Here is a 57671-nt window from a genome sequence, read left to right as displayed (position 1 = left end):
ACCAGGTATGTAATCGAAGCAACTCATGAGGACAAAGTACCAGGAAGTTATAATGGTTTGAAATATCAATTTACATGGCATTGTGCAGTCTTAACTGTCAATGAATCTTTTTAAAATTACCTAATATATTGTGAAAAACACGTTTAAAAAAACGATTCGATTTATCCATTTATGGCTAGGCCTTACTACAGGCCTAGTCGTATTTATTGTTTGTCTTACCGGATCTATTTATGCATTTCAAAAAGAAATTAAATTATTGGTATACCCATACTATCAAGTTGAGGAAAGTGCAAAAAGTAGATTAGCATTATCTGATCTTGTACATGCTTATGAAGAACAATCCGAGCATCAGGTATTGCGAATTTATGATTTTAAGGAACCATCTCGATCAACAATGCTGCTCACTATAGAGAATAAAGCATATTATTATTCTTTCATTAATCCATATACCGGAGAAATATTAAATGAAGTATTTCTGGCAAGAGACTTCTTTACCATTATTCTTTATATTCATATGAATTTGTTGTTAGGAGAGATTGGCACTCAAATCATAGGTTGGTCTGTTATCGTGTTTATTATATCGCTAATTAGTGGTTTGATTCTTTGGTTTCCTAAGAATAACAGAGTTTTTAAAAATAAGAAAGGGAGAAAATCACAATTCGGGATAAAAATTAATGCTCCAAAAAAGAAACTTACTTATGATCTACATAAGGTTTTGGGGTTTTATGCTGCTTCCATTTTAATAGTACTTGCAATAACAGGTATTGCATGGACATTTACTTGGGTTGATAATGCTTTGTATACAGCAGTTACTTTTGAGAAGAAAAAAGAAGAAAAACCTATTGCAATCGATAGCACTAATTTTAGAACAACATCGCTAGATGCATTAAAAGAGTATGTTCTACCGCAGAGAGAAGATAAAGATCTCTTTATTTATTTTTTACCTAATACAAACACCGAACCTGTACGTGTGATGAGCTCTCCCGGAGATGATCGTTTTGGGAATAGCGATAATTATTATGCAGATCCCAGTTCTGGATCGATTATTTCTACCAAGTTCGATGAAGAAAAAAATGCAGGCCAGAAATTGAACAGTTTATATTATGATATACACACAGGAAGTTTATTAGGATTAGGGGGCAAAATATTAGTATTTCTGGCTGGACTTATAGGAGCATCATTACCTGTGACTGGAGTTATGCTTTATATGAATCGAAGAAAAAAAAGAAAAAAGAAAAAAAGAATTGTAACCGAAACAATTCAAAATGAAGAGATAATAGAACAAAAACATGAAGAAATGAAGAATAAAATAGCACTATTATGGTTATTTCTTGCAGTAGGTTTCATACTGCATCATATTTATGGATTAGCAGGTATTTATTTTGGTAAAGAACTAGCTATAGAAGGGACTAATGGAGAAACCCCGGGATGGGCACACTATTATAGAATATTATTTGAAATTATTATTTTGATATTATCACTCGCCAGTCTTGAACTCACTAAAAAATGGTTTAAAATAACTTCTTTTGTATGGGCAATACTGCTTGGGTTATTTAATACGTATCACGTTGTTGAAGCGATTTTATATGAAGCGTCAAATACGTCAGAGATTATTCTTTTAGGATGGATGGTTGCGGTTAGTATACTGTTGATTTTGTCCCTTAACAAATGGAAAAAGATTAAAAATTAATGCATCGATAATATCAAGATAATAGTTCTGAGCCTATCGTTCGCGTAACCAATAGTGACAATTTTGATAGAAATGATTATCTTTTTGGGATGAAAACCAGAACAGGATATTCAGGAAAACCGTTATACCAAAAATTAGGAATCAAAGAAGATTATAAAGTTCTTTTTTATAATGAACCAGAAGCGTATTATCAATGGCTCGAAATACCATTTCAACCAACAAAAGTATCAGGAGAAGATTTGGCAGATATGATGCACATTTTTGCTAAGGATAAAGAAAAACTTAGAGAGTACCTTATAAATGGTATTTCGCAAATACAACAAAATGGAATGATTTGGGTATCCTGGCCTAAAAAAACTTCAAAAGTAGAGACAAATATTACAGAAGACATCATTAGAGAAATAGCATTCCCTTTGGGACTTGTCGATATAAAGGTATGTAGTGTAAGTGCTGTTTGGTCAGGTCTGAAAATCGTTATCAGAAAAGAAAATAGAAGGATAGTTTAACTCGTTTGAGAATGATATCCTGAATCGTTTTCACAATATTAATATTGAGATAAGAGTTTATCTTTAGATAAAATAGAATGCTTTGTTTTTTAACAAAAAACAAATCTGTGATTTGATACGGCTTGTAACGGTTCATATTGAAAACCATCCCAAAGCAATATTATAAACTATATAATACAAAATAATATTAATCCTTATGGTTAATATTATTGTTAATGAAGTTTTTATATAGCATAGATTTTCAGGTAATTGTATTGAAAAATCAAAATAATTTTAAGGTATTTTCCTTAAGCTTTAGGGTGTTTTACCCTTGTCTTTCAGTTATTTAATTTTGTATATTTAGATAAGCTTAATGAAAGCAATTTCTATACTGTTTTCATCTAAAAATTGAATTGAATAATAAAACTTACCCCAATTAGACTGTTTCTTTTTGAAGCTTAGGAATTATATGATATATCAGGCTATTTAGGATATAAATGTAATTTTTTAGCAAGGAAAATAATTTTGATAATATCGGTTATTAGTAAAAGAAGGTTCTGATACAATTCATAGTTTAATAAACAGAGACTATTACTTCAGAATATTTATCATAAATGAGAGAACATAATTTAACTAAAAATTATGGCAACAAAATACATTTATAAAGATGAGATGAGTAGAATTTCTACTCCTGTATCAGATATGGAAACAATGATTCCTCCTTTAACTGGTTATAATGAAAAGGCTTGGGATAAAAAACATATTCACTATAAAGATTCACAGAAAATCACCTCTCTCCTCATTGATTCCGATATAAATGCATGTAATATCCTAGAGAACATGCTCAACTATCACTGTCCATATGTTACTATAACGGGAAAACTCAATAGTGTAGACCAAGCAAAGACATGGATTGATACGAAATCTTTGGATTTGGTATTTTTTGGTATAGGCACCGAACAGAAAAACGAATTTAGTGCATTGAAAAAAACAGGTAATACAAATTTTGAAGTCATTTATATTACCGAAAAAGAATATTTAAATGTAGCAACTTTACAACAAAATGTTTTTGGTTATTTACGTAAACCCATTCAAGAAATTCAATTATTGAATGTTGTAAAGGATGTACAACAAAAGATCATACAGCAAAAGGATAGGATAAAAAAAAGCAAAGAGTTATTAGAGAATACTTTTAGAATAGGATCTCAAAAAGATATCATTGGGATTCCAACATTAGAAGGTTATGAATTTTTGCCTATTGAGAATATTATTTGTTGTCAAGGTATGCAGAAGTGCACCAAACTTATTACAAATAACGAATCGAATTTGATTAGTTCTTATAATATTGGAGAGTTTGTAAAATTACTTCACCCTTTTGGTTTTTTCTCTACACATAAATCTTTTCTCATCAATCTATCAAAAATTAGAAAATACTATAAAGAAGGTTCTATTATTATGAATAGTGGGCATCATATACCTCTTGCTCGAAGAAGAAAAGAATTGTTTTTACAGAGTATTAAAAGAGATTTGAAGTTTCCTATTATTCCTCGGTAGTAAACGTTGCTTCCTAATTCTAAACCGATAGTCAGATCAGTGTTGTAAAACTGATAGAAATCATTCAATTTAGAGGTAGAATTATTTTAACCAACGTATTACATATGCTATAAATGCATTTCATAGAATAGAAAATAGATGTTATTCTATTGATAATTACTATGTAAAGTAAAGTGTGAAATAATTCTATACCCACCCCAGAAAGAGTTTTACAATAATACATGCAGTTCATATCTATATTATGATTCGAACAATTTTACAATTACTAGTTAATCAATTAACCTCCTATATACTTCAAGTAAATGAAGATATAGAAGAACCTCCTGTAGTACTCGGAAATATAGGACTGTCTAATGCTTTAGGAGGAAGTGAATCCTATATGCAGGATAAAATTGTTTTGAGTTTGGTAAATCTTATAGAAGAGACTACCATGAAAAACTCATCTCCATATCGTAGCGCATCTTTTCAGCCAGAAGTAGAAAACCCTCCTATTTTTGTTAATCTTTTTTTATTGTTTACATCGAATTTTACTAGTCCACAAGGAGCAGGAAGCAGTAGTCAAATTCCATATAATAATGGGATTACTTTATTGTCTACGGTAATTGAATTTTTTCAAAGTCAAAATATTTTTACAGCACAAAATTCTCCTGCTATGGATATTATTCAGAACCCATCGCTTCAGGATATACGAATTGCTGTTGACCTCTATCCTCTAACTTTTGAGCAAGTAAATCACTTATGGGGATCACTTGGTGGAAAACAAATGCCTTTTGTAATGTACAAAGCTCGTGTATTACCACTCAAAAGAGAAAAGATTACTGCACGAGGAGGCCTAATTCAAGATGTTCAAACTAAAATAAACCATATCCATGAGTAGCCTCTTTCAATATCGTCCTCTTTTTTCAGTTCAACTGCTTATAGATTATTATTTGACAGAAGAAGCTGGATTATATCAAAATACACCAGAGAATCTAATGGAAGATGTACTCGAAAATCAGGTGAATGCATATAATATTGAGCGTGACCTCTATATAGAACCCATCGATACGACTAAAAAACTATTAAAGGATAACCGTTTAATTTTTAAAAGAAATAGTCGAGGTTTTTTTGTTTCAGGTCAAGTCAGTCCATTAGGAAGTGATTTGTTTACTCCCTTTATTCCATTGGATGAACCGTTTAGTTTACAGTTTGCTGTTTATATACAAAACCCTTATTTCTATAACTTTACAAATGTTCGGCTAGAAGATAATCTGGAAAACAAAGATCAATTCATATATTATTTTTCAAATAGAGTAAATAATGTAGTGAATAATGAAACTCTATATCTAAGCAGCCCCGTTTCAGATTTTAATGATTCCTACGCTTATGAAGCCAGTGAGATATTTATTGATGCTGATGCTCTTCCAAATCCGATTATGTTAGAAGCGATTGAGAATAATGGACCTGGGGCCTTCAATGCTGATAATTGGAGAGAAATATTTGAAGATGTAAATCCATTATTTCAATTTGTAACTAATACAGATAGAATAGTATCCAGGCCATCTATATTTAAAATTAATGTAGAAAATGTAGTAGAAGAGATACTAATCTTTTTTATAAACGATCACAATGGAAATTTAGCAAAGAGAATAAGGTATAATACACCTGATACAGGAACGCCATTGATAGAATGTGAGTTGAATTTGAGAATGTTGGATTCAGGATGTTACCATATTGAAGTACAAGACGCAATTGGAAACCCTTTGCCAGAGTTATCATTGACTTTTTTCATGGACGATAATATATATCAACAACGTCCTTTTGCAATTATAGAATGTTTTCATGAGCCAGATGGTAGTTTGGGAGAGTATAGATGGTTGGATCAGAATAATCAAAACCGTTTGCTTTCCCCTGAATATACTATTAGATGGAAAAACCGGGCTACCTGGTGGAGATACTACTACGAAACAGCTCCCGATCTAACATCAAGTGTACTTGAAAACCTAGACCCCAATGTAAATTCACCTAATAACAGAATTTTAATTTCTACGAGCCCATTAGCGTTAACCCAAATAGGACGAGAAATACCGGTCATTTTAGGCAATGGAGATTCGCAATTATTCCCTAACCCTGATATACAGATGATTTATCCTGAAAATGGAAGAATATATTCAGAACTCAATATGGGAGGTGGTTTAGGCCCTCCTGAATAGGAAACGAGCATGTTTAATTAAAAAAAAAGTATTATGCAATACAAAACACCAGGTGTATATGTTGAAGAAATTTCAAAATTTCCACCATCTGTTGCTGAGGTAGCAACTGCAATTCCGGCGTTTATTGGTTATACCCAAAAGGCGCAAAAATTAGTTCCAGGGGATCTTGATGGAGTTCCTACCAAGGTTCGTTCTTTACTCGAATACGAAGAATTTTTTGGATTTGGGCCTTCTATGCAAGTAACTGCGGTAAACATTGATGAAAATAATGTGTTAACTGGGAGTGATATGTCTAGAGCTAATTATTTATACGATAGTATACGTATGTTCTATGCCAATGGCGGAGGTAACTGTTATATCGTTTCCATAGGTTCATACGAAGATCCTAATGTACAGGGGGATTATACAGATGCGTTAACGACACTCGAAAAATATGATGAACCCACTTTAATTTTGTTTCCAGATGCGATAGGATTAGGAACTAATTTATATAATGTTCAAAGAGATGCAATAGCACATTGTGCTAAAATGCAAGATCGTTTTACGGTTCTTGATTTGATAGAAAACAGGGATGATGATATTGCTTTTGATTGGGAAACCGGCGTTCAGGAATTTAGAGACAATATCGGGATTAATGATCTTAAATATGCTGCCGCCTATACTCCCCATCTTATAAGCAACTTAGGGATCACCTTAAATTATAGAGATATTAGAGATCGTGTATTTCGTGGAGGTATACTTGTAGATTTGGCTACACTAACAGATAGTACAGATGCACAAACGATTTTAACGAATCTTAATAATGCCATCGATGATAATGATCGAATAACAGGCGAAGTATCCTCATTAGGAGCAAATGGAGTTAGAGAAGAATTTCTTTCACTGGTGGATACGTTTCGTAATACAAATAATGAAGGTACTGCCACTGCAAATTTTAGAGCAGTAATAGATTATATTTACAATATAATTGATATTATTGATAGTTGGGTTCCAGGGCCAGGTAATACACCAGTAGATAACTCAGATTTAGTAACAGATATTATAAACCTAATAACAGACAGTTTAGGGACTTCTGTTTCAAATTTAGTTGCTTTTGATAAAGGAGCAAATTCAGAACTTACAGCAGCATATAATCGTTTTGCCGATCCAATATTTACTTTTAATGCTACAGAATGGGGAGATACTTTTAATCCAGTGAATCCTCCAGGACCTGAACCTAATATAATTCCTTTTACAGGCGCTAATGATCCCGAAAGAAGGTTAAATTCATTATCTACATTACTTGATTTGTTTGAACAAATCTATACTGCTTTTGCTTCACTAACCGTTGCTTCAAGAAATTATGAAAGTGAAGGCGAAGAGGCTCTTTTTAATACACATGTCGTATATCGTTCTCTTATTACAGAACTTCGTAATTCTACCACAGTGTTACCTCCAAGTGGAGCTATGGTAGGAGTTTATGCAAAAACAGATAACGATCGTGGAGTTTTTAAAGCTCCGGCAAATGTAAGTGTTAACGGTGCTATTGGGCTTAGTTATGCGATCGACCAACCAGAACAAGATGAACTTAATGTCAATACTGTATCAGGAAAATCTATTAATGCAATTCGCACATTTACCGGAAAAGGAATTTTGGTATGGGGATCACGAACCCTGGCAGGTAATGATAACGAATGGAGATATGTACCAGTACGTAGGTTTTTCATTTTTGCTGAAGAATCCATCAAAAAAGCAACAGAACCTTTTGTTTTTGAGCCAAATGATGCAAATACATGGACCAAGATCAAGTCAATGATTTCGAACTTCTTAACGCTTCAATGGCGTGCGGGCGCATTGGCAGGAGCTAACCCTGATCAAGCCTTTTTTGTGAAAATCGGGTTGGGCGAAACCATGACAGCATTAGATATTCTCGAAGGCAGAATGATTATAGAAATAGGAATGGCAGTAGTACGTCCGGCAGAGTTTATCATCTTGAAATTCTCTCATAAAATGCAAGAGTCTTAATAAATACAAAATCAATTCTTTTTAAACTAAAAATAAATTAAAAATAAAACATCATGGGAGATTATCCAATACCAAAGTTTCACTTCCAAGTAGAATGGGGTGCGGCAGGAAATACAGACGAACCTGATTTAAGGTTTACAGAAGTTTCAGGACTAGATAAGGAAATAGAAATGATTGAGTATCGTGATGGCTATAATCCAGAGTATAGCAAAGTCAAGATGCCGGGAATGGTTAAATACAGTAATGTGACCTTGAAACGAGGAATGTTTATAGGTTTAGATAGTTTCGAAGCATGGTATAACACTATTGTGATGAATAAGGTGGATAGACGAACAGTTACTATTAAATTACTGAACGAAGAACATCAACCGGTGGTTACTTGGCAATTAAATAATGCATGGCCTGTTAAACTACAATCCACAGATCTTAAAGGAGACGGGAATGAAGTGGCCATTCAGACGCTTGAAATAGCGCATGAAGGATGCGTTATAGAATACTTGTAAGGAATGGATACTTTTTATCCACCAGTTGGATTTCATTTCAAAGTAGAATTCCAGGATCTGGATAAAGAAGATATTGATGTCAGATTTCAGGCAGTCAATGGCCTTACTGTAGATATGCAAACACAATCGGTAAAAGAAGGAGGAGAGCATCGTTTTGAGCATGTACTACCTATACGTACCAAATACACCAACCTTACTTTAAAAAGAGGATTGACTAAAAATTCTAAGTTGATAGAGTGGTGTACAGATACATTTCAGACACTGTTAATTTATCCAAAAGATGTGTTGGTATACTTGCTTAATGAAGAGCATGAACCTTTAATGACCTGGAACATTGTACAGGCATGGCCAAAAAAATGGTCGGTATCAGATTTTAATGCCGAAAAAGGAGGATTAGTCATCGAAACACTCGAATTAGAATATCAATATTTCACAATAGAACAGTAATGCCACTTCAGATAAAAGAATTATATGTAAAGGTAACTGTGAGTGCCGATGAAGAACAAGGTAGTTCTAAACAAGGTGCAAATACTGCTAGCGAAAGTAGCGGTGATTCAGTAATGAATAAAGATGAAATCATTGCAGAATGTGTTGAACAGGTAATTGAAATATTAAAAGAAAAAATGGAACCCTAATGGATGGAAATCTTCAGAAATTAAAGATTACAGCTTATAAAGAAGCAACATTTGAGGAATCTGAGAAAATCTCGGAAGGGGAATTCATGGTAAGGATAAACCCAGAAACGTATGCTCTCGACTATAAGATTAAATATAGTGATGATCAAGCATCGGGTACTAGTGGTGATTTACCAAAATTTGATAAAACCGAACCTCTAAGCCTTGGATTTAAATTCATTTTTGATAGTACAGGGGCTTTGCCAGGTACAACCGATGAAGAAAGAAAAAAAGGAATAGCCTCTCAAATTGCACAGTTTAAAAAAGTAGTGTTTGATTATGTAGGAGAGAAACATGCACCACCATTTCTAGAAATTATTTGGGGTGACTTGTTATCTAGGTGTGTTCTTACCGGGATGAAAATCAATTATAAATTATTTCGTCCAGATGGTAAACCGGTAAGAGCCGAAGTTGATGCTAAGTTTAAAGAGTTGGTAGAACCCAATGAACGAATAGCTCAAGAGAATGATCAATCTCCCGATCTTACCCATATTCGAAGTGTAAAAGAAGGAGACACACTCCCTCTGTTTTGTAAAGATATCTATGGAGATCCTAAGTACTACATTGAAGTTGCGAGAGTGAATAAACTCATCTCTTTTCGTAACCTTAAAGTAGGTCAAAAAATAATTTTTCCACCATTAGTAAAAATATAATTCATGAATAACGATCGTCTTATACCTGTTAACGGAACACCTAGTGTGGTTACTTCGATTATTCGAATAAATGGTAACGATATTCCGAGAACCTATCAGGTATTAACAGTGATGGTGGTCAAAGAAGTGAATCGTATATCGTTTGCTAAAATGGTGATAAAAGATGGAGATCCAGCTCAAGAAGACTTTCCAGGTAGTAATGATGAATTATTTATTCCAGGAAATGAAATTGAAGTATTAGTTGGGTATCAGGCTAACGAAGATGTAATTTTTAAAGGTGTTATTGTAAAACAAGGTATAAAAATCAGGCAAAATGGATCATCTACACTCAAGTTAGATTGTAGAGATATGGTGTTTAAAACGACACTGACTCCTCAAAATAGATATTTTAATGAGGTTAAAGATTCTGATGCTATAGAAGAAATTTTAGGAGAATATGATTTTAGTACCGATATCGCATCTTCAGAAGTTACACATCAAGAATTGGTACAGTATGAAATGACCGATTGGAAATTTATTTTGTCAAGATCAGAAATCAATGGATTGCTTTGCCTTGTTGATGATGGAACCTTATCAATCCAAAAACCAAACTTTGATCAGGATCCTGTATTAACAGCTACATATGGTGCTACAATACTCGAATTTGATGGCGAGATAGATGCACGTCAGCAGTTTGCAAAGGTGAAAGCCAGTAGTTGGGACCATACCAATCAGGAACTCCTTGAAGTCGATGCAGTAGAACCAGGAATTGAAGAGGGAGGTAACCTCACATCTACGGATTTGGCTTCTACAGGAGATGACCAGGAACTTGTATTGAGGCATAGTGGACATTTAGCTGAAGATGAATTACAAACATGGGCAGATGCTCAATTGTTAAACATTCGATTATCTAAAATAAAAGGACGTGTTAAGTTTCAGGGATCACCTAATGTAAAACCAAATACACTCATTACTCTAAAAGGATTAGGGGATCGGTTTAATGGTCCTGCGTTTGTATCGGGTATTCGTCATGAAATACAAGCAGGAACCTGGCATACTGATGTACAGTTTGGACTTCCCGAAAAATGGATACTTGGGAATATTGAAACACCGGCAGCATCAAATTATGACCTACATCAAAGCATTACAGGGTTACAAGTAGGCGTAGTAACACAACTACAAGATGATCCCGATGGAGAACATCGAATTTTAGTGAAACTACCGATTATAAGTAATGATGCAGAGGGTGTTTGGGCGAGAATAGCAACACTAGATGCAGGAGAAAATCGCGGTACATTTTTCTTACCCGAAATTGGAGATGAGGTAATCATTGGATTTCTAAATAATGATTCCCGTGACCCTATTGTTCTTGGGATGCTTCATAGCAGTACAAAAGCAGCTCCATTCGAAGCAGCAGATGATAATTTCGAAAAAGGATATGTTTCAAAAGAAGGTATCAAGCTTGTATTCGACGATGAGAAAAAGAGTGTGAGTATTGAGACCCCGGCAGGAAAAAAAATACTGCTCGATGAAGATGAAGGAGCTATAAAATTAGAAGATGAGAATAATAACAAATTTATTATGGATAGTGATGGAATCGTGATTGAAAGTGGTGGAAAACTAGAACTTAAATCTAGTCAGGACCTAAAGATAGAGGGAGGAATAAACTTGGAATTAAAAGCAGGCGCAAATTTTAAAGCCGAGGGAAGTGCCGGAGCAGAAGTAAGTACTAGTGCAGTAGCAGTGTTAAAGGGATCACTAGTACAAATAAATTAGCGATATGGGACAACCAGCTGCCAGAATCAATGATATGCATGTTTGTCCATTATCTAATGGACCAGTTCCTCATGTAGGCGGACCTATTTTACCAGCTGGAGAACCAACAGTTCTTATTGGAGGAATGCCGGCAGCAAGGGTAGGAGATATGGCAACATGTACTGGCCCACCTGATACGATTATTCTTGGCTCAAGCACGGTACTTATAGGTGGTATGCCTGCAGCAAGATTAGGAGATTCAACCGCACATGGTGGTAGTATTATTTTAGGAGAGTTTACTGTTTTAATAGGTTGATTATAAAAGATAGAATAGAATAAGATTTAAAAAATAAGTTATGCCCATTGTAGAAAGATCACAACTAAGAGGTTATTTTGGAGTTGGTGACAGACCGACTTCAGGACAGTTTAGAGACCTTATCGATTCCATGTTTAATTTGGCAGAAGATGAATTTCCTTCAATCCAAACACAAGGTTGGACAACCAATATTATTCTCGATGAAGATTTTGATATAGATGTAGATAGAGGTGTAATTGATGCGCTTGATGTTATTTTGATACCAGCAGGTTCAAATCAGTTGAATACAATTCGAACAGTTTTTGAAGTAAGTTCTGGACGAACAGGAGATGCTATTGTAACTTTTTTCATGATGTATGTATCTGATAATCTTAATGAAGATTATGAAGCATTTCCACTTTATGGGGAAACTTTGTTTAACCACATGGTACTTTCTGAAGAAACGATCACCATTCCTAATAGTTCTGAAACCACTATTGTAGATGAATATATAAGAGTTGACCTTCCTCTTGAGTATGAAAATATGAGAGTAGCTGCATTTGGTGTGCAAATGGAGAATGTAAATACGGATTTTTTAAGCACCATATTTGTCGGCTATGAATATAGCTGATTAACAATTCGTATTAAATGAAGAGATAATCCTTAATAGTTTTATTAGAAGATCATGAAAAAAATAGTTGAAATATCATCGGGCAATACTGCTCTAAAGTTAGTGCAAAAGGGCAATAAAAAAATAACTTTTATCAAAGTATATGATAGCAACCAAAAACTAATTCGTCAATCACATTCCTCAGTAAAAAAATATCAATTCTCTGCTTCGCCGGGAAAATATATTGTTGAAACTGATGGTGATCTGGAACTTATAGAGCAAACTCTTAAAGATGCACAACAAGAATCAAGAAGAGTTTATAGAAATGCAGATATTAATTTTCGTAATAATGTGCTTACTCTTAAAGAAATTCCTTTTAGACAAGTAGATGATTTGGTAGGTTTTATTGAAAATACTTTCGAAAACAAGAAGGAAATACTTCAATACCTGGAAAGATATTCTGAGAAACTATTCCTAAAAACAAGAAAAAAAATGTTTTCAGATTCTAAAACAATTCAAGCACTAACGGGAATGGCTACTCAAGCAGAAGAAGCACGAGTAAAAAAACAGCTAAAAGAATTTATAAAGAGTGAAGAAGAAGTAAGTAAGGGATTAAAAAAAGCGAAAAATACCAAGGAGATGTTAGCTATAGTTTCTCAATTCTCGGAATCAGATTTTAAAGAAGAAAAAAAGGTACAAGTTCGTAGACAGAAAACAACGAGAAGGAGAGCGGGTAACGATAAAAATTAAGGAGTATACATGGTAATAAGGGGCAAAAAAAGAAGTATGTCTTCTTCATTGTTCATAATAATAAGGTATATGGATCAAAATAATGAACAATCATATTTAGGAAAAGGATGGAGTTTTCCTCCTTCTTTCGATCAAAATAAGAAAGAAGTTGATATAGTACTGGGAGTAAAAGATATTGAACAAAGTTTGCAGATACTATTATCTACAAGACCAGGTGAACGTTTGTTACGGCCAAGTTTTGGGTGCAATTTGGATATTATGTTGTTTGAACCTGTTACCACAACTTTGATTACCCTGGTGAGAGATATGGTTAGAAAAGCAATTTTGTTTTACGAAGCAAGAATTGATGTAAACGAAATAGACATTAATACCGAAAATTTGAATGCAGGAATCATTTTGATAGATATAGATTATACTATTAGAAGTACAAATTCAAGATTCAATTTTGTCTATCCATTTTATCTAGAAGAAGCTATTGATATTTCAAGAATATGATTTGTAATAATAAATCCATACGAGACGGGACTAATCAATTAGAACGCCAATCCAGATTTTTGAAAGAAGGATATGTGTTGATTGATGAACGATCACAGTTAGATCTACTAGATTTTATGTATCGTTTTTCTATAGAGCTTACATATTATGATCTAAATAATCAAATTATAGGAGATTGGCAATCGATCTTAGAGGGAATCTCTGATATTAAAGATCTGACGACTCTAGAAAATCAAGATATACCTCCACATATTGGTTTGTTGATTGTGTTAACAGAGCTTTATACTTATGTTCAAAATGAAATCAATACAATTACTCAAAAACATTTAGACTACTACTATGAAGAAGTTCTAAAAATACAACCCAAAAAAGCCATTCCTGATCAAGTTCAATTGGTTTTAGATTTGGCAAAGAGTAACAGTTTTGATGAATTTTTGTTGAAAAAGAATACTACGTTTAATGCAGGGAAAGATATAGATGGAAACTCTTTGATATATGAGGCAGATAAAGAATCTGTGATTTCCAGAGCGCAAATTCAAAGTATTAAAACCATTTATTTAGATGAGGTAAAAAACAATACTGTTATACGAGTAGCGCCATTTGCAAATTCAAAAGATGGAATAGGAGAACCCTTAGACGAAAGCATTTCGTTCTGGCCATCATTTGGTGAATCTCAGAATAAGCTTGCTATTGAAAAGCGCACAATGACTGATGCGAGTATTGGATTTGCTATAAGCAGTTTTACCTTTCTATTAAAAGAAGGCGAGCGTGATATTACCTTGGATATTAATCTTTCGCCTGATTCGGATTTCTCAAATATTAATTCACTTAACAATAGTTTTACTATATACTACAGTGGTGAAAAAGGTTGGGAAGAACCAATATCATATGTTGCAGATATTTCCTTGTTAGAGAGGCGGTTAAAGTTGGAGATTAAAATAAATAATGATCAACCTGCTTTCACTTTTTACAATTCTGAAATACATGAAGAATCATATCCTACACAATCTCCATTGCTAAAGATATTTTTAAAGCCAGGTTCACCAGGGTACGATGCTTTAAAAGACCTGAAAGTAGATTCTGTTGACATTAATGTAGCTGTAAGCGGATTAAAAAACAATATACTCCAGAGTGATATTGGAGTTTTAAATCCGGAAAGTCCTTTTCTCCCCTTTGGTCCTCAACCTTTGGTGAATAGCAGTTTTTACATCGGAAATGCTGAAATTTTTAGGAAGAGACTTTCTTCATTAACCATAGAGTTATTATGGCACGATATACCAGATGCTCAATTTGTAAATCATTATTCACAATACGGTATTAGTGACGATTTTGGTAATAATAGTTTTATTTCAGATATATCTTTATTATTAAATAAGTCATGGGATAATTTGCTTAAGGTAAGAGAGCCTTTATTCAATTTGGATGATGCTAATCTTCCCAGAATTATTGAAGTAGAAGCAGCTCAATTTAATGTAAATATAGCTTATGAAGACGCTCCCTCTGTAGAAGATTTAGAACCCTATACTACTCAAGCAGAAAGAGGGTTTATAAAAATTGAGTTGTTAGATTTAAGGAATGTTGAACCATTTAAAGCTTTTGGACATAAGGAATTTCCACAATTATACACAGAACAGGCAATTGCTTTAGCAACATACGACCCTATAGAACCGGGTAATCCTCCCCAACCTGTTCTACCTAATCAACCCTATACACCAACAATAAAAGAACTTACTCTTGGTTACACTGCGAACAAGACTATTGTTACCAATGCTCAAAGCGAGTATGATAACCTATTTCAGATTGGACCATTTGGTTTTCGACAATTGGATGCTCAATTTCATAGAGAACTAGTACCAATATTTGAAGAAGAAGGAAGTTTAATTATAGGATTAGATAATTTTTCCCCTCCTCAAACACTTAATCTATTATTTGATATAGAAGAAGGAACAGCAAAACGATCTGTGATCCTTCCCCCAGAAAATATCTCCTGGAATTATCTTTCTCAAGAAACTTGGATTCCATTATCTCCACAAGAAATCTTGACTGACGGTACTTCTGGCTTTAAACAATCTGGAATTGTTTCTTTAGTTATTCCAAGAAATGCTACCAATACCGATAGTTTTCTATCAGGTAATTTATTCTGGATAAAAGCAACAATATCTGAAGCTGCCGAAGGAGCTAATAAACTTAAAAATATATATTCTAATGCAGTTAATGCTACATTGAAAATTGAAGATGAGAATTATGATGCTCATCTTAATGAACCTTTACCAGCAGAAAGTATTTCAAACTTATTAAACCGAGTAAAGGAAATAAAAAAAGTCGAACAACCTTTAAAATCTGTCGATGGTTTTCCTAATGAACCAACTCCTTCATATACAGCACGTGTAGCAGAAAGACTTAGGCATAAGAATAGATCTATTCAACTTTGGGATTATGAGCGTATGATTTTAGAAGCTTTCCCAAATATTTATAAAGTTAAATGTCTTGCTCATACCGATAGTAATTCGACTACCGAAGCAGGTTCTGTGACATTAATTGTAGTATCAAACCTTCGAAATAAAGACACTATCAACCCTTTTGAACCTAATACAAGTCAATTAACTTTAGATGAAATCAAAAGCTTTGTAGAACTCTATATTTCTCCTTTTGTAAAAGTTAATATAGAACTCCCTATATATGAAAGTATACTTGTAGATGCCAAAATAGGCTTTAATTCAGGTTTTGATCCAGGGTTTTATAGCAATCTGCTAAATGAAGAATTAAAGCAATTCTTATCGCCATGGGCATTTGTTGATGGAGTAGATATTGAAATTGGTGGGGCTATTTACAAATCTTCTATCCTTCAATTCATAGAGAGTAAAAATTACGTTGATTATGTGGTCGATTTCGAATTGTACCACAAACATTTAGGGGGATCAGAACCGGGATTGGGAGAATTAATTATTGAAGAAAATTTTGAGATATCGCCCGACATAATTTTAGGAATACAAGATATGACGATTAACTCCAATTTTATAATTGGCAGTGATGTGAATGTGGCTTGTGCAACAAGCCCACGTTCCATTTTAGTTTCGGCATTAGATCATCGAATACAACCATTAAGACCCGATGAGTATCAATGCTCAGGAGCTTCATCTTTAGGCATAGGATTTATGACCATAGATGTAGATTTTATTATCAATGATGAAAACAGTAGTAATTAATTAGTAAAGATCATGACACAGCGAAGTAGAACTTATCTTTTTGAAGGCCCTTTTTCTAATGGGGAACGGCCAGATCAAAATGCTTTTAATGATGTATGGGATTCGTTTATCAATTATGAAGATGATCCTATAAGTATTGAAGATAGTAATTATGTATTTGACAATGCGATACGAATAGGAAGTACAAATGATGATACCAACGGTACAATACGTTTTTTTGGAGGTGTTTTCGAATTTAGAGAAGGAAATAATTGGCGCCCGTTGGGAGATCCTGGTTCTGGAGGAGTATTTGCTCCGATTTCGAATGGCCCAAATGTGGCTTATAATGGCGGAAATGTTGGTATCGGAACAGGTGATGTTACACCTACAGATTATTTGTTTGAAGTGAGAATTGGTGTAAATAATGGCGTAACAAATCAAGTGAGGCTAGGAAGTGCAGTAATTCATGACAGATCAACTGGTACTTCGGCAGATCGTGCTCATTTTAGTCATTTTGAAAGAGCAAATGATACCGAATATGCGCTGCGACAGAGAGCCGATGGAGATGTAAATATTAATGCTCCTTTAACCGAAGTCATTCGGTTTACTCAAAATGGAAACCTGGTAAGAATGCAAATTGAAGACGACACAGGGAATGTTGTCATTGGAGGAACTGTGAGCAATACAAATCAGAATAATCATCCTAATGCCAACCTTTTTACGAATGGAGAAATAGTGATGGTAAATGGATCTGAAGTAATAAACATAAGAGAAGTATTAAATGAATTGGATTCCCGGGTAAGTGCGCTTGGGGGATAAAAATTACAAGATAACCTAATAAAGCAACCATGAATTCAGAAAACGCAATGAAATCGGTCGAACAAAAAAAAATTCACTTGTCCTTATCACTGGGATCAATTAATCAAATATTAGCAGCTTTAGGCTCTATGCCATATATACAGGTATATGAACTTATTCAAAATATAAAGGTTCAAACAGAATTAGCTCTCAATGATCATAAGGTACAGTCTGATAAAGAAATGAATGAATATGAACACAAAACAGCAAATTCTTAAATCTCCAATATTAAAAAAGGGAGAAGATTTTTCGTTTTTACGACAAGAGGGGATTCGACTTCTCCAGCAATATTCGGGAACCACCTGGACAGATCATAACATACATGATCCAGGGATCACCCTATTGGAAGCTTTTTGTTTTGCACTTACCGAACTTTCGCTAAAAGCTGACCTTGATATTAAAGATATTTTGGCTAGTAGCCAACAAAATTCTTCTAATGTACTATTTGGTGCTGAAGAAATTTTACCAGTTCATCCTACCACAATTAAAGATTATCGAAAAGTATTAATCGATACCGAAGGTGTTAGAAATGCTTGGTTTATTCCATTGTCTATTGGGGAGACTAATAATATTAATGGTTTGTATGATGTATTATTAGAATTGGATGAAGATGATACATTAGGTGATATTAATAGTAGTATCATCGAAAAAAATATTACTATCAATATCGGAAGTGGAGATCAAGATTTTACTATTGGTGTGTTTTTTCCTTTTTGGGACGAAGAAGGTGCAAATGCTTTTCAGGAAATATTTACTACTATAGATAATATTACCAGTCCGGGATCTGCCAGTATTATATTAACACCTCCTTCAGGAGAAGAAAATGATTACTCGGCAGAATTAGAAATAACCTATAATACTATTTCGACTACTTCATTTACTGTTATCATATCTGTAAACCCATCAATTGGTACAGATCCTATAGAAACTACTGCTGTCGAAAATGAAATTATTGCCCTTTTGTCTAATACCGGTAACGACTCCTTCATCGATTTATTTAACAGAAAAGTAGTAGCGGCCTCAACCATTGAAAATAGTATTTGGGAGAAATTGAGAGCTCATCGCAACTTAGGGGAAGATATACAAGATATAAAGGCCGTTAGAATTCAAGAGATTGGTATAGATGTTAGTATTGAAGTTTTGAAAACATTAAATCTCGAAAAATATCTGGCTTCGGTTTTATTTGAGCTTGAAAATTTCTTTAGACCTCCAATACTTTTTACATCTCTCAACGATTTAGAAACCAAAAAAATCTCTTACGAAAACATTTTTGAGGGGCCTTTATTAGCAAATGGTTTTCTGGACGATGCCGTACTCAATGACTTGTCGAGAGGAGTTGCTGATAGTCGAAATAGTACTGTATATATATCAGATTTAGTTAATCTTTTTATTAAAACTGCTCTAAAAAATTCTACAGCAATAACAAATATTATCGAAAATCAGGTGATTGCAATTTCTAATATTACTATTTCTAATTACCGAAACAACAAGATAGTAGAAGAAAAGGTTACTGATTGTTTGGTACTTGCAGAGTCAGAACTGGTTAAACCCAGATTCAGTTTTAATAAATCTAACATACAATTTTATAGTGGAAGAGTCGAATTAGACTACAATTACGATTTGGTGATTAGCTTATTAGATGAATTAAGAACAACGCTTCAAACTTCTAATACGATATCTAATCTTCCATCTATTCCGTCTGGTGAATCTTTAGCTACATTATCAGACTATTATTCTATTCAACATGAATTCCCTGCCGCCTTTGGTTTAGGAAAAAATGTATTATCTAATGCCTATTCAGAAGAACATAGAGCAAAAGTAGAACAGTTTAGGGCGTATCTAACGATAATCGATCAATTACTCGCGAGTTATTCAAATCAATTATATCATATTAATGATCTATTCTCCATAGATACCAATGTTACTAATACTTATTTTAAAAATCCACTATATGATATTCCTTACTATGAAAGATTACTCGTTGATTTTTTAAATAGCGGACAAAGTTGGGAAGATTTTAAAAATGACCTTTCAAATGATTATCAACAAGCTTTAGATGAGGTCTTCGAGTCTAATACTATTTTTCTAGATCGTAGAAACCGTTTCCTCGATCATTTAATGGCAAGATTTGGAGCTTCTTTAGAACATTATATTTCTTTCAGATATGAAGAAAACTCTTTGATGGTTGATAATTCATCACAACTTGATTTAAGACAACTTGAAATAGCTCATGACCTCATTTTAGATAAGATTAACTATTTGAGTGTATTCCCCGAGCAGAGTAAAAATCGGTTTATGGCTTTAAATTATAGTGAAGAGGCTTGGGATACAGGAAATACATCAGGATTATCTAAACGATTGCTTAGTGCGCTGGGTTTAAGAAACCTGAATAGAAGAACTTTACATAATGAAGTAGATAATTTCATACAGATTGTTCCTGACGGCCCTGATTTTATTTTTGAAATTATTGATAGTAATAGTGATGTGATATTACGGAGTGTGGGTAATTATCCCAATGCTTTAGATGCACAAAATGAAGCTAGAGAGACTATACGACAAGCTATTGATAGAGATCATTATTTTGTAGAACCCCAGGGTGTATCTCCTGTAACATATGTAATAGGATTTCAACCAGAATCCGGAAATTTACCGACCTATGTAGCGACTTCGTCTCTTCCTTCTACAAATGACGAATTTGCTGCAAGAACTAACATAAGACACATCATCAGAGAACTAAAAGAAATTGGAAGTGGAGTATATATTGTAGAACATATTCTTTTACGACCCAACGAGGGAGATACAATCGATTTAGAAATTCCGATAAATGAAACCAATAATGTTTCTAATCCATATTCTATGAGAATTAGTAGTATTCTTCCCTCTGGATTTGAAAGAGATTTTGCTGTAGAAATGGAACCAATACCTTCAATTCCTGCACAATTTCAAAATGAAAAATTTCGAAACCTTATCGTGAAACAGATTAATGAAGAAACTCCTGCTCATATACTGACAGGCATATACTGGCTAGATATCAATACCGGTGTTGAAAATGCAAATACACCTTCTCTAAACAATTTTACAGCTCGGTGGAGAGCATGGCTTGAAGCTAAAGAAGATGCGTCAACACCAATAAATGTCCTTAGCGATAGAAGGAGTGAATTAATTACAGTACTGAATGAAATTTATCAAATATCTGCATAAATGAAACCATACGATAACATAATAAGACAGTTGTTTTTTGATATTAATGTCAATGGGAATACTTCTTCCGTTTCATTAAGCGAAGATGTTACTCAATATTGCACAACAGAATTATGTAATGCTATCGAAAAAAAGATTCAGAAATATTACAGTGATGAATATGTATTCATTGATAGCTTAGAAATTGATTTAGGGAATATATCGTTTACAAACTGGGAAAACGTTTTGAAAGAAAGATTAGATTTTGCTTTACAGGAACAACTGAAAAAAAGCTTCTTATTACAAAAGGATTCCAAAACTATTTCTTCTTTTTCCACGAATACTTCACATAAACCTGAACATATTTTAGCAGATAAGATTAGTAGAATAGTAGGCACAAATAAGGTAGACAAACCTTCACAATTATCAAGAAAAAAAAATCATATAGATGTTCTTGAGAATGCTTTCATGTTCTATTTTGAAAAAGGATACTTTCCATGGTGGTTTGATTTGAATGTGTTACCACAAATTGGTAAGAAATATATACATCAATTAGATGTGAAAAAGACTAAAAAACTTGTCTCCATACTTCAAAAAACACCCAATACCCGCATACGGTTTCTAACTACTTTTCAGGATGAGGAAATAGCCTTTGTTTTAAGTACTATGGGAGTGTCAAAAGAGATACCTCTAGATCATTCACCACTATACAAAGTTTTTGAAAAAACTGTCTTTCAAAAGGATCAGGAAAAGGAATTTAGAATTGTATTTTGGGAGACTATTATTATACACCATGATCTCATTAATAAAACTGTAAAAAAACCTGAAATACAGTTTTTAAAATACTTATTTTCAAATACTTACTTTCAGAAAAAGAAATTTTTAAGAAGTTTCCGTTCAGATAAAATAGTCCACTTTTTCTTAAATGAAATACAAGGAATATGGCCTCAAGTTCCGATCTCAAAATTTAAAGAAGAAATAGCCTCAATTCTCTTAAAGGATAACGAAACTAAAAATGTGAAGATAGATTTGAGTTCAGCTCACTTTACCAATCCAAACACAAATAGAAATGTAAAAACTTCTGAACAGGAAAAAACTACTGATAATTTATATAGAGCTAACAGAGAAGAAGAATACTTAAGTGAAGAGAGAAAAGAGCAAAATAATATACCAGAATCAACTTTAAGAATAGAAGAGGAAGAAGGAGTATATGTACACTATGCCGGAATTACGCTTTTATATCCTTTTTTAGGATCTTTTTTTAAGAATCTGTCATTGTTAGAAAATAACAATTGGAAAACCGAGTCATCTGCCCAAAAGGCAATTCGACTTCTTGCATTTCTCAGTACAGGAAATATGGGGTACATAGAATATGAGTGTGTATTGTTCAAACATTTATGTGGTTTGCCATGGGATACGGTTATGGATCACAGAATAGAGCTCAACTCCTTTGAATTGAATGAGGCAAGAAGCTTACTAAAATCAGTTATTCAACATTGGGATGCACTTAAAAACACCTCTGTCGATGGTTTAAGAGAAGGATTTATCAATAGATCTGGCAAACTCCTAAAAACCGAAACAGGCTGGCAACTTTATGTGGAGCAAAAAGCTCAGGATATCTTGCTACAACATCTACCATGGGGAATTGGAATGGTAAAATTCCCTTGGATGAAAGAACTCTTACAAATCAACTGGATTTAAAATTTTACTCATAATTAAAACTTTATATATGAAACCGACACTAAAATTTATTAAAAATATTGTAATCATTCTTATCATGAGCTTTATGATGCCCTATCATTTTTTTGGGCAAGAAGACATTCCTTTTAGTCCGGGAACCGATGTTCTTGAAACAGCCAATACTTATGGTGTTGGTGATGCTGCATTTGATCTTACAATTACTCCTGGAGGGTTAGGTATAGGCAACATAGTAATTTGGACAAACGTAGATGCTACTACGCTCAATGGTAGCGGGCTCAAAATGGTAGTCGGAGGAGAGGATCCTTTTGTATCTCCGGATTTAGAAGTAACTGTAGATGGTACTGCAGAAATCCTTCATGTAGTTCCCGACCCAACAGTCACTCTAACTACAATTGTTGAAGATTCTTACACCATATTTTTGGAGTTTGAAAGCGGAGGCGACACTAGTGAAATTGAAGTGATTATACCCGTTCGTAAACCTGTTTCAGCAGCTTTTGTGTTAGATAGATCAGGGAGTATGGGGAATCCGCCACATGATGGAGTCGGAACTATCACAAGAATGGATATTCTTCAAACTGCAGCCAATTTATTTGTGAATAAATTAGATGCTTTTAAAGTTCCAGGGGATTCAGTTGCACTTACATATTTCGAAACCACAGTAGATACTCCTCCTCCTGGATTTGGAGCTTCTTTTACAGATATCGATGGAAATGCTTCTAATTTCACGAATGAAATCATAGCATTAACTCCAGGTGGGTGGACGGCAATGGGTGATGGTTTATTATCAGGAAAAAACAAACTTTCTACAACCGCAGCTCATAGTCGACAACTTATTTTTCTATTTACAGATGGAGAGCAGAACCGTGGAGATGAAGTTGTTGATGGTGGTCCAGATATAGGAGAAGAAACCGATAGCGGAGAATCTTTAAATAATAGTGATGATTCCATCCATATAATTACCATTGCTACTGGAGCAGCCGCAATGGGAGCTCCTGCAAGCCTTTTAGAGGAGATAGCCACAAAAAATACTCCTACGGGAGCTACCGCTCGTTTTTTCTTATTACAAGAAGAGGTTAATGCGGGAGGAGATGGAAGCGATTTTAATACTACAACAGGCATAGCAAATTTCTTTGACGCCGGATTCGAGAATATGCTAGAAGGGAATAGTCCTCAAACTGTCGGTGTTGAAAACGGTAGGGTTCCTAGAGTTATTGATTCTACTTCAGGTTCTTCAACTTCAGCACCTGTACATAATTTTGAAATTAATGACAATATCGATAAGATTCTTTTCGAACTCATCACGCCAGATCAGGAACCTTTTTTCACGGTAGAAAAAGATGGGGTATCGGTAACAGGTAGTTGTAATGATGAATCAGCAATTAAATACATCTTTGGTCCGAATAATGGGACTAATAGCCTTCTAGGTATTATTGACTTAAAAAAGTATGCTGGATGCGCTGCTTTGCCTCAAACATCTAAAGGAACTTGGACGGTAAGAGTACGATCAGGAACTGGAGGAGGAAAACCATATCAAATTAAAGCGCAGGTAGATGATCATCGTTTAGATTATGATTATAATATAGAAGCTGATGATTTCAAAGTAGGAGATCAATTGCGCATATTCACAGACCTCAGTTATAGAAAGAAACCTATTCAAGATGCCAATGTTTCAGTACTGGTTTTCAAACCTGGAGAAGATCTTGGCGATTTACTGGCTAGAGCTCAGGTAAAACTCGATGTTAATGATAGTGTAGATGTAGGATCTATAGGATATGAGAAATTATTAGCTCTTTTAGAACAAAATCCAGACTTGATAGATTCTTTAAACCTGGGAGAAAATGTAGTGAATCTCTCACATTCTGGGGATGGAAAATATGAAGGAACATTCTCAGATACCGATGTATCTGGAGTATATCAAACTATTGCTCAAATATCTGCATCTAATGACTCTATAGGAAAAATTAACCGTCTAACAAGACGTACTGTGTACTTAAGATTTGGAGATCCCGATCCTGATCCGAATGTATCTCCCCAGCAAGTCACTCAAATTGGAGATAATAAATTTCAATTACAATATACTCCAAAATATAAAGTGGGGAATAAGCAACGTTTTGTAGGACCAGGTTTTGCAAATGGAATTAGTATTAAAGGTAACGATGTCGCTAATGTGAATACAGTTGATAATGGAGATGGAAGTTATACTATAACTTTTGACGCAATTAATAGTAATAATGATCCAGATATATCTATAAGTGTCTCAGATGTAAAAGTTTATAAAGGGAGCGCTCTTGGTTTTGGGAAATCACAAGATTGTAATACCCTTTGCGAAGTTCAAAATTGGCTCGAGGATACATTTGGTATCCCTGGTTGGTTAGCATTTATTATAGCTTTGTTAATTCTGCTGATTCTCTGGATACTTAATAAAAAGTTCAAAAAACCTAAAAAATAAATTCAAATTTCAACTTAGTATTGAATAGATATGGCTATCACAAGTACATCACATGACTCTTCGACAACTTCTGCTGCTAATCAGCATCATAGAAGTGTAAAAGAGTCACGTGGTGTTGCTACTGTAGAAGCCGCAGATCATTCTAAATCTGAAAGCCAGACTAAGGCAGAGAGTACTACTTTTTTCCAACCAAAACTTCAGGTTAACAAAATCAATGATCCATTTGAAGTAGAAGCAGATCGTGTTGCTGATGAGGTAACACAATCTATTTATACTGGTGGAGAGGGATTTTCTCCTCCAGCGGCACCTCCTGCTTCTGGGGATGCGGGAACTAATATCCAGCGGTTAGCCTTTTTTCAGCGTAAACCAGCTTTTGAAAGTCCAACAGAATTGGATTTGAATACTGCTAGCAACCCAGAAGCAGAAGTACAACGATCAGCCACAGCAGAATCAATTACTACTACGCCTCCACCTCCAACTACTCATCATCAGGAAGAAGATATTGCAGAGACTGAAACTGGAGAGATTCAACGCAAAGTTAATCTGAGTGAAATGGCAGAAGGGCAGCATACAAATTCTGATTTTGAATCTAAATTACATGCCAGCAAAGGAGGAGGGACCTCAATGTCTCGAAAAACAAGAACACAAATGGAATCTGCCTTTGGAGCAGATTTTAGCAATGTGAGAATTCATACCGATTCTGATGCAGAAGGGATGAGTAATCAGGTGCAAGCACATGCATTTACTCATGGTCGCGATATTTATTTTAATAAAGGAACATATCAGCCAGAACAAAAAGAAGGTACAAGATTATTGGCTCATGAATTGACCCATGTAGTACAGCAGGGTGCAGCTACCAAAAATTCAGTACAACGAAGTGCCAACGTTCAGGTCAATCAAAGTGCCCCTGCTATGGTACAGAGAGGTGTGATCTCAAGAGCACGTAATTGGGCAGCAGACAAGGCAAATAATATTCCTGGATATTCAATGTTAACCGTTATTTTAGGATTTAACCCTATTAATGGACAAGATGTCCCTCGTAATGCTGCAAATATCTTTAGGGGCATCATGGGCTTTTTACCAGGAGGAAATATGATCTGGGAGGCACTTAACAACCATGGTATATTCGACAAAGTAGGAAATTGGATTGTACAACAACTGGATACTCTTGGAGATATTGGAGCTTCTATTGTAAGTGCTTTTAGAGAATTTGTTGGTTCTCTGGGGATAACAGATATAGCCAGATTGGGAAGTTTATGGCGTAGGGCGAAACGTATTTTTACATCGCCAATTACTATGCTAATTAACTTTGTTAAGGGATTAGTTTCAGATATTTTAGAATTCATCAAAGAAGCAATTCTTAGACCTTTAGCAAGTCTTGCAGAAGGGACAAATGGTTGGGATTTGCTTATTGCTGTTCTTGGTACAAATCCTATTACAGGAGATGCTGTTCCGCGAACGGCCGAGACTCTTATTGGTGGCTTTATGAAGTTAATCGGTCAGGAAGAAATTTGGGAAAATATCAAAAAAGGAAATGCTATTGCACGAGCCTGGGCATGGTTCCAGGGAGCTATGGGGCAATTAATTGCCTTGGTAACCAGTATTCCTACTCGATTTATAAACGCGTTAAAATCATTAACCATAGTAGACTTGGTAGTAGTACCCAGAGCCTTTGCCAAAATAGCATTAGTCTTCGCCACTTTTGTAGTAGATTTTGTTTCCTGGGCGGGAAATGCAATGTGGGAACTTTTGAAAATCATCTTTTCGGTGGTCGCCCCTGGAGCTATGCCATTCCTTGAACGAGCAGGAGGTGCTATTCAGTCTATTTTTGAGAACCCTATGGCCTTTTTAGGCAATTTGGTACAGGCCGGAAAAATGGGCTTTCAAATGTTTAAAGATAATATAGGTAGTATTTTAAGGGAGGTGCTAATCGATTGGTTGACGGGAACTTTGGCGGGTGCAGGTGTTTATATTCCGACAGGACTTGATTTTGTAGAGATTTTGAAGTTCGTATTATCCGTATTGGGTCTTACCTGGGAGAATATGAGGGCCAAATTAGTAGAGCATTTGGGTGAAGGGCCAGTTACGGTTCTTGAGGAAGGTTTTGAGCTGATCCAGTTATTGGTGACCGAAGGTCCTGCTGCAGCTTGGGAGAAAATTATGGAACATATTACGACACTCAAGGATACGGTGATTGGTGAAATCATCTCCTGGGTAACTCAGACAGTGGTCACAAAGGCGGTGGCAAAGTTGGTAAGTATGTTCATTCCTGGAGCCGGATTTATTCAAGCCATTCTGGCTATTTGGGGAGCTATTCAAGTATTTATTCAGCGTATTCAAAAAATTATTCAGGTAGGAGTCGCCTTTATGAACTCTATTGCCGATATCGTAGCAGGAAATCTGGTACCTGCAGCCACAAAGGTAGTCAACACCATGAAAGGAATCTTAGTGTTAGCAGTAAGCTTTTTGGCTGAGTTTGTAGGACTGGGTAAAATAGGAGAAGCTTTACAAAATATCCTTAAAAAGATTAGAGATCCTATCGATAAGGCACTTGATAAAATGATTTTATGGGTTAAAAATAAAGCGAAAAGTTTCTTAAAAGGTAAGGATGATGAGAAGCATGGTCAGATCATAACCAATGCTATAGCTAGTATGGAAGAGGGGGATGAGAAAAATTATGATGAAACTAGACAGCTTTTGGAAACAAAGGCTAGAGAGATAGAGCAAACATATCAAGGTGAACTTAAGGATAATATTAAGATAACTATTAGTTTTACAGAACCAGAAGCGGATAAGGAAGATAGTGATATTGATTTTACTGTAACAATAGCTCCTAATACAAGTAGAGGAAGAGGGTCAAAAGCGGCAAAAAATGATAAATTAATTAAAGATTATGAAAAAATCTTAACAGATCTTGGTTTGCCTCTTATCGAGGGGGTTACAAAACCTAAACCTTATAGAGAAGAGATGAGATCAGCAATTGCGAAGAAATATAAAGGAAATCTAGTAGGATTAAATAATGATGTTTTGAGATCTTCAGTAATCCCTAATAAATATAATAAGATAAGAGGGATGATTTTTGAGGTTTGGCTAATTGAAAATCAAGATGTATCAAGTCCGGGACCTATTTTTGTACATGAGGAATTAAAGAAAAGAAGAATGGCAGATGGTTTTAGGGGGAAGAGTCTTGTTGATGCAAAATCTAGATTTGAAGGAGTGAAGCCTAGTACAAGTGATAAGAAACAAATGGAAGATTATAATACTATTATTAATGAAAATATTGTTGCAATTGAAGGGTCAAATGCTGAAGAAAAAGGCCCTTTTGATGATGTAATATATATATTTAACAGTAAAGATTTAATCCCCTTATGGGATCCGGTTTTGGAACAAAAATTGTCTGGAAATTACAAAACAGAATAACATGAAATTACTTTTAAAAAGTCAAGGTATTAAGTATAACTCTATTGAGTCTCTTTGTCTAAATGATGAAGATTTTTTGAAAGTTATCATAAGTAAATTTGATAAAATCAATTTTGTCAAATCATTTAAATACTTTGGGGTCGATGGTGAAACTAAAAAGGAAATAAAAGATTTTAATTCGATTAAAAAACAGTTGAAAAAAATAAGTTCAAAAACATATGTAATTTCGGATGGAGCTAATGAGTCAATGCTCGATTTGGAGGTGTCTTTTGAAAAAAAGAGAATGTCTTTTTATCTTATAAAAACAGTTAAAGAAGAGTCATTTACAAAGTTTGTTGCGGGTTTTATAAAATTCTTCGAGATCTTCTATGAATTGTTTGATGATAAATTAGTATTCGATATTGTTTCTTCGATTAGTGTTTTAAGTATGGAATATGTTGAGCCAAGACCTCCTAGAGTTTGGAAAAAATTTAATCCAGCTGGGCTTATTGATATTATTGTTCTACCAAAAGAAAAGGACAATATGGCGAAAACCCAAAAAATTATACAGTCTCTATGTTTTGGAGAACTACCTCCTTTGGTGAAGCGACTAAAATGTAATGATAAAATGTTTTTGATTAACTGGTTAGGTGAAGTGAATAACACTTCTGAAATTTCAGAAATTATTTCGAATAGAATTATTTGGTATTACAAAAATTCTGATTTTTCAATAAAATCAAGTTATAATGAAATGGGGGATGAAATGGTTTCAATATTTAATTCATCTTCAACAGATTATCTAACTTTTTATAGTCAGTTTAATCAAAAAGGATATAAAGGAATGATAATTAATGAATTAGATGAGTATAATTTGAAAAAGATTCAAGAGCTTAATGAATGGATGAAGCAAGGTAAATGTCCAGATGGAAATCCATTATCCGAGATCAACATAATTGTACCTTCAAGAGAACAAGCGGTAAATTTTAACTTTTTATTACAAAAATTCAATATCAATTCAATATTGTATGCTTCAGATGATGGTAAATTATGGGACCCATTTCCTAAAGGTAACTGGTTAAATTAAAATAGAATAATATACTTTAAAAGAAGAGAAGCGACTTAGCTTTTATATCAGATATGATTTTTGAAATAAAAAATGAACAACACAAAACACTTTAATCATGAAAAAAATAAGACCAAGAAAACCAAACAAGAACAAAAAGGAGGAAAGCGATCCTTTTTTTTCGAATACAGAAAATAAAACGAAAGAAAGTTCTGGGAGTGATAGTTTTTTCCAGGCCAAATTAGAAGTAGGTGATCCTAGCAGTCCTTTTGAACAGGAAGCTGATGCTATGGCTGATCATGTACTACAACAAAATAATGAGAAAGCACCTGGTGATGCTTTTGGAAAACAATCGGTACAACGGCAAGCAGAAGAAGAGGAACCTGCAGCTAAACGTATTCAAAGACAAGCAGAAGAGGAGGAACCTGCAGCTAAACGTATCCAAAGACAAGCAGAAGAGGAGGAACCTGCAGCTAAACGTATCCAAAGACAAGCAGAGGAAGAGGAACCTGCTGCAAAACGTATTCAAAGACAAGCAGAGGAAGAAGAACCTGCTGCGAAACAAATTCAACTGCAGGCAGAAGAAGAGGAGCCTGCTGCAAAACGTATTCAACGACAAACAGAGGAAGAAGAACCTGCTACAAAACAAATTCAAAGGAAAATGGATGATGAGGCAACTCAAGCCAAAGGAGAATCTAAAGAAAAAAAAGGAAAGAAAACAGAGGCTAATGCTATGGAATCTGTAGAAGCTATGATTCAGGAAACCAAAGGACAAGGTATGCCGCTTCCTGAAGAGATAAAAGCAGAACTGGAGGCCGAAATGAAAGCAGATTTCACCAATGTTCGTATTCATACTGATGAAAAAGCTATCGAGCTCTCTGCGATGTTAAACGCACAAGCATTTACCCATGGATATGATATTTATTTTAATATGGGCAAATATGATCCTTATTCCAGAAGTGGGAAACATTTATTAGTACATGAATTAACACATGTTGTTCAGCAAAAAGGATAACCGTTTATGATCACTACAGAAATCAATACTTCTTTAGAATATGCCTTAACAGGTCTTAAGACGCTATTGCTAAGTAGTTTAAAGTCTTTTGAGACCAATGAGCGCTTAGAACTAGAATCTTGGGATATCACTTCATGGTCTGCTTCTCTATTACCACATTTACCTGTTAAAAAGATTAGCGATGAAGAATTGGTGATTATTACTTTGGCGTTGGCACCTCATATCCGACCTCATTATTTTGATCGACTTATTCAAAGTGTATATCCTAATGGTGGAGGATTTCCTCATTTAGGAGGGATTAGAGGAAAAGGACATCGAGGGTTTTTACCATCGGGAGAGACAGCACTCTTTCTTTTGGCGGGTGAAAACCTTGAATATCGATTTCGGATTCAGCAGCTTTTTTCTCCAGAGCACTGGTTTGCAAAAAAACAAGTGATTCGTTTGGCGGAGCCTGAAAGAAATGAACCGGCTATGAGCGGACAACTTATTTTGGATCAGGAATTTATTGACAAAATAACATTAGGTCGTATAACCAGTCCTAGTTTTAGCACAGAATTTCCTGCTGCCAAAATTACAACAGAACAGTATTGGAATGATTTAATTTTACCTAGTTCGACTTCACTTCAAATTCAGGATATTCTTATCTGGTTAAAATATAAACATGCCTTATTCGAAGGGTTAGAAATGCGTAAAAAACTAAAACCTGGATATAGAGCATTGTTTCATGGCCCACCAGGTACAGGAAAAACTTTAACCGCTAATTTATTAGGAAAACACACGAATAGAGATGTATACCGAGTGGACCTTTCTTCTGTGGTATCTAAATATATAGGTGAAACAGAAAAAAATCTTGCAAATCTTTTTAATAAAGCAGAAAATAAGGATTGGATTCTCTTTTTTGATGAAGCAGATGCGTTATTTGGAAGACGTACACAGGTACAAAACTCTCATGATAGATATGCCAATCAAGAAGTTGCATATTTACTTCAGCGAGTAGAAACATACAAGGGATTGATCATATTGGCTTCTAATTTTAGGAGTAACATAGATGAAGCTTTCGTTCGTCGTTTTCAATCGATTATTCATTTCCCGATGCCAAGAACGCAAGAGCGGTTAAGTTTATGGCAGAATGCTTTTCCCAATAAACTTATACTGGACAAGGATATAGACCTTAAACAACTTGCCCAAAAATTTGAATTGACTGGTGCAGATATTATGAATGTAGTGCAGTATGTTTGTCTTAATGTATTGGCCAAAGAAAGTCATGTAATCTCATATAAAGATATAACAGAAGGTATAAAAAGAGAGTTTGTTAAGTCTGGTAAATTCAGTTAATAATAAAAAAATAGATTCTATACAGTTAAAGAAGAAGTAACCGCTATAGAAGAGATGAATTGTGTTGTGAAACACAAAAGTTATTATTAGTTATACCCTAAAAATTACCTGTGAAGACGATCTAAGATTTCCATTACTTCGATTTTTTTGCGAACAGATACAGGTATATTCTCTCCATTTTTAAGCATAAGATATCCTCCGTCGGTTTTTATAAACGCACTAATGCATTGTAGGTTAACCAAGTGACTTTGGTGTACTCTCAAAAACTGATAACTCTTAAGCATGTCAGCAAAGTATTTTAATGTTTTGGTTACAAATATTTTTTGCCCATCTTGAAGATAGAAGATTGTATTATTACTATCAGATTCACAGCGAATAATATCGTCCAGATTTACAATAATGATTTTATCCAGAGTATGTAATGATATTTTATCGGGTTTTTGTTCTGGAGCAGATAACGTATCTTTAAGAATATTAAGGCGTTCTTTATTGGGTTGTATTTGCTCTTTGGCTCTTGCAATAGCTTGAGCTAACTCTTCATTTGAATATGGTTTTAATACATAATCTATAGCTGCAAATTTGAATGCTCGAATGGCAAATTCATCACTGGCAGTAACAAAAATTATTTTTGATTTTAAATCAGGAAATATTTCTAAGATATCAAAACCAGTACCATCACCAAGCATGATGTCTAAAAATAGAATATCTGGTTGTGTATTGCGTAATGATTTTGCCGCTTCAACAACACTTTGTGCCGTATCGACTACTTCTATTTCAGGATGATTTGATTTTAGATCACTTTTCAAAAGTTGAAGTGCATCTGGCATGTCTTCTACAATAATGGCTGTAAGCATAATAGTTTTAATAGTCGGTTTGTAATGGTATTTTAAATGCAATCTCGGTTCCTGCTACAGAATTTCCGTTTTGCATAATTTCTCTTATATTTAAAGAATCTTTTCCAGAAATTGACTCTAATCGCTCTCTGGTTACTGTTAGAGCCATTGATTGGTGATCTGTTTTGGTTTTTGCTTTTTGCGATTGAAAAATACCTTGCCCGTTATCTAATACAGTACAATGTAAAAACTCTTCAGTAGTATGAAACTGTACTTTTAATTCTCCATCTCTGCTTCCTTTTAATATCCCATGTCTAACCGCATTTTCCACAAAAGGCTGAATTAACATAGGCGGAATTAGAATTTCTTCTGGGTCTAAATCAGAATCAACTACGATATCATATGTAAATGGTTTACTAGCCATTAGCTGTTCTATTTCGACATAATGTTTGAGCGTTTGTATTTCCTGATCTAAAGTAATATAATCTTTTCTCGAATTATATAAAGTTTCTCTTAATAAAGTAGCAAATGTGTTAATGGTATTATTCATACGATTAGGATTACTGGTTCCCATTGCTTTTATACCATTAAGTGCATTAAATATAAAATGTGGGTTCATTTGTAATCGTAATGCTTTTTGTTCTAAAGAAAGTAGGTGGTTCTTCATTTCTAAGCGATTACGCTCCTCTTTGTTTTTTTGTTTCACACGCCGAACGTATGATAATGCATAGCCTCCTATAAATAATATGATCATCGCCAAAACAGCTAATTGAAACCAGCCTTTTTCATAAATGGGGCTATCAATAAAAAATTGAAAAGCAATAGGTTCACTTTCTTCCCATCGATAATTTCTGGATTGTGCTGTAAAAGCATGTGAACCATAGGCTAATCCAGCAAGATTTTGCCTATGATCAGATGACCATGGACTCCATTCAGAATTATTTAATCTCCAACGATATTCGACGTCATTAGGATGATCCAGATCAATTGTTTTATAGCTAAAAGATAATTCTGTTTGATTTGGAGTGAGTTTTAGAATGTGGTTACTATTGGCCCAAACACTTAATCGTATAGAATCCACACTACGGTAAGCGACTTCTACTTCTTCAAAATATAAACTTGGCTTGATAGTGGCTTTAGTAGTTCCGGTAGGTTGGTATTTGGTTAACCCATAAATCGCTCCAAACCATAGGTTTCCTTGTTCATCTTTGGTAACAGCATTGAGACAGGTTTCTATACCTAAAAAACCATCATTTCGACCAAAATGAAAGATGTCTACAATATCATTTGATTGATTTAGTTCTATTCTGTCCACTCCACGTTCGCTTCCAGCCCACAGATTATCTTTATCATCAAATATAATTTGATAAATATTATCAGAATATGGCTTTTTTCTACCTTTTAATTTTTTAAATGCAATATCACCATCCAAATCAGACCACCAAATTCCTCTTCCGGCTGTTCCTATGTAAATCGTATTTTTATGAAAAAGAATTGAACTTATTGCGGTCGCTTGTTTTAAAACATTGCCTAAATGAGTAACCTTATTCTTCTTAATGTATCCTAAGTGTCCGTTTTGAGTTGCATACCAAATTTTACCGGTCGAATCTTGTTTCATATCTCTGATATGGAGATCATTTATGCCGTTCTTTCCTGAAAATTTTTTTAATGATAGGATACGTTTTTTCTCAGAATCATAGGTGAATCTAGATATTCCAGCAGAATACGATGCCACCCATATAGTATTATCAATGACTTCGATTGCTCTTATCCAATTTGATGGTAATCCTTTATCAGTATCAATAATATGATTTTTGATGACAGTTTTTACAATTGTATCTGTAGTTATAATTGGATCTTTATCTGCTTCTATATTTTGTATAGTATCTGTAAAAACACTATCAACCTGACTTATCTTTTTAAAAAGAATTCCTTTACCTTCTGTACCAGCCCAAATATTACCAGAAATATCACTGGTGATAGTTTTAATTTTTACTTCGGATAATTGTTCTTCCTGGGGAATATTATGAATTCCTAAGGAGTCGATTTGCACTAATCCTACCTCTGAATTAGATGCCCAAATACCATTTTTTGCATTATGAACGGCATATACTCGATTTCCTTTTAAGCCGGTATTTTTATCATAATGAACAAAGTTATTTTGAAAATATTTATAAAATCCACCACCAGATGTTGCTATCCAAATATTAGATTGACGATCTAAAATACTTTTTCTTGTATGGGATACAGCTAAACCATTTTTTCGGTTGATTTTCTTTTTTTCTCTGTATTTTTCAGAATCTATTATTGTAATTCCATCGTTGTCTGTAGAAAACCATAATTCACCATCATTATGCACAGAAATATTAGTTACCCGAACGGGTTTTTGAATCCAATGATTTCCATAGGTCTTTGCATTGGTATTGAGAACTAAAATCCCTTGATTAAAAGCTGCAGCAAAAACTTTATTATTATGAAAAATAGCTGCAGTAAAATCATAAGCGCTATGTCGTTCTATAATACCGGCATTTTGCTTGATATCATTTAATTTCCAGAGTCCCTTATTGGTCGCAACCCAAAATAGTCTGCCATCAAATACAATATCATTAATGATACTGGTATTGATTTTGGTATTGAGGTTTATTTTGATTAACCCTAGACTTTTACGATACTCATAAATACCAATATTAGTGGCCAAGTAGATTTTATCTTCTATTAAGCATATTTTATTGATACGAGGCCCTTCAAGATTAGTAAATCTATTTTTTGTTTTAATGCTAAGCCCGTTTTTTGTACCAATAAATAGACTATCGTTTACAAAAGCCAAGGAGTGAATGTAGTTAGATTGTAATCCGTCATTTTCATTCCAGATCTTAAATTCATCGCCATTAAATCTACAAAGACCACCTCCCTGAGTTCCTAGCCAAAGATATCCAATTTCATCCTGTATAATATCGTAGACTTGTGATTGAGATAACCCATCTTCTAATGTATATGCTCTAAGTTGATTGTTTTGTGCAGATAACGAGCTGATAAAATTAAATATCAGAAAAGAGATAAGGTAGGTAAATAAACGGTTTGTGTTCACAAAAGATTGATCTGGTTAATAGCAAATATAATCAAACTGTTTTTTTGGTCTGGGGTGTAATTAATTTAAATGTAAAAAAACCGACACCACCTGTTAAGGTGGGTCGGTATAATAAACAAAAGTTTCCCCCTTTTTGTTTATCAGATTGAGATTACCGTTAGGATTTAATTAATACCCAGTAATAGCAGTTGTCTTTGAATCTTGAACAACACCATTATTCCAGGCAAAGCTTTGTTTTAGGTTTACGTATTTAATATCTTTTACTGTTTCTTTATAAAATGTTTGTGTTTCTAGGATATTACCTTTAATACCGTATTCTTGGTTAGGAAATATATATTGAAAATCTGTATCAGAATTTTCACAGTATACATTTCTAAGTTCAGGAAGCGCTACAATTGTATTATCTTCTTTAACCATATAATAATATGCTTCTACATGTGCACAACATGCCAGGTATTCAATCTCCATCTTAATCACCTCAGAGATCCCTTCTAGTCCAGGGTTCTCTAAGGTGGTTATGAAGATATCCTCAAAAAGTTCTGTGTCCTCAATTGTAAGGGTAGATATTTTTTGTGAATCATCTTCTGAACGAACCAGATTAATAACATATGAGGGGTGTTCTTGATCCTGGTTCATAATTTCAGTAGTTACCAAAAAATTCTGGGTTTCTGCAAAACCTTGCTGAGCGTTAACAAATTGAAAACTTTGGAATAGAATAATGATTATGGCAACATTTTTCATAACAGCTTATTTTGAGGTTGGCTATTTGATGATAAAAGTAGTTCCTTAAGTTGTTTTAAAAGATACGGTTTTAGTATTCGTAACGATCTAATTAGAATTCGTTTTGTGCAGAATAATTCTCAAGTTTTAAAAAATTAAAAAAACCAACCTTTGATAATATACTCATATGATGTATTTGAATTGTTTTATAATGATACGATACTTTAAAATCAGATTTTTAGCATCTTTTTTGTTACATTATATGTACTTATAACTTGAGGTTGATTAGGCAATTTTTTGTATCTTCAATAATGCTTGGTGCTATCTTTTTAATTGAGTTTAAGATGTTGTTTCGGTTAATTTGTGGTGATTTTTTATTAGGTAATAACAATAATTGTTTTGTTTTTTGGGAAATGAAAAAATAAATAAATAGAGATTTATTGAGTTAGAGTATTAAGAGAAAAACATAAAAAATGAAAACAATACAGTATCGCTCACGTGGGCAGGATGTTCATTATTTAGAAGAGGTTTTAACAAAACTAGGATACAAAGTATTTGTATCCAACTTTTTTGGAAAAGATACCGATTTGGCAGTGAAGGACTTCCAGAGTAAGCATAATCTTGTTGTCGACGGTATTGTAGGACTCAAAACATGGTCAAAACTTATAGAAGTAAAAAAAGATTTAACTGCGTTTAATGATAAATTTTTATCAGAACAGGATGCAAAAGATTTTGCAAAACAATTTGGTTTAGAACTTGCAATGGTAAAAGCAGTTAATGAAATAGAAAGTAATGGAAAAGGGTTTTTGGTCTGCGGTAGACCAAGAATTTTATTCGAAGGTCATATATTTTGGAGGCAGCTAGACAAGAGAGGAGTAAATCCATCTCAATATGTTTCAGAAAGAACCAAGGATGTATTGTATAAAAAATGGACTAAAATTCATTATAGAGGAGGCCCTGGTGAATATGATCGCTTAGAAAAAGCAGCAGGAATATCTGATCTATCAGCTTTTCATGAAGCTGCATATAGTTCAGCTTCTTGGGGAGCTTTTCAAATTATGGGATTTCATTACGCAAGTTTAGGATATTCATCTATAGATCAATTTGTCTCAAAAATGTATGAGCATGAAAGAGAACACCTGAAAGCATTTGGTAAATTTATAGAAATTACTCCTTTTAAAGGCGAAAAACTAATAGATTGGATTAAAGAAAAGAATTGGGCAAGGTTTGCAGAAGGGTATAATGGCCCTGGTTATAAAAAGAATAAGTACGATGTAAAATTAAAGAATGCTTATCTAAAATATAGGAGTAATGAGTAGCACTTATAAAAATAAAAATAATATTAAGGTTTTTATATTTTTGCTCTTATGATCGATAATCTTGATAACGAATTTTTTGGGATTGGAATTCAAAACGGAAAAACACCAGAGAACCTTGGAGTACTTTGGCGCTCTGCACAGAATATGGGTGCGAGTTTTATTTTCACCATTGGTAACCGATATGCAAAACAAGCTAGCGATACGCACAATGCGGTAAAATCAATGCCCTATTTTCACTATGATACCTTTGATGACTTTTATCATCATTTACCCAAAGGAGCTATGCTTGTTGGAGTAGAACTTACCGATGAAGCAGAACCATTAGAGACATTTAAGCATCCAAAAAGATGCGTGTATTTACTTGGAGCAGAAGATCATGGGTTGTCTAAAAAAGCGATTGAAAAATCCAGATTTATAATCAAGTTTAGATCAGAATTAAGCTTGAATGTTGCTGTGGCAGGAAGCATAGTCATGTATGATAGAGGAATTAATAAACCAAGATTTATTAGAGCCTCAGAATGAATTTTGATAGAAGTATAATTCTTAGTATTCAAAATACAATTTTTGTTACTACCTTTAATACTTATGTTTAAAACACTAGAAGGTTTTGTTTCAGATTTTAGTTCCTGGGTTTGGGATTGGCCCTTATTAATTCTTCTTATAGGAGGCGGAGTTTTTTTTTTAATCTACTCTCGATTTACTCCTTTTTTCTATTTTAAACATGCAATTCAGGTACTAAGTGGTAAATATGATGATGAAAAAGCCCCAGGTCAATTAAATCATTTTCAGGCATTATCTTCTGCTATTGCTGCAACTGTGGGTATGGGGAATATTAGTGGAGTAGCTATAGCAATAGTTGCTGGTGGTCCGGGAGCTGTTTTTTGGATGTGGATTAGTGCTTTGATCGGTATGGCTACCAAATTTTATACCTGTTCACTAGCCGTAATGTACAGATCAGAAGATGATGATGGTAATTTGCTTAGTGGTCCTATGTATGTAATCACTAAAGGACTTGGTCAACAATGGAAACCCCTTGCAATAGTATTTGCATTAGCAGGATTAGTAGGAACATTACCGGCATTTACAGCAAATCAACTAACACAAACATTGGTGGATGTCTTAGATTGGGATGATGATGATAAATGGTATATAGGGTTTGCCTTAGCAGGGATTGCTTCCCTTGTTATTCTTGGTGGTATTAAGAGAATTGGTAATGTTGCCAGTAAGTTAGTTCCATTTATGGTGGTATTGTATTTTATAACTGTGATTACCATTCTAATCATTCAGGTAGAGAAAGTACCAGCAATGTTTACCTTAATTTTTTCTGATGCATTTTCAGGCAATGCTGTTGCAGGTGGAGTCTTAGGACATTTAGTCAAAGAGGGTGTGAAAAGAGCAGCATTTTCTAACGAAGCAGGAATAGGAACTGCGCCAATGATGCATGGTACAGCAAAAACTAATGAACCTATTAGAGAAGGTTTGGTAGCAATGATTGGTCCGGCAATAGATACATTATTGGTATGTACACTAACAGCTCTGGCCATACTTTCTACCGGAGTATGGCAAAGTACAAACGATAACGGTATCTCATTAACATTAGAAGCTTTTAATACCGTATTACCTTATGGTCTGGGTGATATTGTAGTAATTATTATGGTCTCAGTGTTTGCATTATCTACACTATTCTCTTATTCCTATTATGGAACAACATGCCTAGGGTTTTTAACCAAACCCAAATATGGGAAATACTATAATTACATATACATTCTATCTATTATAATTGCGGCCGTAGTAAAAATAGAATTTGCAATTAATCTTATCGATAGTGCTTTTGCAATCATGGCTATCCCTACTGTTATTTCTGCACTGTTATTGGCTCCAAGAGTAAATAAAAGGGCTAAAATATATTTCCAAAAACTAGAAAATAAATCAATATAAAATTTAACAAAAGAAAATACTAAGATTTTATTTACGGACTATAAATTCGCTTCTCCTGTTCTTTTGATGTTCTTCCTCAGTACAAGGTACATTATTAGTACAGTCATTTATTAATTTTCTTTCTCCATAGGCTTTTCCTCGAATACGTCGCCAGTAAATTCCACCATTTTCTATAATGTATTTCACAGTGGTTCTCATTCTTTTTACACTTAGTTTTTTATTGTACCAATAACTTGATCTACTATCTGTATGTGATCTAACCTCAATCTTTAATTCTGGATACTTATTCATTGCAGAAATAATTTTTTGTAATTCTACCTCGGCTTCTGGTTGAATTGTAGAATCATCAAGACTAAAATATATAGGTTGAAGTTGTAAAACCTTGGATAAATCATCTCCAATATTGATTCCTACGGAAGTGAGTAATATTTCTGTAGCTTTTATGGGATCAAGTGGTATTGAAATATCATGGCTCAATTCGAAAACATCGGTAGTTTTTAGCACTACGTCTTGCGAGATAAACCCATCTAATGATGCAGATACAATATATTCTGTATTACAAGGCACGTCAACGGCGTATTCACCTTGATCGTCTGATGTAGTTTGAAGAATTATATTCCCACTTATATCGGTTATGGTAATATTCACATTAGGTAAATTCTCATTCGTATAACTGTTGGTAATATTTCCTTTAATGTATTGTTTACATGAAGTAATTAATTCTTCTGTTTGTTTAAAACTATAAATGTCATCATTCCCTTTGCCCCCTTTTCGATTACTGGCAAAATAACCAATTCGTATATCTTCATTAAGTACAAAACTGAAATCATCTTTTGGACTATTCACAGGTTTTCCCACATTATAAGCAGTATTGTAAATTGATTCCTCTGGTACAGATACAAAAATATCCAACCCTCCTAAACCTACATGTCCATCACTAGAGAAGTATAGTCTTCCACTATTACTTACATACGGGAAAGTTTCTCTACCTTCGGTATTAATACCTTCTCCAAGATTCTCTGGAGTACCAAATCTTCCGTTATCGAGTACATCAACTACAAATAGATCAGATTTACCTAACGAACCGGGCATATCACTGGCAAAATACAGTTTGCTTCCATCTGCATTAAGTGAAGGGTGCGATACAGAATATTCATCACTACAAAAAGGCAACTCTTCTATATTTACCCATTTTCCATCTTGTAAAGAAGCTTTGTATAGTTTTAATAAAACGACTCCTTTTTTATTAGTTCCTATTTTATTGTTAGTATAATTGTTACGCGTAAAATAAACTGTTTTTCCATCTTTGCTAAAACTAGTTGAGGATTCATGAAATTTGGTATTAATCTTACCAGGAAGTTTTTTTATGCCTTCTAGACTAATTTGATCTTCTTTTATTGTCGAGGAGAATAAATCCAAAAAAGGCATTTCGTTCCACCCGTGCAGCTTTGAACTATTTGTTTTTTTACTTCTGGATGAAGCAAAAACTATTTGATTTTGATTATTAAAACTTGGGGCATATTCAGAATTTTCAGAATTTATACTCAGAGGGTAAATATTGTATTTTCCCGATTGCATTTCAATAAAATTCAAATAATCTCTCTTGTTGATAAAGGAACGGGCACGTTTATCGTTTCCTGTTAGTGTATTGAATTCATCCATGACCTTGTCAGCTTCGCTATAAAGCTCGATACTTTTTAAACTTTGAGCATATCTAAATAGATATTCTGCATCTAGATCTTTGGGGTATTCTTTAAATAATTTTTTATACCATATAACAGAACCTTCAAGATCACCTGTAAAATAATATGAATCGGCTAATTTACTATAAAGATTTTGTGAAGAGTATCCACGCTCTGCTACATCCAGGTAAATCGCACGTGCATCGATATACTTAAAAGCTTTGAAATTTTGATTTGCTTTAGCAAGAAGTTTATTTTGGTCTTGAGCGTTAAGATTAAAGGATAATGAAAGTATAATAATACATGATTGTATTATGACTCTTTTTTTTAAAATCTGTAAAGAAATTAATTGTTGTACTTCCAAATTGTCCCGATTTTTAATAATAAAAAAATGTTTTCACGGGGTTTTTGAAAACGTAATAGAACTAAATTTAGGAAAAAAACAATTAAAAAGTTAATTCCTTAATGATACTTACTAACGATTTTTTGTAAATAGATGTTAACAAAATAGAGATGAACTCAATTATCTTTTGATCAATTACTTTCTTGTTGAATATTCATCTACCTTTGCATTAAAATTGATTACTATGACTCATAAAGCAGGTTTTGTAAATATTATTGGTAACCCTAATGTGGGGAAGTCTACATTAATGAATGCTTTTATTGGTGAAAAATTATCCATTATTACTTCCAAAGCACAGACTACAAGGCATAGGATTTTGGGTATTGTTAACGGAGATGATTTTCAGGTAATTTTATCTGACACTCCCGGGATAATAAAACCGGCATATGAGTTGCAAGAATCAATGATGGGGTTTGTTAAATCTGCTTTTGAAGATGCCGATGTACTTATTTATATGGTCGAAATAGGTGAAAAAGAACTGAAAGACGAAGCTTTTTTTAATAAAATTAAAAATGCTAAAATTCCGGTGATCTTATTATTAAATAAAATTGATCAATCCAATCAGGAACAATTAGAAGAGCAAGTTCAATTCTGGGCAGAAAAAGTACCGAATGCAGAGTTATATCCAATATCAGCATTAGAAAATTTTAATGTTAGGGAGGTGTTTGATCGTATTGTTGAGCTATTGCCAGTATCTCCGGCATTTTATCCAAAAGATCAACTCACCGATAAACCTGAACGATTTTTTGTAAATGAAGCTATTCGAGAGAAAATCTTACTTTACTATAAAAAAGAAATTCCTTATGCTGTAGAAATTGAGACAGAAGAGTTTTTTGAAGAAGAAAGTATTATTAGAATCCGATCTGTAATTATGGTAGAACGTGATTCTCAAAAAGGAATTATAATTGGTCATAAAGGATCAGCTTTGAAAAAAGTAGGGACAGAAGCACGTAAAGAACTCGAGAAATTTTTTGGCAAAAAAATACATATAGAACTATATGTGAAAATTAATAAAAACTGGCGTAGTAACGAGCGACAATTAAAGCGTTTTGGATATAATCAATAATTCAGCGATTATATAGTATTATTGTTGTTTAAGATGTAATTAGCTGTAAGATAGTGGTTTGTGAGAATTTTGAGGTTTTTGTAAACTATTTTTATGGTAATGCCGTAGTTTGTGTGGTGAATTTTACCGTTTATCGGTTTTATCAATTTTTTCATGGATTTTAGATGGTTTATATTTAATTTCGTCTTCCAAATTTAATGTAAAAACGCCCCAAGCTATGAATACATTTTACTTCTTCACAAACAAACCTATAGTACAAATTAGTAAAGATTTATTCTGGTAATACTAGTAAATAGTTTTGATAAATCATTCTTATCAAAAACATATTTAATTGTGTTATTACCATAAAATTATACTTGGATAATGCGTTTTTTTGAATTTTATAAAAAAAAATCAATCTTAAAAACCGTCAAAATGCTCAACAGTTTTAGAAAAAAAGTAACCAAAATTACACTATTCTCTTTTGTGTTAGTTTACGTTTTTACATTCTCTTCGGGGTTTATAGAAGCAGACTATAAAAATAGTGTTGAAGAAAAGACCTCTACAGTTAATACTTGTGATAATCCACTTAATAATGCTTTAGAATATAATGCATTTGTGAGATATGAAACCCATCTTAAAAACGGAGATACGGAAGGCCCTATTGCAATGGGTGGAGATCTCACAATGAAAGGAATTATTACCGTTGCAGCTCATACAGCCGGAATTAATTATTTTAATGGAGATAGTGAAGCTTCTTCTTTGGTGGTTGCAGGAAAGATCATGTATAATTCGGGAGAAGGAATACACCTTAATAAAGGATTTGTCAAAATAGGAGATAGTAATGGATCCTCAGTTTTTGATAGAGACCTTAATAATGCATCTGTAAATACAAGATTAACCTCTGGAGGTTATGAAGCAATTCCAAGAGTACAAGTGCAAAGAAAACAATTGGCAACTTCTGTTGGTCATAGTGATTTAATAGATTTTGAAACTGCGTTTGAAGGATTTGAATCTACATCCTTAGCATTTAGTCTTCTAGACGCTACCTTAGAAGTAGATCAAAACAATAAAATTAATCTTACTTCTGGTCAAGTAAATGTGCTAAATCTTACAGGAAACAAAATTCTTAATATGCCTTACCTAACATTTGAAAATGAGCCAGATGCAAGTACTCCGCTTATTATAAATGTAGACGCATCTGGTGATTTTGAATGGAATGTTTTTAATATCAATAGCATAGGGGATCAGCATGGTAGTTTTATTATCTGGAATTTCTTTAATGCATCATCTGTAACGCTTAAAGGCGGAGGTACCTTAGTAGGTTCTTTATTTGCTCCAAAAGCAGATGTAATTAAGGATTCTTCAGGAAATATAAATGGTCAAGTAATAGCAAAAAACTATTATCATAATCAGGGAGAATTACATCAGCATGCTTTTAAAGCTTGTATAGATACGCCTTCAACAGTTTGTGAGTTGTCCGTTAACGCTGGAGATGACACAGAAATTTGTCGTGGTCAAAGAGTGACACTTACTGCTTCAATTTCTGATGCATCCATATGTGATGATTGTGAATCATATAGCATTGAGAATACAGTTCGATGTGGAAAAGGAAATCGTTACGTACTTTGGTTAAAAGATGAAATAAATAATACAATAAAGAGATTTTCTAATGTTGATCTGGAGTGGAAAGAACTAGCTAATGGAATAGCTACTCTAACAGGTACTGTAGTGGATAATGATGATCCTTTGATTACATTAGAAGTTGATGTAATCTATTCTGGAAAAACAATAACAGCACCTGCTGGGAGCCCTAAAAATCACTTTTGTAATTCAGAAAGTACCAGTGGATGGATTTATTATACCGATGTTTCTGGTTCTGTTACTCAGACCGATGGTTCTTGGTCATTTGATATTTCCCGAAGAGGTCCGGCTTTTCAATTGGGTAATGGAGCAAATATAACTGAAGAAGAAGTAGGTAAATATGGAGGGTCTGGTTGGTTTGATACTACAGATAGTAATTTTAATGTAGGAGATTTTAATATTAATATTGGAGAATGTAGTTCTACGGGTAATAGTGATGTAAGTTATTTGTGGTCTACAGGAGCCACTACACCGTCAATTGTGGTTACTGGCCCTGGAACATACACCGTTACTGTTAAGGATTGTGAAGATTGTGAAGCTTCTGATACGGTAGAAGTTCGCACAGGTAATCCACCATCTGTAACTGCTGGAGAGGATCAGCAAATTTGTGCTGGGCAGGAAGTTACGCTCACTGCAGAAGTAGATAAAAATGGAGATTGCTCTACACCAGATGGAATTGCTTATTTGTGGTCTACAGGAGAAACTACAAAAAGTATTACCGTATCTCCAGAGGAAGATACAGAATATACAGTGACTGTAAATGATTGTAGATCTTGTGGTGGTGCCACGGATAAAGTGTTAGTTTCTGTTTCTTCTGAGTTGTCAATAGATCTAGGAGAAGATTTAATAACATGTTTTGGGCTACCTGTAGTACTTACCTCTCCAATAGATGCAGATACATATCTTTGGTCAACAGGTGAGACGACAAAATCCATTACGGTGACAATATTAGAACCTTCTAGTTATACTCTTGAAGTGAGTAAAGATGGTTGCGTTGCTAAAGATGAAATAGGGATTTCTATTTTTCCATGTGAAGGAGGAGTTTTGCCAGGAAGTAAAACTGTAGAAGTGTATCCAACCGTTTTAGAACCTACAGGAAATGTATCATTAAATATGAAATCTAAAACTAATCAAGAGGTTAGAATTTCTATTCATAATCTCTCAGGAGCTGCTGTTGGACCTGTAATTGTTAGAAATATGCCTCAGGGAGATGAAACGATAGATGTAAGTCTTACTCAGTTCTCAAAACTTTCTTCAGGAATGTATATCATGAAGATCACTGGAGAAACAGGAACTACCACACAAAGATTGATTATACAGTAAATATTTTAAAATATACTATGTTTTAAAGCCTGCTATGAAATAGCGGGCTTTATGTTTTATATAGAATCCAAATAAGTCATTAATATTCTTAATTTATCCTTAGCATAACGTTAAGGATAAATTTGTTGTTAACATTTGAGGTTTTAATCACATAAAATAACATCAACAATGAAAATTTTTAACAAAACTGCTCTTTTTGCAGCGGTTGTATTAGGGGCATTTAGTTCATGTGACATAGATGATTACCAAGGAGGAGGTGGTAACGGTGGAAATAACAAATTAACGTTTAAAAAAATTGGAGGTTTCAGTAATGGAACAGGAGATGAGGGGTTTGCAGAGATTTCTGCTTTTGATGCCAATACAGGAAAACTATTTGTAGTGAATCCAAATGATGCAGAACTATCGGTTTGGGATATATCAAATCCTGGAACCCCAATTCAAGGAAGTGATATAGCATTAACAGGTATTCCAAATAGTGTTGCAGTTCATGATGGAATTGTAGCTGTAGCATTAGAAAATGCAACAAATAAACAAGCAAATGGAGTAATTACAACATATGATTCAGATTCACAAGTATTACTTAATACCTATGAAGCAGGAGCATTACCAGATATGGTCACGTTTAGTCCTAACGGTAAGTATATTGTAGCTGCAAATGAAGGAGAACCAGATGATTTGTATGTTAATGACCCAGAAGGCTCAATTACTATAATAGAGGTAGAAAATGGTCAGGTTTTTAATATTGGTTTTACGGCTTTTAATGGTCAGGTGATCGGTAACCATTTTCGTGTATTTGGACCTGGTGCTACTTTAGCACAGGATATAGAACCAGAGTATGTGGCCATTTCTAATGATTCTAAAATGGCATATGTAACGTTACAAGAAAATAACGGAATAGCAATTGTTAATTTACAAACTAAAACAATTACAGATATTATTGGATTAGGTGTGAAGAATTATAACCTAGAAGATAATCAAATAGATGCTAGTGATAAAGATGACATTGTAGGGAATTTTCAAAATTGGCCAGTTTTTGGATTTTATCATCCTGACGCAATTACATTTGCAAAAATAAAAGGAGGAAGATATTTAATAACAGCAAATGAAGGAGATGCTAGAGACTATGACGGTTTTTCTGAAGAAGAAAGAGTAAAAGATCTTACTCTAGATCCTGTGGCTTTTCCAAATGCAGAAACATTACAGTTGGATGAGAATTTAGGAAGACTGAAAACCACTACAGCAAATGGGGATATAGATGGAGATGGTGATTTTGATGAAATTTATGGATATGGAGCAAGGTCATTTACAATATGGTCCACTTCTGGATCTGTTATCTATGATAGCGGAGACCAAATAGGAAAAACTATTTTTGACTTGGATGCAGGAGCATTTAATAATAACGAAGGAGGAGCTGCAGATAAAAGATCTGATGATAAAGGAGCTGAGCCAGAAGCAGTAGAAACATTAAAGGTAGGTAATAAAACATTGTTATTTGTAGGGTTAGAAAGAACAGGAGGAGTAATGATTTATGATATTTCTAATCCATCTCATCCAGAGTTTTTAGAATGGATAAGAGATGATGTTGATATTTCTCCAGAAGGATTAACAGTTGTTAGAGCCGAAGATAGCCCTGTAGATAAGGATTTAGTCATTATTACTAATGAGGTTTCTAATACTGTAGCGATTTATGAAATAAGCCAGGAAGACGATTAAATAACATCCATAAAAACTTTGTTGTTTTACAGTAACCAACTTGACCGTATTACTTGGTATATTTGATATAAGTAATTATTTCACTGACTGACTATCAATTATGAAAAGTTCATAGGCCTAAAACATTGGCTTGTGGACTTTTTATTTTTTGGACGACTTTCTAATGATATTGAAATCAAATCAAAATATGTATAGTATTGCTTAAATAAAAAGTCTAATTTTGCAAAAATTTTAGAATAAATATCAATGAGTGGTATAGTAGCAATTGTAGGACGCCCAAATGTTGGAAAATCAACATTCTTTAATCGGTTGATTCAAAGGAGAGAAGCTATAGTAGATGCAGTTAGTGGAGTTACTCGAGATCGTCATTATGGAAAAAGTGATTGGAATGGAGTAGAATTTTCGTTGATAGATACTGGAGGATATGTTGTAGGTAGTGATGATGTTTTTGAGTCTGAAATTGATAAACAAGTAGAGTTGGCAATTGATGAAGCAGATGCTATTATATTTATGGTTGATGTAGAATCCGGAATAACCGGGATGGATGAAGATGTAGCTAATTTACTTCGTAGAGTGAATAAACCAGTTTTTTTAGCTGTAAATAAAGTGGATAATGGTCAAAGGGCAGCAAATGCAGTTGAATTTTATAATCTGGGGCTTGGAGAGTATTATACTATAGCTAGTATTAACGGGAGTGGTACTGGAGAACTTTTGGATGAATTGGTAAAAGCACTACCTGAAAAAGATGAAGATGAAGATGATGAATTGCCACGATTTGCAGTGGTGGGAAGACCTAATGCAGGAAAGTCGTCATTTATTAATGCTCTAATTGGAGAAGATAGGTATATTGTTACTGATATTGCAGGAACTACCCGAGATGCTATTGATACAAAGTATAACCGTTTTGGATTTGAGTTTAATCTTGTAGATACCGCAGGAATTCGACGTAAATCAAAAGTAAAGGAGGATCTTGAATTTTATTCTGTAATGAGATCAGTTCGAGCAATTGAACATAGTGATGTGTGTTTGATCGTTTTGGATGCTACAAGAGGGTTTGACGGGCAGGTACAGAATATTTTCTGGTTAGCAGAGCGTAACCGTAAAGGAGTAGTGATTCTAGTAAATAAATGGGATCTTATAGAGAATAAAGAAAGTAACACTCTTAAAGATTTTGAAAAATATATCCGCAAACAAATAGAACCTTTTACAGATGTTCCTGTTGTATTTATTTCTGCATTAACAAAACAACGATTGTTTAAGGCTATAGAAACTGCTGTAGAGGTATATAAAAATAGATCTAAGAAGATCAAGACAAGTGAATTAAATGATACTCTATTACCAATTATAGAACGTAATCCGCCTCCAGCGTACAAAGGGAAATATGTAAAAATAAAATATATTACACAATTACCTACTCCACAACCGCAATTTGCATTTTTCTGTAACTTACCTCAATATATAAGAGACCCTTACAAGCGTTTTATAGAAAATCAACTTCGTAAAGAATTTGATTTTAATGGAGTTCCAGTTTCAGTATATTTTAGGAAGAAATAAAGTGTTTAATTAGATTGAAGAGGGTAAGAGGATTTTAATTTTTGTTATTCTAAAGCTGTTCTTTTATTTTGAGCAATTGGCCTTTGATGGATTCTAATTTCCTGATAATGTCAAAACTATCTAAGGTTTCTTGTTTTTGTTCTTTAAGATGAATCTTAGCGCCTTCTAGTGTAAACCCTCGTTCCTTTACCAAATGATATATTAATTCGAGATTTTTAATATCTTCTGGAGTGAATTTTCTATTACCCTTAGCATTTTTTTTAGGTTTTATGATATCAAATTCTTTTTCCCAAAAACGAATTAAAGAGGCATTTACATCAAATGCTTCTGCTACTTCTCCGATACCATAATACATTTTTTTTGGTAAGTCTACATACATAATAGTTATTCTTTTTGTTGTGTAAAACTTCCGTCATCTTCAAAAATCAGCTTACTTTCAGGAAAATCTTTTTCGGTAAGTTGTTTAATTTCCTTTAAAGCCCTCTTTTTGTCATCTAAAAAAGGATAGACCTCGTCTATCTGTTTAGCAGAATGCAACATTCCTTTTATAAAATCACCATCAGAATTAATTTCAATTTCTGCTATAGGTGCATACCCCTTAATTCCACTTAAATTAAATCTCGAATAGGTGCAAAAATTACCCAGACTGTATGCAATAAATTTATTTTTATACACTTCAAATGCTCTGGAAACATGTGGTCCATGCCCTAAAATAATATCAGCGCCTACATCAATCAACGTATGAGCAAAACGATAAACATCTCCACGATCTTCTCCATAAAATCGCTCTGTCTTTCTAGGCACATGAGTGTGATCAGAACCCTCGGCACCGCCATGAAAAGAAACAATCACAATATCTACTTTCTCTTTGAGCTCAGTTACGATTTTTTTTGCATTGGTTAAGTTATGAATTTTTATGCAATCTTTATTGGGGGCAAATGCACAAAATCCATATTTAATTCCATTTTTTTCAAAAATAGTAGAAGGTTGAGCAAATACACCTGCATAGGCAATGTTATGTTTTTCGAGTGTTTTTGAAGTGTTTTTTATACCTATTTCTCCAAAATCCCCAATATGATTATTTGCAATGCTCATGACATCAAATCCTGTTTCTTCGAGATATTTTCCAAAGTACTCGGGAGATCTAAAGGAGTAACATTTTGATGGATCAGAACAGCGCTTTGCATTCTCTCCTTCATCCGTAAGTGTACCTTCCAGATTACCAAATAGAATATCAGCTTTAGTGAGAATTGAGTTTACATCATCAAAAGGTCCTTTTCCGTCAGGAGGTAGATAACTATTATTAGGAAAGTCGGTTCCCATCATAATATCACCAACGGCCATAATTTTAATAGTTTTGGATTTTGCAAGTTTCAATTGAGTGTTCTCAACTATAACAGACATCGAATCCAATACCTCTTTTGAATATTTTTGTGCTTGAATAGTAAAACAGAAGCCAAAAATTAAGACAAGAAGAAGTAATTTGCGCATAGAGGTTAGTCTAAGGTTTCGTTAATTAGATTAGAAGCTTTAAGCATTTCACTGAATTCTTCAGAAGTTAAACTTCCGTAGTAAAAATTACGAGGATTAATACGTTCACCATCTTTGAAAATCTCATAATGTAGATGTGGTGCTACAGATCTTCCTGTGCTTCCTACATATCCAATAACATCTCCACGTTTTACTGTTTGACCCTTTTTTACATTGTATTTACTTAGGTGGGCATATAGACTAACATAGTTAAAACCATGATCAATACGTATATGTCTTCCGTATCCAGTAGAATTAGCATCAGCACGCGTAACAACACCATTACCAGAGGCATAGATAGGAGTACCGGTATTAGCAGAGAAATCCATACCATAATGAAATTTTCTTGCTTTCGTAAAAGGGTCACTCCTCCATCCGTAACCAGAAGCCATACGTCTTAAATCAGAATTACGTATGGGTTGAATAGCTGGTATGGTAGCTAGTAATTCTTCTTTTTGTTCTGCCAAAGTTGCAATTTCATCTAGAGATTTAGATTGAACAACAATTTGTTTGGTTAATTTGTCAATTCGCTCACTACTCTTAATAATAATATCAGAATTATTAAATCCTTCTAGATTCTTATATCGATTTACTCCTCCAAATCCAGCATTCCTAAGTTCTTCTGGGATAGGATTAGCGCCGAAATAAAGGCGATAAATATTGTCATCACGTTCTGCGATTTCTTTTAATATAACTTCATCACGTTTCAATCGTTGATTCATTAAATCATATTGAAGTTGCATGTTCTCTAATTCTCTTTTGTATGCTTTTTCTTTAGGAGTTTCTAATTGAGGAATGTTAAGATAAATTAAGAGAAGGACAAAACCAGCTAAAAAAGAACCGATAACCCCTAATGCAGCAATACCAAATTTGCGACCTTTCTTTTGCTCTATTCTGCGATAAGAAAGAGTCTCACTATCATAGTAATATTTAACCTTTGACATAATCTAAAATATGCTATTTTTGCAGGATATCAACCAATATGTAGTTCTTAAAGAACCTAAACACAGCAACAAATATAGTAAAATGTTATAAAGTCAGGAAAAAACTGACAAATATCGGTTGAGTATCTTTTTTACGAAAGTGATTTAATATGTTGGTTATGAGTAAAAAAGGTGTTTTTTTGATTGGTATAATAATATTCAGATTTAGAATTTATAAAATTTAAAAGCGTGAAATCCCAAGAAGTAAGAAATCAATTTTTAGAGTTTTTTGAATCAAAAAAACATAGCATTGTAGCCTCAGCACCAATGGTGATTAAGGATGACCCTACATTGATGTTTACCAATGCTGGGATGAACCAATTTAAAGAGTTTTTTCTGGGGAATGGTATTCCGAAAAATAATCGTTTAACAGATACCCAAAAATGTTTACGAGTAAGCGGTAAACATAACGACTTAGAAGAAGTTGGTATGGACACGTATCATCATACGATGTTCGAGATGCTAGGGAATTGGAGTTTTGGTGATTATTTTAAGAAAGAAGCCATTCAGTGGGCTTGGGAATTGCTGACCGATGTTTATGGTATAGATAAAGATATACTCTATGTTTCTGTTTTTGAAGGAGCAAAAGACGAAAATCTTGAGATGGATCAGGAGGCTTATGATTTATGGAAAGACATTGTTCCTGAAGATCGAATCATCATGGGAAATAAAAAAGATAATTTCTGGGAAATGGGTGATCAGGGGCCTTGCGGACCTTGTTCTGAGATTCATGTTGATATACGTTCTGCAGAAGATAAAGCTAAGGTTTCTGGTCGTGATTTAGTCAATGCAGATCACCCACAGGTTGTAGAAATATGGAATCTGGTTTTTATGCAATATAATAGGAAGGCTAACGGATCTTTAGAAAAACTGCCATCCCAGCATGTGGATACAGGAATGGGATTCGAACGCCTGTGTATGGTATTGCAAGGAGTGAAATCGAATTATGATACTGATGTTTTTACTCCTTTAATCAGAGAGATCGAAACGATTACAAATTCTACATATGATAAAGATAGCTTACCAACTGATGAAGAAGGAAAAGTTAGTGTGGCTATTAGAGTGATAGCCGATCATGTTAGAGCGGTGTCATTTTCTATTGCAGATGGTCAATTGCCTAGTAATAATGGAGCTGGTTATGTAATTCGTAGAATTTTACGAAGAGCTATTCGATATGGTTTTACTTTTTTAAACACAAAAGAACCATTTATCTATAAATTGGTTGAAACATTAAGTAAGCAAATGCGTGATGCTTTTCCAGAATTAAAAACGCAAAAGAATTTAATCGTTAATGTAATTAAAGAAGAAGAACAATCTTTTTTAAGAACCTTAGATCAAGGGTTGGTATTATTAGACAATGTTATTAAAGAAACTAAGGGTAAAATTATTTCTGGAGAAAAGGCCTTTGAATTATATGACACCTTTGGTTTTCCTATTGATTTGACAGCTTTAATCTTAAGTGAACAAGGTTATGAATTGGACGAAAAAGGGTTTAAAGCAGAACTTCAAAAACAAAAAGATAGATCAAGAGCTGCTTCTCAAGTTTCTGCAGGAGACTGGGAAGTATTGTTAGAAGGTACAGAAGAAGAGTTTATAGGGTATGATCATCTTACTACAGAAGTAAAACTTACAAGATATCGTAAAGTGAAGAGTAAGAAAGATGGAGAATTGTATCAATTGGTTTTCAATAAAACTCCGTTTTATCCAGAAGGAGGAGGGCAAGTTGGTGATAAAGGGTATCTAGAGGTGCCTAATGGAGATGTGGTATATATTATTGACACTAAAAAAGAGAATAATCTGATCATTCATTTTACTAAAAATTTACCAAAACATCTTGATAAGACATTAACAGCAGTGGTGGATGAAAAACAACGATCCAGATCTGCGTCTAATCATACAGCAACACACCTTATGCACCAGGCTTTAAGAACGGTTCTAGGAACGCATGTAGAGCAAAAAGGGTCAATGGTACATAGTGGTAGTCTGCGTTTTGACTTTTCTCATTTTGCAAAAGTATCAATAGAAGAACTCAAAGAAGTTGAAGATTTTGTAAATGCTAGGATCAGAGAACAACTTCCTTTACAAGAGCAACGAGGAATTTCATATGATCAGGCAATATCAGAAGGAGCTATTGCCTTATTTGGAGAGAAGTATGGAGATAAAGTAAGAGCTATACGATTTGGAGAATCTATGGAATTGTGTGGAGGTACCCATGTTAAAAACACTGGTAGTATTTGGCATTTTAAAATTACTTCAGAAAGTGCAATTGCAGCAGGGATTCGTAGAATTGAGGCAATTACAGGTGACGCGGCAAAAGAATATTTTACATCTCAATCAGAGGCATATGGAAAAGTGGTTTCAGTGCTTAAAACTAAGGATCCTATAAAAGCAATCACGTCACTTCAAGATGAAAATACAACGCTAAAAAAACAAATAGAAGCACTTCTTAAGGATAAGGCAAAAAACTTAAAGGGAGAGCTTAAATCAGAATTTGCAGATGTACAGGGAATTCAATTCTTAGCTAAGAAAGTTGATTTGGACGCTGCCGGAATTAAGGACTTATCTTTCGAACTTGGTAGCGAATTAGACAATGTGTTTATAGTGTTTGGTACAGAACAAAACGGTAAAGCGTTACTGTCTTGCTATATTTCTAAAAATCTTGTAGAGGCACGACAATTAAATGCAGGTCAGGTCGTTCGTGAATTGGGTAAATATATCCAAGGCGGTGGCGGTGGGCAACCATTTTTTGCAACTGCTGGGGGTAAAAACCCTTCAGGGATAGGAGAGGCATTAGATAATGCCAAACAATATTTAGGATAATAATAAGAGCTTATCCCTTTTTAATTGTTAAGGAGTGAAGTGAAGAGTTTATGAAACTACAAACCAAAATACGATTACAATCTCAGGAACCTAAAATTGATTATAAATCAGAAGTAGTATTGTTGGGGTCCTGTTTTGCAGAGAATATTGGAGAAAAATTTGAGTATTTTAAATTCAAAAATAAAATAAATCCTTTTGGAATTTTGTTTCATCCAAAAGCCATTGAAACATTTCTCTGGATGGCTACTCAGGGAGAAAAATATACCAAAACGGATTTGTTTTTTAGTAATGAACAATGGCATTGTTTTGATGCACATTCTTCCTTAAGTAATTCTAATCAGGATTTGTTACTTTTTGAATTAAATGATGCATTGGTTCATACACGAGCTAATATAAAATCGGCAACTCATATTTTCATAACACTGGGTACGGCTTGGGTATATCGTTTAAAATCATTGGATATGATTGTGGCAAATTGCCATAAAATTCCGCAAAGAGAATTTGAAAAAGAACTTTTGTCAATTGATGAGATAGATCAGTGCCTTCAAAATTGTATACATCTTGTAAAAAGTCTTAATCCAGAAGTGCAAATTATTTTTACCGTTTCTCCAGTACGTCATAGTAAAGATGGATTTGTAGAAAATAATAGAAGTAAATCTCATTTAATAGCTTCTATACATCATATAATAGATGATAATAAAAACCTGCGGTATTTTCCTTCTTATGAGATTATGATGGACGAGCTAAGAGATTATAGGTTTTATGATACCGATATGATTCACCCCAGTGCCTTAGCAATTCAATATATTTGGGAGCGATTTTCATCGATATGGATTTCCGAAAAAACTACTCATACGATGAGTAAGGTAGAGGAAATTAAAAAAGGAATGTCACATAGACCTTTTAATCCAGAAAGCGAACAGCACCATAATTTTTTAGAGCAATTAGAGTATAAAAAATACCAACTTCAAGAACAGTACCCATTCATGGATTTTTAAAAGTGTTTATGCGATGGTTAAGTTCTTATTGATGATTTCTAGTCCGCTATCTATTAAATGGCTAATATTAGGTTTTTTAGATTTTATTGCTTCCAGATGCTTTAGGGTTTGTGCTGCAAATTTAGCATCTTTTTCATATATCAATTCATAAATCTCTAAAGGAAGTAACCAGTCATTAGAATGGTCTTTTTCTAAAATTTCGAATACCGCTTCCAATGAAAATCTAGTATTTTTACCTTCTCTGATGTTTTTGACAGATTGATATAAAGAGTGTAGTTCTGTTTGAGCTTGAGAATAAGTGCGTTTAGTAGGGATCGAGGAGGCTTTATGGGTAACGAGATCGAATGAGTGATCATCGGCAGGGCCGGAAAAAGCAGATACAATTTCGTTTCCTACTGCAAGATCAAATGTTCCCCAATCGGGTCTAAAAAGATATTCTCCTTTATACTTTATTGTACATTCGCTAAATTGAATTAAAATCAATTCTCCTTTTATGTTTCGCATACCTGTGATGTTGTTTCCGGCAACGGTAATTCCACTTTCAAATTCAAATTCGATATATTCTCCATCATAAAAATTGTAAGCTTTTAAATCTCGGGGAGACATGTTTTCTATTGCGAGATTGATTCCTTTGAGCTTACCAATCGGTGATCTGAAGCCATTAGGATGAGCATCAATTCCATGACTTATAAGTTCTTTTTCTCTAAATGAAAGAGCAGTTTCTCCTTTGGTTTCAAAATAAATTACCTCATTATCTTCATTTTTGATCATTCGGGTAAAAGTCCCTGAAACCTGTAGTCCTGTGCTTAATTCTATAGTGCCCAGATTCTCAGATTCTATAAGCTTAGCAAGTCCTCTATGGCCTCCTTTTCGTAGCGCCATGGTATCTGCAAATTCTTCTAAGACTTGACATAAGTATGCAAAATCTGGGGTAACAAACAGTTGAGGTTGAGGTTTTGTAATATCAAAATCCTGAAATGCAGCATCTGGAGAATACGGTATTTTTTCTACCTGATCAGTCATACACCATTCGCTTTCACCAATAGAAGATAGTAGGCCTGCTCCATATATTTTTGGATTATCTGTTGTGCCAATTAACCCATATTCTACAGTCCACCAATGCAGATTACGTATTAATGCCATTTCAGAAGGAGTCTCTTTTTGATTCTGCAATTGTTCGATCTTTTTTTCAGCATTTTGGATATCTTTTGGATCGGTATCATATGCCTCTTTTAAAATTGAAAGCTCACGCACCGCTTCATACATATCATAATCTTTTTTAGAAGAAATAGCTTTACAACCAATTTTTCCAAAACGACGAAGGTATTCTGCATAATCTGGATTAGCAATTATGGGAGCATGTCCTGCGGCCTCATGAATTATATCGGGAGCAGGAGTGTATTCTATATTTTCAAGTTGACGGATATCAGAAGCAATAACAAGAATATTATAGGCTTGAAACTCCATAAAAGCATTAGGAGGTATAAAACCATCAACAGCCACAGCTGCCCAACCTATTTCTTTAAGAATTCTATTCATACCATACATGCTCGGAATTTCATCAGTAGAGATACCGGTCTTTTTTAATCCATTTAAGTAAGAATCATGAGCTGCTTTTCGAAGCGAAGTGATGTTTTTTCGCATAACATATCTCCATACAGCCTGATCAATTGGAGTATACTCTTCATAATTTTGTGGTTTTATGAATTGTTTTAAATGCTCTGGAAGCCTTTCAATTAGGGGGTTAGATACTATATTTTGAGACATAGAAAAAAAATATTTTTGATCAAGACAATTTAAATGGGAAATTAATAGTTTTATTTTGATATCGATACCAATAGTAGCGAGTTTTATTTTAGAATAAGAATTTGGTGATTTTGAGTATTATTTTTCTGTTAATTTTAAATAGATTTTAATCTTTTTTAAGTTAATAAAATAGAAAGGGTAGGGTATTTGGTAGATAAATTGTTTTATATTAATACAGAAAGAACAAATTGTAAACCAGATAACCTTCTATATGATTTTTGAGAAAATCATATAGAATAAAGAGAATAAAGGCATTTATCTGTTTTAATTGTTAAGTTTTAGAATTTAAAATAGCTAAGATAACTTTGTGTTCTTCTTATTATAGTTAAATTTGTTTTCATTACATAAAAATATATAGTTGTGAGATTTAAGCTGATAGTATTAGGATTGATTTTTACGTTAGGAACAATAAATGCTCAAGTTAGTAACGAGGGTACACCTTTTAGCT

Annotated in this window: 44 protein-coding genes (2 of these 44 cut by a window edge); 36 read left to right on the top strand and 8 right to left on the bottom strand. The window is 33.9% G+C overall.

Annotated features, from left to right (window positions below):
• From DK442_RS00690 to DK442_RS00565, 26 genes are all read left to right on the top strand, one after another.
• Nucleotides 1-114 carry the 3' end of a DUF4198 domain-containing protein gene (locus DK442_RS00690; RefSeq protein WP_109433921.1) on the top strand. The gene continues 615 nt to the left of window position 1, outside the view, so 114 of the gene's 729 nt are visible here — the last part of the coding sequence; its start codon lies off the left edge, out of view; it ends in the stop codon at nucleotides 112-114.
• A gap of 16 nt (nucleotides 115-130) precedes the next feature.
• A complete protein-coding gene (locus DK442_RS00685; protein WP_160113997.1) occupies nucleotides 131-1690 on the top strand; it encodes a PepSY domain-containing protein in 1560 nt (519 codons plus the stop codon).
• A gap of 89 nt (nucleotides 1691-1779) precedes the next feature.
• Nucleotides 1780-2196, top strand: coding sequence for a DUF3052 family protein (locus DK442_RS00680; RefSeq protein ID WP_109433919.1), 417 nt, complete (start codon nucleotides 1780-1782; stop codon nucleotides 2194-2196).
• A gap of 621 nt (nucleotides 2197-2817) precedes the next feature.
• A complete protein-coding gene (locus DK442_RS00675; RefSeq protein ID WP_109433918.1) occupies nucleotides 2818-3729 on the top strand; it encodes a LytTR family DNA-binding domain-containing protein in 912 nt (303 codons plus the stop codon).
• A gap of 241 nt (nucleotides 3730-3970) precedes the next feature.
• Entirely contained in the window at nucleotides 3971-4606 is a 636-nt protein-coding gene (locus DK442_RS00670; RefSeq protein WP_109433917.1) for a DUF4255 domain-containing protein, read from the top strand.
• Nucleotides 4599-5921, top strand: coding sequence for a hypothetical protein (locus DK442_RS00665; protein ID WP_160113996.1), 1323 nt, complete (start codon nucleotides 4599-4601; stop codon nucleotides 5919-5921). Before DK442_RS00670 ends, DK442_RS00665 begins: the two co-directional genes overlap by 8 nt.
• A gap of 33 nt (nucleotides 5922-5954) precedes the next feature.
• The gene (locus DK442_RS00660) at nucleotides 5955-7925 is read left to right on the top strand and encodes a phage tail sheath C-terminal domain-containing protein (protein WP_200825070.1); all 1971 of its coding nucleotides are present in this window, start codon (nucleotides 5955-5957) and stop codon (nucleotides 7923-7925) included.
• Nucleotides 7926-7978: 53 nt separating this feature from the next.
• Nucleotides 7979-8428, top strand: coding sequence for a phage tail protein (locus DK442_RS00655; RefSeq protein ID WP_109433914.1), 450 nt, complete (start codon nucleotides 7979-7981; stop codon nucleotides 8426-8428).
• Nucleotides 8429-8431: 3 nt separating this feature from the next.
• On the top strand, nucleotides 8432-8875 hold the full coding sequence (locus DK442_RS00650; protein ID WP_109433913.1) for a phage tail protein: 444 nt from the start codon (nucleotides 8432-8434) through the stop codon (nucleotides 8873-8875).
• On the top strand, nucleotides 8875-9063 hold the full coding sequence (locus tag DK442_RS00645) for a DUF5908 family protein (protein WP_109433912.1): 189 nt from the start codon (nucleotides 8875-8877) through the stop codon (nucleotides 9061-9063). Before DK442_RS00650 ends, DK442_RS00645 begins: the two co-directional genes overlap by 1 nt.
• Nucleotides 9063-9755 carry a hypothetical protein gene (locus DK442_RS00640; RefSeq protein ID WP_109433911.1) on the top strand — a complete coding sequence of 231 codons (693 nt, stop codon included), beginning with the start codon at nucleotides 9063-9065 and terminating at the stop codon, nucleotides 9753-9755. Before DK442_RS00645 ends, DK442_RS00640 begins: the two co-directional genes overlap by 1 nt.
• Nucleotides 9756-9758: 3 nt before the next feature.
• Complete coding sequence (gene vgrG, locus DK442_RS00635; protein ID WP_109433910.1) at nucleotides 9759-11510, top strand: type VI secretion system tip protein VgrG; 1752 nt, start codon at nucleotides 9759-9761, stop codon at nucleotides 11508-11510.
• A gap of 4 nt (nucleotides 11511-11514) precedes the next feature.
• Entirely contained in the window at nucleotides 11515-11805 is a 291-nt protein-coding gene (locus tag DK442_RS00630) for a PAAR domain-containing protein (RefSeq protein ID WP_109433909.1), read from the top strand.
• A gap of 40 nt (nucleotides 11806-11845) precedes the next feature.
• Complete coding sequence (locus tag DK442_RS00625) at nucleotides 11846-12415, top strand: hypothetical protein (protein WP_109433908.1); 570 nt, start codon at nucleotides 11846-11848, stop codon at nucleotides 12413-12415.
• A 54-nt stretch (nucleotides 12416-12469) separates the two neighbouring features.
• Nucleotides 12470-13144 (top strand): hypothetical protein, encoded by a 675-nt coding sequence (locus tag DK442_RS00620; RefSeq protein ID WP_109433907.1) that lies wholly within the window; start codon nucleotides 12470-12472, stop codon nucleotides 13142-13144.
• Between the two features lie 69 nt (nucleotides 13145-13213).
• Nucleotides 13214-13639 (top strand): GPW/gp25 family protein, encoded by a 426-nt coding sequence (locus DK442_RS00615; RefSeq protein ID WP_109433906.1) that lies wholly within the window; start codon nucleotides 13214-13216, stop codon nucleotides 13637-13639.
• Nucleotides 13636-16845 carry a baseplate J/gp47 family protein gene (locus DK442_RS00610; RefSeq protein ID WP_109433905.1) on the top strand — a complete coding sequence of 1070 codons (3210 nt, stop codon included), beginning with the start codon at nucleotides 13636-13638 and terminating at the stop codon, nucleotides 16843-16845. Before DK442_RS00615 ends, DK442_RS00610 begins: the two co-directional genes overlap by 4 nt.
• 12 nt (nucleotides 16846-16857) lie before the next feature.
• Complete coding sequence (locus DK442_RS00605) at nucleotides 16858-17643, top strand: hypothetical protein (RefSeq protein WP_109433904.1); 786 nt, start codon at nucleotides 16858-16860, stop codon at nucleotides 17641-17643.
• 29 nt (nucleotides 17644-17672) lie between these two features.
• Nucleotides 17673-17900 carry a hypothetical protein gene (locus tag DK442_RS00600; RefSeq protein ID WP_109433903.1) on the top strand — a complete coding sequence of 76 codons (228 nt, stop codon included), beginning with the start codon at nucleotides 17673-17675 and terminating at the stop codon, nucleotides 17898-17900.
• Nucleotides 17875-20883 (top strand): hypothetical protein, encoded by a 3009-nt coding sequence (locus tag DK442_RS00595; RefSeq protein ID WP_109433902.1) that lies wholly within the window; start codon nucleotides 17875-17877, stop codon nucleotides 20881-20883. Before DK442_RS00600 ends, DK442_RS00595 begins: the two co-directional genes overlap by 26 nt.
• Nucleotides 20884-22563 (top strand): contractile injection system tape measure protein, encoded by a 1680-nt coding sequence (locus DK442_RS00590; protein WP_109433901.1) that lies wholly within the window; start codon nucleotides 20884-20886, stop codon nucleotides 22561-22563.
• Nucleotides 22564-22591: 28 nt separating this feature from the next.
• Nucleotides 22592-25012, top strand: coding sequence for a VWA domain-containing protein (locus tag DK442_RS00585; RefSeq protein ID WP_109433900.1), 2421 nt, complete (start codon nucleotides 22592-22594; stop codon nucleotides 25010-25012).
• 30 nt (nucleotides 25013-25042) lie between these two features.
• On the top strand, nucleotides 25043-28432 hold the full coding sequence (locus tag DK442_RS00580) for a DUF4157 domain-containing protein (RefSeq protein ID WP_200825069.1): 3390 nt from the start codon (nucleotides 25043-25045) through the stop codon (nucleotides 28430-28432).
• A gap of 1 nt (nucleotide 28433) precedes the next feature.
• Nucleotides 28434-29495, top strand: a complete 1062-nt coding sequence (locus tag DK442_RS00575) for a hypothetical protein (RefSeq protein WP_109433899.1) — start codon at nucleotides 28434-28436, stop codon at nucleotides 29493-29495.
• A gap of 97 nt (nucleotides 29496-29592) precedes the next feature.
• Nucleotides 29593-30489 carry a DUF4157 domain-containing protein gene (locus DK442_RS00570; protein ID WP_109433898.1) on the top strand — a complete coding sequence of 299 codons (897 nt, stop codon included), beginning with the start codon at nucleotides 29593-29595 and terminating at the stop codon, nucleotides 30487-30489.
• Nucleotides 30490-30495: 6 nt separating this feature from the next.
• The gene (locus tag DK442_RS00565) at nucleotides 30496-31824 is read left to right on the top strand and encodes an ATP-binding protein (protein WP_109433897.1); all 1329 of its coding nucleotides are present in this window, start codon (nucleotides 30496-30498) and stop codon (nucleotides 31822-31824) included.
• Nucleotides 31825-31928: 104 nt separating this feature from the next.
• On the opposite strand, the gene DK442_RS00560 is transcribed toward DK442_RS00565, so the two are convergent.
• The 3 genes from DK442_RS00560 to DK442_RS00550 all read right to left on the bottom strand — a co-directional run bounded on the left by DK442_RS00560 (nucleotide 31929) and on the right by DK442_RS00550 (nucleotide 36486).
• Entirely contained in the window at nucleotides 31929-32678 is a 750-nt protein-coding gene (locus tag DK442_RS00560; RefSeq protein WP_109433896.1) for a LytTR family DNA-binding domain-containing protein, read from the bottom strand.
• A 7-nt stretch (nucleotides 32679-32685) separates the two neighbouring features.
• Nucleotides 32686-35745, bottom strand: coding sequence for a two-component regulator propeller domain-containing protein (locus DK442_RS00555; protein WP_109433895.1), 3060 nt, complete (start codon nucleotides 35743-35745; stop codon nucleotides 32686-32688).
• A 168-nt stretch (nucleotides 35746-35913) separates the two neighbouring features.
• Complete coding sequence (locus DK442_RS00550; protein ID WP_109433894.1) at nucleotides 35914-36486, bottom strand: hypothetical protein; 573 nt, start codon at nucleotides 36484-36486, stop codon at nucleotides 35914-35916.
• A 452-nt stretch (nucleotides 36487-36938) separates the two neighbouring features.
• Here DK442_RS00550 and DK442_RS00545 point away from each other — a divergent pair, with 452 nt between their 5' ends.
• The 3 genes from DK442_RS00545 (at nucleotide 36939) to DK442_RS00535 (ending at nucleotide 39722) form a co-directional block, all read left to right on the top strand.
• The gene (locus DK442_RS00545) at nucleotides 36939-37784 is read left to right on the top strand and encodes an N-acetylmuramidase family protein (protein ID WP_109433893.1); all 846 of its coding nucleotides are present in this window, start codon (nucleotides 36939-36941) and stop codon (nucleotides 37782-37784) included.
• Nucleotides 37785-37832: 48 nt separating this feature from the next.
• Nucleotides 37833-38306: an RNA methyltransferase gene (locus DK442_RS00540; protein ID WP_109433892.1), complete on the top strand. Its 474-nt coding sequence runs from the start codon at nucleotides 37833-37835 to the stop codon at nucleotides 38304-38306.
• Nucleotides 38307-38369: 63 nt separating this feature from the next.
• Nucleotides 38370-39722, top strand: a complete 1353-nt coding sequence (locus DK442_RS00535) for a sodium:alanine symporter family protein (RefSeq protein WP_109433891.1) — start codon at nucleotides 38370-38372, stop codon at nucleotides 39720-39722.
• 27 nt (nucleotides 39723-39749) lie between these two features.
• Here the strand turns inward: DK442_RS00535 and DK442_RS00530 are convergent, their stop codons facing one another.
• Nucleotides 39750-41768, bottom strand: a complete 2019-nt coding sequence (locus tag DK442_RS00530) for an OmpA family protein (protein ID WP_235010875.1) — start codon at nucleotides 41766-41768, stop codon at nucleotides 39750-39752.
• Between the two features lie 223 nt (nucleotides 41769-41991).
• Between DK442_RS00530 and era the strand changes: the two genes are divergently transcribed.
• From era to der, 4 genes are all read left to right on the top strand, one after another.
• Nucleotides 41992-42873, top strand: coding sequence for a GTPase Era (era, locus tag DK442_RS00525; RefSeq protein ID WP_109433890.1), 882 nt, complete (start codon nucleotides 41992-41994; stop codon nucleotides 42871-42873).
• A gap of 414 nt (nucleotides 42874-43287) precedes the next feature.
• Nucleotides 43288-45819 carry a collagen-binding domain-containing protein gene (locus tag DK442_RS00520; RefSeq protein ID WP_160113995.1) on the top strand — a complete coding sequence of 844 codons (2532 nt, stop codon included), beginning with the start codon at nucleotides 43288-43290 and terminating at the stop codon, nucleotides 45817-45819.
• Between the two features lie 168 nt (nucleotides 45820-45987).
• Nucleotides 45988-47532, top strand: coding sequence for a choice-of-anchor I family protein (locus DK442_RS00515; protein ID WP_109433888.1), 1545 nt, complete (start codon nucleotides 45988-45990; stop codon nucleotides 47530-47532).
• Between the two features lie 246 nt (nucleotides 47533-47778).
• A complete protein-coding gene (gene der, locus DK442_RS00510) occupies nucleotides 47779-49086 on the top strand; it encodes a ribosome biogenesis GTPase Der (RefSeq protein ID WP_109433887.1) in 1308 nt (435 codons plus the stop codon).
• Nucleotides 49087-49135: 49 nt separating this feature from the next.
• Here der and DK442_RS00505 read toward each other — a convergent pair whose 3' ends face one another.
• Genes DK442_RS00505 through DK442_RS00495 form a run of 3 tightly spaced genes read right to left on the bottom strand, consistent with a single transcriptional unit; the run spans nucleotide 49136 to nucleotide 51560 of the window.
• Nucleotides 49136-49465: a MerR family transcriptional regulator gene (locus DK442_RS00505; RefSeq protein WP_109433886.1), complete on the bottom strand. Its 330-nt coding sequence runs from the start codon at nucleotides 49463-49465 to the stop codon at nucleotides 49136-49138.
• Nucleotides 49466-49470: 5 nt separating this feature from the next.
• Nucleotides 49471-50577 (bottom strand): CapA family protein, encoded by a 1107-nt coding sequence (locus DK442_RS00500; RefSeq protein ID WP_109433885.1) that lies wholly within the window; start codon nucleotides 50575-50577, stop codon nucleotides 49471-49473.
• A gap of 5 nt (nucleotides 50578-50582) precedes the next feature.
• Nucleotides 50583-51560, bottom strand: a complete 978-nt coding sequence (locus DK442_RS00495; RefSeq protein WP_109433884.1) for a M23 family metallopeptidase — start codon at nucleotides 51558-51560, stop codon at nucleotides 50583-50585.
• 228 nt (nucleotides 51561-51788) lie between these two features.
• Here DK442_RS00495 and alaS point away from each other — a divergent pair, with 228 nt between their 5' ends.
• Nucleotides 51789-54419, top strand: a complete 2631-nt coding sequence (gene alaS, locus DK442_RS00490; RefSeq protein ID WP_109433883.1) for an alanine--tRNA ligase — start codon at nucleotides 51789-51791, stop codon at nucleotides 54417-54419.
• Nucleotides 54420-54469: 50 nt separating this feature from the next.
• On the top strand, nucleotides 54470-55417 hold the full coding sequence (locus DK442_RS00485; RefSeq protein ID WP_109433882.1) for a GSCFA domain-containing protein: 948 nt from the start codon (nucleotides 54470-54472) through the stop codon (nucleotides 55415-55417).
• A 6-nt stretch (nucleotides 55418-55423) separates the two neighbouring features.
• On the opposite strand, the gene DK442_RS00480 is transcribed toward DK442_RS00485, so the two are convergent.
• Entirely contained in the window at nucleotides 55424-57184 is a 1761-nt protein-coding gene (locus tag DK442_RS00480) for an aromatic amino acid hydroxylase (protein ID WP_109433881.1), read from the bottom strand.
• 399 nt (nucleotides 57185-57583) lie between these two features.
• Between DK442_RS00480 and DK442_RS00475 the strand changes: the two genes are divergently transcribed.
• Nucleotides 57584-57671 carry the beginning of a T9SS type A sorting domain-containing protein gene (locus DK442_RS00475; protein WP_109433880.1) on the top strand. Its footprint extends 1577 nt past the window's final position, so the window shows 88 of its 1665 coding nt (coding positions 1-88); it begins with the start codon at nucleotides 57584-57586; the stop codon falls past the right edge of the window.

The organism is Aquimarina sp. AU119 (assembly GCF_900312735.1).
Lineage (GTDB): Bacteria > Bacteroidota > Bacteroidia > Flavobacteriales > Flavobacteriaceae > Aquimarina > Aquimarina algiphila.
This window is presented reverse-complemented; position numbering and strand designations above follow the sequence as displayed.

Excerpts from the sequence above, each read along its gene's own strand:
- DK442_RS00680 (WP_109433919.1), top strand. The coding sequence starts at position 1,780 with ATGAAAACCAGAACAGGATATTCAGGAAAACCGTTATACCAAAAATTA.
- DK442_RS00675 (WP_109433918.1), top strand. The coding sequence starts at position 2,818 with ATGGCAACAAAATACATTTATAAAGATGAGATGAGTAGAATTTCTACT.
- DK442_RS00670 (WP_109433917.1), top strand. The coding sequence starts at position 3,971 with ATGATTCGAACAATTTTACAATTACTAGTTAATCAATTAACCTCCTAT.
- DK442_RS00665 (WP_160113996.1), top strand. The coding sequence starts at position 4,599 with ATGAGTAGCCTCTTTCAATATCGTCCTCTTTTTTCAGTTCAACTGCTT.
- DK442_RS00660 (WP_200825070.1), top strand. The coding sequence starts at position 5,955 with ATGCAATACAAAACACCAGGTGTATATGTTGAAGAAATTTCAAAATTT.
- DK442_RS00655 (WP_109433914.1), top strand. The coding sequence starts at position 7,979 with ATGGGAGATTATCCAATACCAAAGTTTCACTTCCAAGTAGAATGGGGT.
- DK442_RS00650 (WP_109433913.1), top strand. The coding sequence starts at position 8,432 with ATGGATACTTTTTATCCACCAGTTGGATTTCATTTCAAAGTAGAATTC.
- DK442_RS00645 (WP_109433912.1), top strand. The coding sequence starts at position 8,875 with ATGCCACTTCAGATAAAAGAATTATATGTAAAGGTAACTGTGAGTGCC.
- DK442_RS00640 (WP_109433911.1), top strand. The coding sequence starts at position 9,063 with ATGGATGGAAATCTTCAGAAATTAAAGATTACAGCTTATAAAGAAGCA.
- vgrG (WP_109433910.1), top strand. The coding sequence starts at position 9,759 with ATGAATAACGATCGTCTTATACCTGTTAACGGAACACCTAGTGTGGTT.
- DK442_RS00630 (WP_109433909.1), top strand. The coding sequence starts at position 11,515 with ATGGGACAACCAGCTGCCAGAATCAATGATATGCATGTTTGTCCATTA.
- DK442_RS00625 (WP_109433908.1), top strand. The coding sequence starts at position 11,846 with ATGCCCATTGTAGAAAGATCACAACTAAGAGGTTATTTTGGAGTTGGT.
- DK442_RS00620 (WP_109433907.1), top strand. The coding sequence starts at position 12,470 with ATGAAAAAAATAGTTGAAATATCATCGGGCAATACTGCTCTAAAGTTA.
- DK442_RS00615 (WP_109433906.1), top strand. The coding sequence starts at position 13,214 with ATGGATCAAAATAATGAACAATCATATTTAGGAAAAGGATGGAGTTTT.
- DK442_RS00610 (WP_109433905.1), top strand. The coding sequence starts at position 13,636 with ATGATTTGTAATAATAAATCCATACGAGACGGGACTAATCAATTAGAA.
- DK442_RS00605 (WP_109433904.1), top strand. The coding sequence starts at position 16,858 with ATGACACAGCGAAGTAGAACTTATCTTTTTGAAGGCCCTTTTTCTAAT.
- DK442_RS00600 (WP_109433903.1), top strand. The coding sequence starts at position 17,673 with ATGAATTCAGAAAACGCAATGAAATCGGTCGAACAAAAAAAAATTCAC.
- DK442_RS00595 (WP_109433902.1), top strand. The coding sequence starts at position 17,875 with ATGAACACAAAACAGCAAATTCTTAAATCTCCAATATTAAAAAAGGGA.
- DK442_RS00590 (WP_109433901.1), top strand. The coding sequence starts at position 20,884 with ATGAAACCATACGATAACATAATAAGACAGTTGTTTTTTGATATTAAT.
- DK442_RS00585 (WP_109433900.1), top strand. The coding sequence starts at position 22,592 with ATGAAACCGACACTAAAATTTATTAAAAATATTGTAATCATTCTTATC.
- DK442_RS00580 (WP_200825069.1), top strand. The coding sequence starts at position 25,043 with ATGGCTATCACAAGTACATCACATGACTCTTCGACAACTTCTGCTGCT.
- DK442_RS00575 (WP_109433899.1), top strand. The coding sequence starts at position 28,434 with ATGAAATTACTTTTAAAAAGTCAAGGTATTAAGTATAACTCTATTGAG.
- DK442_RS00570 (WP_109433898.1), top strand. The coding sequence starts at position 29,593 with ATGAAAAAAATAAGACCAAGAAAACCAAACAAGAACAAAAAGGAGGAA.
- DK442_RS00565 (WP_109433897.1), top strand. The coding sequence starts at position 30,496 with ATGATCACTACAGAAATCAATACTTCTTTAGAATATGCCTTAACAGGT.
- DK442_RS00560 (WP_109433896.1), bottom strand. The coding sequence starts at position 32,678 with ATGCTTACAGCCATTATTGTAGAAGACATGCCAGATGCACTTCAACTT.
- DK442_RS00550 (WP_109433894.1), bottom strand. The coding sequence starts at position 36,486 with ATGAAAAATGTTGCCATAATCATTATTCTATTCCAAAGTTTTCAATTT.
- DK442_RS00545 (WP_109433893.1), top strand. The coding sequence starts at position 36,939 with ATGAAAACAATACAGTATCGCTCACGTGGGCAGGATGTTCATTATTTA.
- DK442_RS00540 (WP_109433892.1), top strand. The coding sequence starts at position 37,833 with ATGATCGATAATCTTGATAACGAATTTTTTGGGATTGGAATTCAAAAC.
- DK442_RS00535 (WP_109433891.1), top strand. The coding sequence starts at position 38,370 with ATGTTTAAAACACTAGAAGGTTTTGTTTCAGATTTTAGTTCCTGGGTT.
- era (WP_109433890.1), top strand. The coding sequence starts at position 41,992 with ATGACTCATAAAGCAGGTTTTGTAAATATTATTGGTAACCCTAATGTG.
- DK442_RS00520 (WP_160113995.1), top strand. The coding sequence starts at position 43,288 with ATGCTCAACAGTTTTAGAAAAAAAGTAACCAAAATTACACTATTCTCT.
- DK442_RS00515 (WP_109433888.1), top strand. The coding sequence starts at position 45,988 with ATGAAAATTTTTAACAAAACTGCTCTTTTTGCAGCGGTTGTATTAGGG.
- der (WP_109433887.1), top strand. The coding sequence starts at position 47,779 with ATGAGTGGTATAGTAGCAATTGTAGGACGCCCAAATGTTGGAAAATCA.
- DK442_RS00505 (WP_109433886.1), bottom strand. The coding sequence starts at position 49,465 with ATGTATGTAGACTTACCAAAAAAAATGTATTATGGTATCGGAGAAGTA.
- DK442_RS00500 (WP_109433885.1), bottom strand. The coding sequence starts at position 50,577 with ATGCGCAAATTACTTCTTCTTGTCTTAATTTTTGGCTTCTGTTTTACT.
- DK442_RS00495 (WP_109433884.1), bottom strand. The coding sequence starts at position 51,560 with ATGTCAAAGGTTAAATATTACTATGATAGTGAGACTCTTTCTTATCGC.
- DK442_RS00485 (WP_109433882.1), top strand. The coding sequence starts at position 54,470 with ATGAAACTACAAACCAAAATACGATTACAATCTCAGGAACCTAAAATT.
- DK442_RS00480 (WP_109433881.1), bottom strand. The coding sequence starts at position 57,184 with ATGTCTCAAAATATAGTATCTAACCCCCTAATTGAAAGGCTTCCAGAG.